Annotated in this window: 59 protein-coding genes (1 of these 59 only partly in view); 33 read left to right on the forward strand and 26 right to left on the reverse strand. The window is 67.3% G+C overall.

Features of this window, described 5'->3' with window-relative positions:
* Positions 1-497 precede the first annotated feature (497 nt).
* The 12 genes from rpsF to RQI43_RS02515 all read left to right on the forward strand — a co-directional run bounded on the left by rpsF (position 498) and on the right by RQI43_RS02515 (position 13,049).
* Positions 498-965, forward strand: a complete 468-nt coding sequence (rpsF, locus tag RQI43_RS02460; RefSeq protein WP_018045048.1) for a 30S ribosomal protein S6 — start codon at positions 498-500, stop codon at positions 963-965.
* A 3-nt stretch (positions 966-968) separates the two neighbouring features.
* A complete protein-coding gene (rpsR, locus tag RQI43_RS02465; RefSeq protein ID WP_056432380.1) occupies positions 969-1,256 on the forward strand; it encodes a 30S ribosomal protein S18 in 288 nt (95 codons plus the stop codon).
* A 227-nt stretch (positions 1,257-1,483) separates the two neighbouring features.
* On the forward strand, positions 1,484-2,548 hold the full coding sequence (locus RQI43_RS02470; protein ID WP_311274109.1) for a hypothetical protein: 1,065 nt from the start codon (positions 1,484-1,486) through the stop codon (positions 2,546-2,548).
* Positions 2,549-2,615: 67 nt separating this feature from the next.
* Positions 2,616-3,179, forward strand: coding sequence for a 50S ribosomal protein L9 (gene rplI / locus RQI43_RS02475; protein ID WP_056140488.1), 564 nt, complete (start codon positions 2,616-2,618; stop codon positions 3,177-3,179).
* A 406-nt stretch (positions 3,180-3,585) separates the two neighbouring features.
* Complete coding sequence (locus RQI43_RS02480; protein WP_056254796.1) at positions 3,586-5,073, forward strand: replicative DNA helicase; 1,488 nt, start codon at positions 3,586-3,588, stop codon at positions 5,071-5,073.
* 323 nt (positions 5,074-5,396) lie between these two features.
* Complete coding sequence (gene alr / locus RQI43_RS02485) at positions 5,397-6,506, forward strand: alanine racemase (protein ID WP_311274110.1); 1,110 nt, start codon at positions 5,397-5,399, stop codon at positions 6,504-6,506.
* A gap of 188 nt (positions 6,507-6,694) precedes the next feature.
* Positions 6,695-8,131 (forward strand): DNA repair protein RadA, encoded by a 1,437-nt coding sequence (gene radA / locus RQI43_RS02490; RefSeq protein WP_207413177.1) that lies wholly within the window; start codon positions 6,695-6,697, stop codon positions 8,129-8,131.
* 130 nt (positions 8,132-8,261) lie between these two features.
* Complete coding sequence (locus tag RQI43_RS02495) at positions 8,262-8,861, forward strand: CvpA family protein (RefSeq protein ID WP_056432373.1); 600 nt, start codon at positions 8,262-8,264, stop codon at positions 8,859-8,861.
* 180 nt (positions 8,862-9,041) lie between these two features.
* On the forward strand, positions 9,042-10,532 hold the full coding sequence (gene purF / locus RQI43_RS02500; RefSeq protein WP_018045057.1) for an amidophosphoribosyltransferase: 1,491 nt from the start codon (positions 9,042-9,044) through the stop codon (positions 10,530-10,532).
* An 8-nt stretch (positions 10,533-10,540) separates the two neighbouring features.
* Positions 10,541-11,281 (forward strand): SDR family NAD(P)-dependent oxidoreductase, encoded by a 741-nt coding sequence (locus RQI43_RS02505; protein WP_311274111.1) that lies wholly within the window; start codon positions 10,541-10,543, stop codon positions 11,279-11,281.
* 180 nt (positions 11,282-11,461) lie between these two features.
* Positions 11,462-11,869: a dihydrofolate reductase gene (locus RQI43_RS02510; RefSeq protein ID WP_056432367.1), complete on the forward strand. Its 408-nt coding sequence runs from the start codon at positions 11,462-11,464 to the stop codon at positions 11,867-11,869.
* A gap of 55 nt (positions 11,870-11,924) precedes the next feature.
* Positions 11,925-13,049, forward strand: coding sequence for a carboxylate-amine ligase (locus RQI43_RS02515; RefSeq protein ID WP_311274112.1), 1,125 nt, complete (start codon positions 11,925-11,927; stop codon positions 13,047-13,049).
* 3 nt (positions 13,050-13,052) lie between these two features.
* Here the strand turns inward: RQI43_RS02515 and der are convergent, their stop codons facing one another.
* The 3 genes from der to RQI43_RS02530 all read right to left on the reverse strand — a co-directional run bounded on the left by der (position 13,053) and on the right by RQI43_RS02530 (position 15,923).
* On the reverse strand, positions 13,053-14,411 hold the full coding sequence (der, locus tag RQI43_RS02520) for a ribosome biogenesis GTPase Der (protein WP_056432361.1): 1,359 nt from the start codon (positions 14,409-14,411) through the stop codon (positions 13,053-13,055).
* 65 nt (positions 14,412-14,476) lie between these two features.
* On the reverse strand, positions 14,477-15,190 hold the full coding sequence (locus RQI43_RS02525; protein ID WP_311274113.1) for a tetratricopeptide repeat protein: 714 nt from the start codon (positions 15,188-15,190) through the stop codon (positions 14,477-14,479).
* Between the two features lie 127 nt (positions 15,191-15,317).
* Entirely contained in the window at positions 15,318-15,923 is a 606-nt protein-coding gene (locus RQI43_RS02530) for an NnrU family protein (RefSeq protein WP_311274114.1), read from the reverse strand.
* Positions 15,924-16,031: 108 nt separating this feature from the next.
* Here RQI43_RS02530 and RQI43_RS02535 point away from each other — a divergent pair, with 108 nt between their 5' ends.
* Entirely contained in the window at positions 16,032-17,201 is a 1,170-nt protein-coding gene (locus RQI43_RS02535) for a hypothetical protein (protein WP_311274115.1), read from the forward strand.
* Positions 17,202-17,317: 116 nt separating this feature from the next.
* Here RQI43_RS02535 and RQI43_RS02540 read toward each other — a convergent pair whose 3' ends face one another.
* Positions 17,318-18,328, reverse strand: coding sequence for an OmpA family protein (locus RQI43_RS02540; RefSeq protein WP_311274116.1), 1,011 nt, complete (start codon positions 18,326-18,328; stop codon positions 17,318-17,320).
* A 176-nt stretch (positions 18,329-18,504) separates the two neighbouring features.
* On the opposite strand from RQI43_RS02540, the gene RQI43_RS02545 reads away from it, so the two are divergent.
* Complete coding sequence (locus RQI43_RS02545) at positions 18,505-18,804, forward strand: hypothetical protein (RefSeq protein ID WP_311274117.1); 300 nt, start codon at positions 18,505-18,507, stop codon at positions 18,802-18,804.
* On the forward strand, positions 18,801-19,232 hold the full coding sequence (locus tag RQI43_RS02550) for a type II toxin-antitoxin system VapC family toxin (RefSeq protein WP_311274118.1): 432 nt from the start codon (positions 18,801-18,803) through the stop codon (positions 19,230-19,232). Before RQI43_RS02545 ends, RQI43_RS02550 begins: the two co-directional genes overlap by 4 nt.
* 99 nt (positions 19,233-19,331) lie before the next feature.
* On the opposite strand, the gene guaA is transcribed toward RQI43_RS02550, so the two are convergent.
* The gene (gene guaA / locus RQI43_RS02555; RefSeq protein ID WP_056432343.1) at positions 19,332-20,888 is read right to left on the reverse strand and encodes a glutamine-hydrolyzing GMP synthase; all 1,557 of its coding nucleotides are present in this window, start codon (positions 20,886-20,888) and stop codon (positions 19,332-19,334) included.
* A 179-nt stretch (positions 20,889-21,067) separates the two neighbouring features.
* On the opposite strand from guaA, the gene RQI43_RS02560 reads away from it, so the two are divergent.
* Positions 21,068-21,295, forward strand: coding sequence for a hypothetical protein (locus RQI43_RS02560; protein WP_311274119.1), 228 nt, complete (start codon positions 21,068-21,070; stop codon positions 21,293-21,295).
* Between the two features lie 154 nt (positions 21,296-21,449).
* Here the strand turns inward: RQI43_RS02560 and RQI43_RS02565 are convergent, their stop codons facing one another.
* Entirely contained in the window at positions 21,450-22,751 is a 1,302-nt protein-coding gene (locus RQI43_RS02565) for an RsmB/NOP family class I SAM-dependent RNA methyltransferase (RefSeq protein WP_311274336.1), read from the reverse strand.
* Between the two features lie 198 nt (positions 22,752-22,949).
* Here RQI43_RS02565 and RQI43_RS02570 point away from each other — a divergent pair, with 198 nt between their 5' ends.
* Positions 22,950-23,120: a hypothetical protein gene (locus tag RQI43_RS02570; RefSeq protein WP_200919196.1), complete on the forward strand. Its 171-nt coding sequence runs from the start codon at positions 22,950-22,952 to the stop codon at positions 23,118-23,120.
* A 24-nt stretch (positions 23,121-23,144) separates the two neighbouring features.
* Here RQI43_RS02570 and panE read toward each other — a convergent pair whose 3' ends face one another.
* The 5 genes from panE to RQI43_RS02595 all read right to left on the reverse strand — a co-directional run bounded on the left by panE (position 23,145) and on the right by RQI43_RS02595 (position 27,334).
* Positions 23,145-24,083: a 2-dehydropantoate 2-reductase gene (gene panE, locus RQI43_RS02575; protein ID WP_311274120.1), complete on the reverse strand. Its 939-nt coding sequence runs from the start codon at positions 24,081-24,083 to the stop codon at positions 23,145-23,147.
* Positions 24,084-24,166: 83 nt separating this feature from the next.
* Positions 24,167-24,598 (reverse strand): MAPEG family protein, encoded by a 432-nt coding sequence (locus tag RQI43_RS02580; RefSeq protein ID WP_311274121.1) that lies wholly within the window; start codon positions 24,596-24,598, stop codon positions 24,167-24,169.
* Positions 24,599-24,619: 21 nt separating this feature from the next.
* Positions 24,620-24,781 (reverse strand): hypothetical protein, encoded by a 162-nt coding sequence (locus RQI43_RS02585; RefSeq protein ID WP_311274122.1) that lies wholly within the window; start codon positions 24,779-24,781, stop codon positions 24,620-24,622.
* A 44-nt stretch (positions 24,782-24,825) separates the two neighbouring features.
* Positions 24,826-26,319 (reverse strand): IMP dehydrogenase, encoded by a 1,494-nt coding sequence (gene guaB / locus RQI43_RS02590; RefSeq protein ID WP_056432325.1) that lies wholly within the window; start codon positions 26,317-26,319, stop codon positions 24,826-24,828.
* Positions 26,320-26,449: 130 nt separating this feature from the next.
* On the reverse strand, positions 26,450-27,334 hold the full coding sequence (locus RQI43_RS02595) for a DUF3313 domain-containing protein (protein WP_056432322.1): 885 nt from the start codon (positions 27,332-27,334) through the stop codon (positions 26,450-26,452).
* Positions 27,335-27,633: 299 nt separating this feature from the next.
* Here RQI43_RS02595 and RQI43_RS02600 point away from each other — a divergent pair, with 299 nt between their 5' ends.
* On the forward strand, positions 27,634-29,034 hold the full coding sequence (locus RQI43_RS02600) for a DHA2 family efflux MFS transporter permease subunit (protein WP_311274123.1): 1,401 nt from the start codon (positions 27,634-27,636) through the stop codon (positions 29,032-29,034).
* On the opposite strand, the gene RQI43_RS02605 is transcribed toward RQI43_RS02600, so the two are convergent.
* The 6 genes from RQI43_RS02605 to RQI43_RS02630 form a co-directional block, all read right to left on the reverse strand.
* Positions 29,031-29,555: a DoxX family protein gene (locus RQI43_RS02605; RefSeq protein WP_311274124.1), complete on the reverse strand. Its 525-nt coding sequence runs from the start codon at positions 29,553-29,555 to the stop codon at positions 29,031-29,033. The two genes, RQI43_RS02600 and RQI43_RS02605, sit on opposite strands and share 4 nt — an antisense overlap.
* A 118-nt stretch (positions 29,556-29,673) precedes the next feature.
* Complete coding sequence (locus tag RQI43_RS02610) at positions 29,674-29,973, reverse strand: type II toxin-antitoxin system RelE/ParE family toxin (protein ID WP_311274125.1); 300 nt, start codon at positions 29,971-29,973, stop codon at positions 29,674-29,676.
* A complete protein-coding gene (locus tag RQI43_RS02615; protein WP_207413206.1) occupies positions 29,970-30,233 on the reverse strand; it encodes a type II toxin-antitoxin system ParD family antitoxin in 264 nt (87 codons plus the stop codon). Before RQI43_RS02615 ends, RQI43_RS02610 begins: the two co-directional genes overlap by 4 nt.
* Positions 30,234-30,391: 158 nt before the next feature.
* Positions 30,392-30,517, reverse strand: coding sequence for a hypothetical protein (locus RQI43_RS02620; RefSeq protein WP_280136575.1), 126 nt, complete (start codon positions 30,515-30,517; stop codon positions 30,392-30,394).
* Entirely contained in the window at positions 30,514-30,738 is a 225-nt protein-coding gene (locus RQI43_RS02625) for a hypothetical protein (RefSeq protein WP_311274126.1), read from the reverse strand. Before RQI43_RS02625 ends, RQI43_RS02620 begins: the two co-directional genes overlap by 4 nt.
* 93 nt (positions 30,739-30,831) lie before the next feature.
* Positions 30,832-31,998: a multidrug effflux MFS transporter gene (locus RQI43_RS02630; RefSeq protein ID WP_405030550.1), complete on the reverse strand. Its 1,167-nt coding sequence runs from the start codon at positions 31,996-31,998 to the stop codon at positions 30,832-30,834.
* Positions 31,999-32,129: 131 nt separating this feature from the next.
* Between RQI43_RS02630 and RQI43_RS02635 the strand changes: the two genes are divergently transcribed.
* Entirely contained in the window at positions 32,130-32,342 is a 213-nt protein-coding gene (locus RQI43_RS02635; protein ID WP_311274127.1) for a hypothetical protein, read from the forward strand.
* Here the strand turns inward: RQI43_RS02635 and RQI43_RS02640 are convergent.
* Entirely contained in the window at positions 32,318-32,911 is a 594-nt protein-coding gene (locus RQI43_RS02640; protein WP_056432306.1) for a hypothetical protein, read from the reverse strand. The genes RQI43_RS02635 and RQI43_RS02640 overlap by 25 nt on opposite strands.
* A gap of 260 nt (positions 32,912-33,171) precedes the next feature.
* On the opposite strand from RQI43_RS02640, the gene RQI43_RS02645 reads away from it, so the two are divergent.
* The gene (locus RQI43_RS02645) at positions 33,172-34,611 is read left to right on the forward strand and encodes a serine hydrolase (RefSeq protein WP_311274128.1); all 1,440 of its coding nucleotides are present in this window, start codon (positions 33,172-33,174) and stop codon (positions 34,609-34,611) included.
* Positions 34,612-35,090: 479 nt separating this feature from the next.
* Positions 35,091-36,611 (forward strand): aldehyde dehydrogenase, encoded by a 1,521-nt coding sequence (adh, locus tag RQI43_RS02650; protein WP_056432300.1) that lies wholly within the window; start codon positions 35,091-35,093, stop codon positions 36,609-36,611.
* Between the two features lie 76 nt (positions 36,612-36,687).
* Here the strand turns inward: adh and thrB are convergent, their stop codons facing one another.
* The 4 genes from thrB to RQI43_RS02670 all read right to left on the reverse strand — a co-directional run bounded on the left by thrB (position 36,688) and on the right by RQI43_RS02670 (position 41,573).
* Positions 36,688-37,653 carry a homoserine kinase gene (thrB, locus tag RQI43_RS02655; RefSeq protein ID WP_311274129.1) on the reverse strand — a complete coding sequence of 322 codons (966 nt, stop codon included), beginning with the start codon at positions 37,651-37,653 and terminating at the stop codon, positions 36,688-36,690.
* 79 nt (positions 37,654-37,732) lie between these two features.
* Positions 37,733-38,728 carry a 4-hydroxy-3-methylbut-2-enyl diphosphate reductase gene (gene ispH, locus RQI43_RS02660; protein WP_056432293.1) on the reverse strand — a complete coding sequence of 332 codons (996 nt, stop codon included), beginning with the start codon at positions 38,726-38,728 and terminating at the stop codon, positions 37,733-37,735.
* 124 nt (positions 38,729-38,852) lie between these two features.
* Positions 38,853-40,079, reverse strand: coding sequence for an acyl-CoA dehydrogenase family protein (locus RQI43_RS02665; RefSeq protein WP_311274130.1), 1,227 nt, complete (start codon positions 40,077-40,079; stop codon positions 38,853-38,855).
* A gap of 96 nt (positions 40,080-40,175) precedes the next feature.
* The gene (locus RQI43_RS02670) at positions 40,176-41,573 is read right to left on the reverse strand and encodes a PLP-dependent aminotransferase family protein (protein WP_311274131.1); all 1,398 of its coding nucleotides are present in this window, start codon (positions 41,571-41,573) and stop codon (positions 40,176-40,178) included.
* Between the two features lie 141 nt (positions 41,574-41,714).
* Between RQI43_RS02670 and RQI43_RS02675 the strand changes: the two genes are divergently transcribed.
* From RQI43_RS02675 to RQI43_RS02695, 5 genes are all read left to right on the forward strand, one after another.
* Positions 41,715-42,011, forward strand: a complete 297-nt coding sequence (locus RQI43_RS02675) for a DUF1127 domain-containing protein (RefSeq protein WP_311274132.1) — start codon at positions 41,715-41,717, stop codon at positions 42,009-42,011.
* A 236-nt stretch (positions 42,012-42,247) separates the two neighbouring features.
* The gene (locus tag RQI43_RS02680) at positions 42,248-42,538 is read left to right on the forward strand and encodes a DUF1127 domain-containing protein (RefSeq protein WP_056432281.1); all 291 of its coding nucleotides are present in this window, start codon (positions 42,248-42,250) and stop codon (positions 42,536-42,538) included.
* Positions 42,539-42,717: 179 nt separating this feature from the next.
* On the forward strand, positions 42,718-44,625 hold the full coding sequence (locus tag RQI43_RS02685) for a monovalent cation:proton antiporter-2 (CPA2) family protein (protein WP_056432278.1): 1,908 nt from the start codon (positions 42,718-42,720) through the stop codon (positions 44,623-44,625).
* Positions 44,618-46,072 carry an MATE family efflux transporter gene (locus RQI43_RS02690; RefSeq protein ID WP_311274133.1) on the forward strand — a complete coding sequence of 485 codons (1,455 nt, stop codon included), beginning with the start codon at positions 44,618-44,620 and terminating at the stop codon, positions 46,070-46,072. Before RQI43_RS02685 ends, RQI43_RS02690 begins: the two co-directional genes overlap by 8 nt.
* Positions 46,073-46,190: 118 nt before the next feature.
* Positions 46,191-47,048: a DUF937 domain-containing protein gene (locus RQI43_RS02695; protein WP_311274134.1), complete on the forward strand. Its 858-nt coding sequence runs from the start codon at positions 46,191-46,193 to the stop codon at positions 47,046-47,048.
* A 36-nt stretch (positions 47,049-47,084) separates the two neighbouring features.
* Here RQI43_RS02695 and RQI43_RS02700 read toward each other — a convergent pair whose 3' ends face one another.
* The 3 genes from RQI43_RS02700 to RQI43_RS02710 all read right to left on the reverse strand — a co-directional run bounded on the left by RQI43_RS02700 (position 47,085) and on the right by RQI43_RS02710 (position 48,637).
* The gene (locus RQI43_RS02700) at positions 47,085-47,336 is read right to left on the reverse strand and encodes a Flp family type IVb pilin (RefSeq protein ID WP_311274135.1); all 252 of its coding nucleotides are present in this window, start codon (positions 47,334-47,336) and stop codon (positions 47,085-47,087) included.
* A gap of 341 nt (positions 47,337-47,677) precedes the next feature.
* On the reverse strand, positions 47,678-47,923 hold the full coding sequence (locus RQI43_RS02705) for a DUF3072 domain-containing protein (protein WP_082469922.1): 246 nt from the start codon (positions 47,921-47,923) through the stop codon (positions 47,678-47,680).
* 150 nt (positions 47,924-48,073) lie between these two features.
* On the reverse strand, positions 48,074-48,637 hold the full coding sequence (locus RQI43_RS02710) for a TetR/AcrR family transcriptional regulator (protein WP_311274136.1): 564 nt from the start codon (positions 48,635-48,637) through the stop codon (positions 48,074-48,076).
* A gap of 104 nt (positions 48,638-48,741) precedes the next feature.
* Here RQI43_RS02710 and RQI43_RS02715 point away from each other — a divergent pair, with 104 nt between their 5' ends.
* Positions 48,742-49,434 (forward strand): glutathione S-transferase family protein, encoded by a 693-nt coding sequence (locus RQI43_RS02715; protein ID WP_311274137.1) that lies wholly within the window; start codon positions 48,742-48,744, stop codon positions 49,432-49,434.
* A 382-nt stretch (positions 49,435-49,816) separates the two neighbouring features.
* Here RQI43_RS02715 and RQI43_RS02720 read toward each other — a convergent pair whose 3' ends face one another.
* A complete protein-coding gene (locus RQI43_RS02720; RefSeq protein WP_311274138.1) occupies positions 49,817-50,704 on the reverse strand; it encodes a branched-chain amino acid aminotransferase in 888 nt (295 codons plus the stop codon).
* A 204-nt stretch (positions 50,705-50,908) separates the two neighbouring features.
* Here RQI43_RS02720 and RQI43_RS02725 point away from each other — a divergent pair, with 204 nt between their 5' ends.
* The 6 genes from RQI43_RS02725 to RQI43_RS02750 form a co-directional block, all read left to right on the forward strand.
* Positions 50,909-51,526, forward strand: a complete 618-nt coding sequence (locus RQI43_RS02725; protein WP_311274139.1) for a helix-turn-helix domain-containing protein — start codon at positions 50,909-50,911, stop codon at positions 51,524-51,526.
* A gap of 1 nt (position 51,527) precedes the next feature.
* A complete protein-coding gene (locus tag RQI43_RS02730) occupies positions 51,528-52,253 on the forward strand; it encodes a response regulator (protein ID WP_056432261.1) in 726 nt (241 codons plus the stop codon).
* A gap of 12 nt (positions 52,254-52,265) precedes the next feature.
* The gene (locus RQI43_RS02735; protein WP_405030541.1) at positions 52,266-53,672 is read left to right on the forward strand and encodes an ATP-binding protein; all 1,407 of its coding nucleotides are present in this window, start codon (positions 52,266-52,268) and stop codon (positions 53,670-53,672) included.
* A gap of 122 nt (positions 53,673-53,794) precedes the next feature.
* A complete protein-coding gene (locus RQI43_RS02740) occupies positions 53,795-53,986 on the forward strand; it encodes a hypothetical protein (protein WP_056254034.1) in 192 nt (63 codons plus the stop codon).
* 78 nt (positions 53,987-54,064) lie between these two features.
* Positions 54,065-54,982 (forward strand): extensin family protein, encoded by a 918-nt coding sequence (locus tag RQI43_RS02745; protein WP_311274140.1) that lies wholly within the window; start codon positions 54,065-54,067, stop codon positions 54,980-54,982.
* 97 nt (positions 54,983-55,079) lie between these two features.
* Positions 55,080-55,113: the 5' end (the start) of a L,D-transpeptidase gene (locus RQI43_RS02750; protein ID WP_311274141.1), read on the forward strand. It continues 1,274 nt past the right edge of the window; only the first 34 of its 1,308 coding nucleotides appear in the window; its start codon is at positions 55,080-55,082; its stop codon lies beyond the right edge, outside the window.

A 55,113-nucleotide genomic window follows, 5' to 3' on the forward strand; every position in this document is an offset into this window, starting at 1 on the left:
CATTGATCTGGTCGAGCTTCGAATAGCGCGTATTGGCGTAATCGACCGTCTGCAGCACGGGCTCGTCGGCGATGGCCGGGCCGGACGCAATGAGACAGAGCAGGAGGGCCGCGGCTCGTTTCATAGCTGACATCGGCGATCCTCCAACATGGCGTGAGCGTTCCGGCGGCTCCTCTATCACCGGATGCGGATCGATTCGCGGGCTTCCTTGCCGCTGGGATCGGGGCGATCATGTCTACCGTCATCCTTGCTATCCCGCCCGAACTCGTCTATGCGCCGCAGCTCGCGTTCGCTCCGGCTGGGGGCTGAACGGACGGTGCCGGCTTGTCCGGCATGCGGAGTTCGCTCCATCGTCCCGTGTCTCCGCCTTCGATCAACCGCTCGGGCCTTCAAACGGCTCGAAGGGCTTGGCGCCGGGTGAAACGCGTTGAACCGGCCCGACGATCGACATCCGCACATCCGTGCCGTCGGGCCCCTTTTGCTATGAAGGGCCCGTTATGCCTCTCTACGAACACGTCTTCCTGGCGCGCCAGGACGTGACGGCCCAGCAGGTCGAGACCATGGTCGAGACCTACAAGGGCGTCATCGAAGCCAATGGCGGCAAGGTCGAGAAGATCGAGATGTGGGGCGTGAAGTCCCTCGCCTACCGCATCAAGAAGAACCGCAAGGCGCATTTCACGCTCCTCAACGTCGACGCCCCCCCGGCGGCTCTCGCCGAGATGGAGCGCCAGATGCAGATCTCCGAGGACGTCCTGCGCTTCATGACCGTCCGCGTCGAAGAGCTCGAGTCCGAGCCGTCGGCGATGATGCAGAAGCGCGACCGCGACGACCGCAAGGATCGTGAGCGCGGCCGTCGTCGTGACGACGAAGGCTTCGGTGGTGGTGGATTCGGTGGCGACCGGGATCGTGGCGACCGCGGTGATCGCGGCGACCGTCCCGAGCGCAGCTTCGGCGGGGAGAACTAAGCCATGGGTTTCGGTGCTGGACCTGGTGCGGCTCCTGCCGCTGGTGGCGGTGGTGGTGCGGGCGGCGGACGTCGTCCTTTCTTCCGTCGTCGCAAGACCTGCCCGTTCTCGGGCGCGAACGCTCCCAAGATCGACTACAAGGACGTCAAGCTCCTGTCGCGCTACGTCTCCGAGCGCGGCAAGATCGTGCCGTCGCGCATCACGGCGGTGTCGGCCAAGAAGCAGCGTGAACTCGCCCAGGCGATCAAGCGCGCCCGCTTCCTCGGTTTCCTCCCCTACGTGATCAAGTAAGCCTCGACCTCTCCACGAGGTCCCCTCCTCCCCCTTGTGGGGAGGAGTTGGAGGTGGGGGTGGACTTCGGCCTGTGAAGGCTGGCGGCGCCACTCCCACCCTCGATCCCTCCCCACTAGGCGGAGGAAGCATTCGTATCGGCCGCATGCGCGCTGCCGGACGTCGTTGGGGCGAAATGAAACGCCTCTAACCCTGCCCTTTTCCGGGACAGCGGGACAGCGGGATCGATGACACAGTTTCTCGGTATCGGCATCGGCGCGGGCCTCGTCTCCGCACTCCTCTTCGGCGTCCTGCTGAAGGGCACTTTGCTGTCGATCGTTCTCTATCTGCTCGCCCCGCTCCCGATCCTGATCGTGGGCCTCGGCTGGAGCCACAAGGCAGCCCTCGTCGCTGCGATCACGGGCGCCATCGCGCTCTCCTTCCTGCAGCCCTTCCTCGGCCTCGGCTTCCTCGCCTATCTGGCGCTGCCGGCCTGGTGGCTGGCCTATCTCGCCCTGCTCGGCCGCCCGAATGCCGACGGCACCATGGAATGGTACCCGACCGGGCGGCTTCTCGCCTGGACCGCCGGCACGGCCGGGCTCGCCTTCGTCGCCATCGCGGTCATCGCGTCGCCGAACTTCGAGACCTTCCAGACCCAGTTGCGCGGGATGACGCGCACGCTGGTGACGATGCAGGGCAAGACCCGTGCGACGCCCCCCGCCGCTGCACCTGCAGGAACCCCTTCGACGACGGGGAATCCCTCGACCTCCGAGAGTCCCACGCCCACAGAGTCGCCCGCGACCCAGGCGGAATCGGATACGAAGACGGCGCCCTCCGCCGAACCCGGCACCGACCAGCAGAACGCGGTGGCGGATGCCCTGGCGACGATCGCCCCCGGACTGGCGACCCAGGGTCTTGCCGTGCTGCTCACCTTCTATCTCTGGGCCGCGGGCCGGATCGTGCGCATTTCCGGCCGCCTGCCTCGGCCCTGGCCCGACATCCCCTCAACCGCGATGCCGCGCTCCGTCCTCGGCATCCTGGGAGCGGCCTTCGTGCTGGCCCTGGTGCCGGGCTATCCAGGCGTCCTCGGCGTTTGCCTCATCGGTGCGCTGACCGCCGCCTTCGCCATGCAGGGCCTCGCCGCCTTCCACGACCGCAGCCGCGGCCGGCCCGGACGCATGGCCCTCCTGTTCGGGCTCTATCTGATCCTGTTCTTCACGCAGGGCGTCGCCCTTTTCGCCCTGACGCTGTTCGGCCTCGCCGACACCGCCTTCAACCGGCGCCGTCCCAAGGAGGACGCCGGACGAACCTGAGGCCCGTCTCCCGCATCACGCGGCCGGATCTCTCTCGACACACCCCACCCCAGCAAGGACCAAGATCATGGAAGTCATCCTCCTCGAGCGCGTCGCCAAACTCGGCCAGATGGGCGAGACCGTGAACGTGAAGCCGGGCTACGCCCGCAACTTCCTTCTCGCCCGCGGCAAGGCCCTGCGCGCCACCGCCGGCAACAAGAAGCACTTCGAGACCCAGCGCGCGCAGCTCGAAGCCCGCAACCTGGAGCGCAAGACCGAGGCCCAGTCCGTCGCCGAGACCCTCGAGGGCAAGAGCTTCGTGCTGATCCGTCAGTCGGGCGAGACCGGCGTGCTCTACGGTTCGGTCTCCACCCGCGATCTCGCCGAAGTCGTCACCGCCGAGGGCTTCACCGTCGGCCGCGATCAGTTCGCCCTCAACCAGCCGATCAAGACGCTGGGCCTGCACAACGTGCCGGTGGTGCTGCACCCCGAGGTCGAGGTGACCGTCACCGTCAACGTCGCCCGTTCGCCCGAAGAGGCCGAGCGTCAGGCCCGCGGCGAATCGACCACCGAGCGTGAGGCGTTCAACCTCGACGACCTCGGCCTCGAAGTCGGCGCCGCTCTCGCCGAGGCCGGTGACGACCGCGAGTAAGCATCCCCGCGAGAGCGGTGGAGAACGGGGATCGTCGCCCGAAGGGGTTGACTGGTTCCCGATTTGTTCCAGCATAGCGCCTGTCATCCCGAAAGGGGTGGCAGGCGTTTTTCGTGTTCGGTCACACGCACTCCGTCCCGTCCGATCACCTCATCCTGAGGTGCCGGAGCGCAGCGGAGGCCTCGAATGAGGCCTCCAGTTCGCGCGGTGGGTTCTGGAGCCCTCCTTCGAGGCCCGCTGAAGCGGGCACCTCAGGATGAGGTGAGAGGGGCGGCGCGAAAGGCGCGTCGCGCGATTCGGCTAAGGTTCGGCTAACCATGCCTGGGCCATGGTCGTGCGGTAGCGGAATGATGCGGCGACGGAATCGCCGCGCGGTGTCGAAGAAGTCGGAGCCTCGAGTCAGCCCATGGCCCTGCCCAACGCCCTGACGGCAAACCTACAGAGCGTCACGCAGGAGTTCCGCGTCGCGCCCCACAACATCGATGCGGAACAGGCGCTGCTCGGCGCGATCCTCGTCAACAACGACGCCTATTACCGGATCTCGGACTTCCTCCTGCCCGAGCATTTCATGGAGGATGTCCACCGCAAGATCTTCGAGGTCGCCGCCTCGCTGATCAAGGTCGGCAAGCTCGCGACCCCGATCACGCTCAAGACCTATCTCGGTGACGCCGATCTCGGCGGCCAGACGGTGATGCAGTATCTCGCCCGCCTCGCGGCCGAGGCGACCACCGTCATCAATGCGGGTGATTACGGCCGCACCATCTACGATCTCGCCATTCGCCGCCGGCTGATCACCATCGGCGAGGATCTGGTCAACGGTGCCTACGAAGCACCGGTGGAATCCTCGCCCCGCGACCAGATCGAGGGCACCGAGCGCCGGCTCTACGAGCTCGCCGAATCGGGCAAGTACGATGGCGGCTTCCAGAAATTTTCCGATGCGCTCACCGCCGCCGTGGACATGGCCGCCAAGGCCTACCAGCGCGACGGCAAGCTCTCGGGCATCGCCACCGGCCTGTCGGATCTCGACGCCAAGATGGGCGGTCTGCAATCCTCCGACTTGATCATCCTCGCCGGCCGCCCGGCCATGGGCAAGACCTCGCTGGTGACCAACATCGCCTTCAACGTCGCCAAGGCCTATCGGGGCGAGAAGCAGCCCGACGGGCGGATCGAGACCAAGAACGGCGGCATCGTCGGGTTCTTCTCCCTCGAAATGTCGGCCGAGCAGCTGGCGACCCGCATCATCGCCGAGCAATCGGGCGTGCCGTCCTACAAGATCCGCCGCGGCGACATCCGGCCGGAGGACTTCTACAAGATCACCGATGCCGCCCGGGACATGCAGACGATCCCGTTCTACATCGACCAGACCGGCGGCATCTCCATCGCGCAGCTCGCCGCCCGCGCCCGCCGCCTGAAGCGCCAGAAGGGTCTCGACCTCCTCATCATCGACTATCTGCAGCTGCTCTCCGGTTCGGGTAAGCGCAGCGACAACCGCGTGCAGGAGATGACCGAGATCACCACCGGCATGAAGGCGCTGGCCAAGGAACTCGCGGTGCCGATCATCGGCCTGTCGCAGCTCTCGCGTCAGGTGGAGAATCGCGACGACAAGCGCCCGCAGCTCTCCGACCTTCGCGAATCGGGCTCGATCGAGCAGGACGCCGACGTGGTGATGTTCGTGTTCCGCGAGGAATATTACGTCAACAACAAGAAGCCGCGCGAAGGCACGGAGGAGTTCTTCGCCTGGGAGGCGGAGATGAACCGCGTCCACGGCAAGGCCGAAGTCATCCTCGGCAAGCAGCGCCACGGCCCCACCGGCACGGTGGAGCTGCAGTTCGACGCCAACATCACGCGCTTCTCGGATCTGGCCAGCGAAGACCGGATGCCGGAGCGCATGTAATCGGTTCCATACCGCCGAGTGAGGGTGACCCTCTTCCTTCTTGTGGGGAGGAGTTGGAGGCGGGGATCGGTCCCCTAGCCTCAGCCAATCGAGGGGCCCCCAATCACCCCCGCTCCTAACCTCTCGCCACAAGGCTGAGATGGACGCGGCCCGCTTGAAAGAGCGGATGTAAATCCTTTAGCGCCGCCCTGAGGAGCGAAGGGCGCTACAGAGACCGTCGACTCTATGGTCCACCCTGCGAGAGACGGTAGACTCCGCTTCCTCACATGAGATTTGCAGGCAGCGGAGACTGCCCCATCACCGCGCTCGAACGAGATCCTGCAATGTCGATCGCTCATCCGGAGGCCGCCATTCACGGCGCCCGCCTCACCATCGACCTCGCGGCCATCGCCGAGAACTGGCGCCGGCTCGGCGCGCAGGCCCCGCACATCCCCTGCGCCGCCGTGGTGAAGGCCGACGCCTATGGCTGCGGTCTGGCCGTGGTTGCCCCGGTCCTGTGGCAGGCCGGCTGCCGGACGTTCTTCGTCGCGCATGCGAGCGAGGCGATCATCGCGCGGTCGCTCCTGCCGGAAGCCACGATCTACGTCCTCAACGGCCTGGCTCCCGGCAGCGGCCCCATCCTCGCCGCGCATACCCTGCGCCCGGTCCTCGGGTCGCGCGAGGAACTCGAGGAATGGGTGGCGCTGGGTGCAGAGGCGGGGAGACCGCTCGCCGCGGCCCTTCACATCGATACGGGTATGAACCGCCTCGGCCTGACAGTCCCCGAAGCCCTGGCTCTCGCCGGAGACCCGATCATCCCAGCGGCGGGGATCGACCTGCTCATGAGCCATCTCGTCAGCGCCGAACGGCCGGACGAGGCGATCAACCGACGCCAGTGCGAGGACTTCGACACGGTACGCCGCGCCTTTCCGGGCATTCCGGGTTCGCTCGCCAATTCTTCCGGTTGCTATCTCGGCGCAGGCATCGCGAACGACATGCTCCGGCCGGGCTACGCCCTGTTCGGCGGCAACCCGATGCCGTGGCGGTCGAACCCGATGCGGCCGGTCGTCCGCCTCGAAGCGCGGATCGCCCAGATCCGCGACGTGGAGACGGGGGAGAGCGCCGGGTACAATTCCCGCTGGACCGCTCCCGGTCCGCGACGGCTCGCCACCCTCTCCATCGGCTATGCCGACGGGTATCCGCGCTCGGCGAGCGGTCGCGGCCATGCCCTCGTCGGCGGGGTGCCCTGCCCCATCGTCGGCCTGATCTCCATGGACCTCATCATCCTCGACGTCACCGATGCGCCTGAGGCCCGTCGCGGCGAACCGGCGGTTCTCATCGGCGATTCCCTCGATGTGGACAGTGTAGGCCACGCCGCCGGCACCATCGGCTACGAAATCCTGACCAGCCTTGGTTCACGATATGTTCGTCGTTATGTAGAGTCTACCGACTGATCCGGCGATTCCAAATCCACCGCCTCATCCTGAGGTGCTGAAGCGAAGCGTAGGCCTCGAAGGAGACCTCCAGGGCCGGCGGCGCCATCTGGAGTTCTCCTTCGAGGCCCGCTGACGCGGTCACCTCAGGATGAGGGCGCGGGTTGGATGGCCGCAGACTGTCGTCCGTGCTTCCTCAAAAGGCGATCATGGCCAAGATCCACCAGACCTTCGTCTGCCAATCCTGCGGCGCCGTCTACAATCGCTGGCGCGGGCGCTGCGAAGCCTGCAACGGCTGGAACACGATCGTCGAGGAAACGGGCGCGAGCGGTCCGCAGGCCGGGCCGGTCAAGACGCGGCCGAGCCGGGCGCGGGGGCGGGTGTTTCCTCTGGAAGGGCTCACCGGCGAGGCCCGCGAGGCCCCGCGCATTCCCTCCGGCATCGGCGAACTCGACCGGGTGACCGGCGGCGGCTTCGTGCGCGGCTCGGTGATTCTGCTCGGCGGCGATCCCGGCATCGGCAAGTCGACCCTGCTGATGCAGGCCACCGCCGCCATGGCGCGCACCGGCGAACGGGTCGTCTACATCTCCGGCGAGGAGGCGGTGGCGCAGGTGCGCCTGCGGGCCGAGCGCCTCGGCTTGTCGAGCGCGTCGGTGGATCTCGCCGCCGAAACCAATGTCGAAGATATCGTCGAGACCCTCAGTCAGGGGCGCCCGCCGGCACTCGCCATCATCGATTCGATCCAGACCATGTGGACGGAGACGGTGGAATCCGCCCCCGGCACGGTGACCCAGGTCCGATCCTCGGCCCAATCGCTGATCCGCTTTGCCAAGACCACCGGGACGGCGGTGATCCTCGTCGGCCATGTGACGAAGGACGGTCAGATCGCCGGGCCCCGCGTGGTGGAGCACATGGTCGATGCCGTGGCCTCGTTCGAGGGCGACCAGGGCCATCACTTCCGTATTCTGCGGGCGGTGAAGAACCGCTTCGGCCCCACCGACGAGATCGGCGTGTTCGAGATGACCGATCGGGGCCTCGCGGAGGTGCCCAACCCCTCGGCGCTCTTCCTCGCGGGACGCGACCATGCGGCACCGGGCACGGCGGTCTTCGCCGGCATGGAGGGCACGCGGCCCCTGCTGGTGGAGATCCAGGCCCTGGTGGCGCCCTCTTCCCTCGGCACGCCGCGCCGCGCCGTGGTGGGCTGGGATCCCAACCGCTTGTCCATGGTGCTCGCCGTGCTGGAGGCTCATGGCGGCATCCGGCTCGGCACCCACGACGTCTATCTCAATGTCGCAGGGGGCCTGCGCATCACGGAGCCGGCGGCGGATCTCGCAGTAGCAGCCGCCCTGGTCTCATCGCTGTCGGGCGCGGCCCTGCCGGGCGAGACCGTCTATTTCGGCGAGATCGGTCTCTCGGGAGCGATCAGGCCGGTGGCGCAGGCACCGTCGCGGTTGAAGGAAGCGTTGAAGCTCGGCTTCGCCAAAGCCGTCACGCCACAGGGACGCAACGAGGTCGGCGACAATTCCCTACCCACGGAAGCCCTGCGCCACATTGCGGATCTCGTGGCCGGCATCGCCAGCGGCGCGCCCAAACGCGGCCGGCCCGAGCGCAACCCGGCGCGATACGAATACGAAGACGACGAGTGAGGCCGGCGAAGGGAGGGCGTACCGGAGGGTGACGGCCGAGTTTCCGCACGATATACAGGCGCGGCGGCGAGGGGGAGCCGCACGAGCAGGCCATCGTCAGCCCCTCTGCCCCGTGCGACCATACCAATCAATGCCGTTTTCCGTTCTCGATCTGGCCGTTCTCGGCATCGTCGTCATCTCGGCCCTTCTGGCCGCCGTCCGCGGCGCGACGCGCGAGGTTCTCGCCATCGTCGCCTGGGTCGCCGCCGCCGCGGTGGCGTGGAAGCTCTATCCCCTGCTGCTGCCCACGGTGAGCCAGCACGTCTCCAACGCCACCGTGGCGCTGGTGGCCTCCATCGCCACCATCTTCCTCCTCACCCTCGTCATCGTCTCGATCATCACGGTGAAGGTCTCCGACATGATCCTCGATTCGCGCATCGGCGCGATCGACCGGTCCCTCGGCTTCGTCTTCGGCGCTGGGCGCGGCTTCCTCATCTGCGTGATCGGCTGGGTGTTCCTGGCCTGGCTGGTTCAGGGCAAGATGCCTGATTGGGCGGCGCAGGCTCGCAGCCGCCCGATGCTCGAGAAATCGGGCGACGCCCTGGTGGCGCAGCTGCCGGAGAACCCGGAAGGGTTCCTGAAGCAGTTCAAGAAGTCCAAGGGCGACGGCACGGCGGACCCGGTCGAGCCGGCCGGTGAGGGCGATACGGCGCCCGCGCAACGCCGGACGGAGTCGCCCGCACGACGCTGACCTTCTCACGCAGCGCGTCTGATCTGCGTGGCAAGCCGCTTGGTTGCGGAACCAAGGCCGACTAAATGACGGCTTCTTGCAGGAAGCGGCCGTCGTCATAAAACGGTCGCAGGATGCAAGCCGGTCCGTGGACGGTGCCGAAACCGGCAGCGGCGGGCCACCTTAGGATCGCAGAACCAGATGTCAGCACGCAGCGCGAGCGCCCGCCATTCGGTCGACGTGGTGGATGGGCTGGACCGGGACGGGGACACGCTGCGCGAGGAGTGCGGCGTCTTCGGCATTTTCGGCCATCCGGACGCCTCAGCCATCGTGGCGCTCGGCCTCCACGCCCTCCAGCACCGGGGCCAGGAGGCGGCGGGCATCGTCTCCTTCGACGGGCACATCTTCCATTCCGAACGCCGGCCCGGCCTCGTCGGCGATTCGTTCTCCGACCGCTCCACCATCGAGCATCTCGAAGGCTCGGCCGCCATCGGCCACGTGCGCTACTCGACGACCGGAGGCACGATCCTCCGCAACGTCCAGCCGCTCTTCGCCGAACTCGCCAGCGGCGGCCTCGCGGTGGCCCATAACGGCAACCTCACCAATGCCCTCTCCATCCGCCGCGACCTCGTCCGCGACGGCGCGATCACGCAGTCGACCTCCGACACGGAAGTGATCCTGCACCTCGCCGCCCGCAGCCGCGCGCCCCTCATCGTCGAGCGCTTCACCGAGGCCCTGCGGCAGGTCCAGGGCGCCTACGCCATCGTCGCGCTCACCAACAAGAAGCTCATCGGCGCCCGCGACCCCCTCGGCATCCGCCCGCTGGTCATCGGCGAACTCGACGGACGCTACATCCTCGCCTCGGAAACCTGTGCGCTCGACATCATCGGTGCGAAGTTCATCCGCGACGTGGAGAACGGCGAGATCGTCGTCATCTCCGAGGAGGGCATCGAATCGATCCGGTTCGCGCCGGCGCAGCCCATGCGCCCCTGTATCTTCGAGTACATCTACTTCGCCCGGCCGGATTCCGTAGTGAACGGCAAGAGCGTCTATTCCGTCCGCAAGAATATCGGCCACGAACTGGCCCGCGAATCCGCCACCGCCGCCGATGTGGTTATCCCGGTGCCGGATTCCGGCGTGCCGGCAGCCCTCGGCTTCGCGCAGGAGACCGGCCTGCCCTTCGAGATGGGGATCATCCGCAACCACTATGTCGGGCGCACCTTCATCCAGCCGACCCAGTCGGTGCGTGAACTCGGCGTGCGGATGAAGCATTCGGCCAACCGCGCCGTGGTGGAAGGCAAGCGCATCGTCCTCGTGGACGACAGCCTCGTGCGCGGGACCACATCGGTGAAGATCGTGCGGATGATGCGCGAGGCCGGTGCCAAGGAGGTGCATTTCCGCATCGCCTCGCCGCCGATCACCTATCCGGATTTCTACGGCATCGACACGCCTGAGCGCGAGAAGCTGCTCGCCGCCACCCACGACCTCGAAGGCATGCGCCGCTACATCGGCGCGGATTCCCTTGCCTTCCTCTCCATCGAGGGCCTCTACAAGGCCATGGGTGAGGAGAGCCGGAATGAATCCTGCCCGCAATATACCGACCATTGCTTCACGGGCGACTACCCGACCGGCCTGACCGACCTCGCCATCGCCGGGCCGAAGCGTCTCGCGATGCTCGCCGAAGCGGATTGATCCGACCCATGACGAAGCCCCTCGACGGCCGCATCGCCCTCGTCACCGGCTGCTCGCGCGGCATCGGCCGGGCGGCGGCCCTGGCCTTGGCCGAGGCCGGGGCTCACATTGTCGCCGTTGCCAGGACGCAAGGGGCACTGGAAGAATTGGACGACGCGATCCGGCAGGCGGGATCGAGCGCGACGCTCGTGCCCCTCGACCTGACCGATTTCGACGCGATCGACCGGCTCGGCCAGAGCATCTACGAGCGCTGGCAGAAGCTCGACGTGGTCGTGGGCAATGCCGGTATCCTCGGCAATCTGACGCCCCTCGGCCACGTGACGCCCAAGACCTGGACGCAGGTGATGGACATCAACGTCACCGCCAACTGGCGCTTGCTCCGTTCCGTCGACCCGCTGTTGCGGAGGTCGGATGCGGGCCGCGCTATCTTTGTCACCTCCGGCGCCGCGCAGAAATGCAAGGCCTATTGGGGGCCGTACTCGGTTTCGAAGGCCGCTCTCGACGCCCTCGTGCGCACCTACGCGGCGGAGACCGAGACCACGCCGATCAAGGCCATGCTGCTTAATCCCGGCCCCCTCCGCACCTCCATGCGCAAGGCGGCGATGCCGGGCGAGGACGAGACGACACTGAAGACTCCAGACGCCCTCGCACCGCATTTCGTGCGTCTCGCGAGCCGGGATTGGGATCAATCGGGCAAGATCTACGATTTCCCCAGCGACCGGGTGCTGACGCCGCAGATGGCGGCTTAGCTTTTCTGTCACCCATAACCTGCCCGCGACCTCATCCTGAGGTGCTGGAGCGAAGCGAAGGCCTCGAAGGAGGGCTCCAGGACTCGCAGTGCGGTCTGGAGCCCTCCGTCGAGGCCGCTTCGCGGCACCTCAGGATGAGGTCGGTGGCGGGAGTGACCCGCCTTCATCGAGGTTTCCATCATGATCGACGTTCGCTGCATCTGCGCCATCGGCCTGCGCGGCCAGTTGGGCCTCAACGGGCACCTGCCCTGGGAGGGCAACACCGATCCGCTCTTCGTCGAGGACGTGACGCGCTTCTTCGCGCTGACCATGGGGCACGTGCTGATCGCCGGGCCAAAGACCGTGGCCTCCGTGCCGGACTTCGCCTTCAAGGACCGCACCATCGACGTCATCCGCAGCCACGAGGACCCGGAAGAGGTGCTCAAGCGCTATCCGGGCCGGCGCATCTTCGTCGGCGGCGGCATCACGGTCTGGAACGTTTACGCCAAGTACATCCAAAACTGGGACATCACCCGCCTGCCCTATGACGGCGAGGCCGACCGCTGGTTCGATCCGGCCTGGCTGGTGGGTGGCGCATTGCGAAGCTGAGGAGCAACGACCTTTCGCCCTACGAGTTGATGGAGGTCGCTCGCAGGATGATGGCATGACCGCGCATAGCTACCGTTTCGGCATCGAGGAGGAATACTTCCTGGCCGATGCCGAGACGCGAGGGACGCCGCGGCGGTCGGTGAAGCCGTTCCATACCGAAGCGAGCGAGCGCCTGCCCGAGATCGGGCGCGAGATGCTGCAGTGTCAGGTGGAGGTCTGCACACCGCCCTCCACGGAGTTCAGCGAGGCGCGAGAGATCCTGGCCGGGCAGCGCGATGCCCTCGGCCGGCTGGCCAAGAAACACGAGCTTATGGTCTTCGCCGCCGGCACCCATCCGGTGGCGGATTGGGCGCGGCAATTACCGACGAAGGGCGAGCGCTATCGCGGCATCCTCAAGGATGTGGGTCTCGCCGGCCGCCGCAGCCTGATCTGCGGCATGCATGTCCATGTGGAAGTGCCCGATCCCGCGGCCCGGATCGACCTGATGAACCGGCTGCTGCCGTTCCAGCCCCTGCTCTTCGCGCTCTCGGCCTCGTCGCCGTTCTGGCAGGGCAAGCCGACGGGGCTCACCGCCTACCGCCTGAGTGCATTCGGTGAATTGCCCAGAACGGGGTTGCCGCAGCTCTTCTCCGGTCAGGAGGCATATGAGCGCTATCTGCGGATCATGACCAAGGCCGGTTCGATCCAGGATGCCAGCTTCCTGTGGTGGTCGCTTCGTCCGTCGATCAAGTTTCCCACGCTGGAGCTTCGCGTGGCGGATTCCTGCACCCGGCTCGAGGATGCTCTCACCGTGGCGGCACTCTTCCGCTGCCTCGTGCGCTGCGTCGTGCGCCAGCCGGACCTCAACGCCGATCTCGACGGCGTCTCTCTCGCCCTGGCCGAGGAAAACCTCTGGCGCACCCAGCGCAGCGGCACCGAGGCCGAGATCATCGACGAGACCAGCGAGGATGCCCTCCCCTTCGCCGACGCCCTCGACAAGGTGCTGGCCCTCATCGATGCGGATGCCGACGCGCTCGGCTGCGGCGCGGAGGTGGAGCGCGCCCGCACCATCGTGGCGAAGGGCACCAGCGCCGACCGCCAGATCGCCGTTTTCGAGGCCGCGCGCGAGAAGGGCCGCACCAACCGCCAGGGACTGGACGACGTGGTGGACTGGCTGAGCGAAACAACCTGCGGGTCGTGAAGCTCAGCCCTTGTTGTCCTTGTCGAACGGGTTCTTCGAGGTGCGCAGGGACAGCCGGATCGGCACGCCGGGCAGGTCGAAGGCCTCGCGCAGGTTGTTGACGAGATAGCGCGTGTAGGATTTCGGCAGGCCGTCGAGCTGGTTGCCGAACAGGGCGAAGTGCGGCGGGCGGCTCTTCACCTGGGTGGCGTAGCGGATCTTGATGCGGCGGCCGGCCACCGCCGGCGGCGGGTTGCGCTGGGTCGCCGCGCTGAGCCAATCGTTGATCTTGGAGGTGGAGACGCGGCGGTTCCAGACCTCGAATGTCTCGGTCACGGCCTTCATCAGCGCGTCGATGCCGTCACCGGCCAACCCCGACAATGGAACTACGGAGACACCGCGCACCTGCGGTAGCAGGCGGGTGCAATCCTCCCGCAGCTTCTTCAGCAGGCCGGGCTGGTCCGCCACGAGATCCCACTTGTTGAGGCCGATGACCACGGCCCTGCCCTCGCTCTCGATGAGATCGATGATGGTCAGGTCCTGCTTCTCGAACGGGATCGTGGCATCGAGGAGCACCACCACCACCTCGGCAAAGCGCACGGCGCGCAGGCCGTCCGACACGGCGAGCTTTTCGAGCTTGTCGTCGATGCGGGCCTTGCGGCGCATGCCGGCGGTATCGTGGAGCTTGATGCGGCGGCCGCGCCATTCCCAGTCGAGGGAGATCGAATCCCGCGTGATGCCGGCCTCGGGCCCGACGAGCAGGCGCTCTTCGCCGAGCATCCGGTTGATGAGGGTGGACTTGCCGGCATTGGGGCGGCCGACGATGGCGACCTTCAGCGAGCGATTCGACGGGTCGTCGTCGTACCCCTCTTCCTCGTCGTCGAGCTTGGGCAGAGCCTCGGTGAGCGCGTCATGCAGCTCGCCGATACCCTCGCCATGTTCGGCCGAGAACGGGATCGGGTCGCCGAGCCCGAGGGAGAACGCCTCGTAGGCGCCGGACAGACCGGTGCCGCCCTCGGCCTTGTTGGCAACGAGCACCACCGGGCAGCCGGCCCGGCGCACCAGTTCGGCGAAAGGCTGGTCGGCGGGGAGGATGCCGGCACGGGCATCGATGACGAACAGCACGACGTCGGCTTCGAGGATCGCGGCTTCGGTCTGTGCGCGCATGCGGCCGAGCAGCGAATCGGCATCGGCCTGTTCGAGGCCCGCCGTATCGATGATGCGAAACACCAATCCGCCGAAGTTGACGTCGCCCTCGCGCCGGTCGCGGGTCACGCCGGGGCGATCGTCCACGAGGGCGAGCTTCTTGCCCACCAGACGGTTGAAGAGGGTCGACTTGCCGACATTCGGCCGTCCGACGATAGCGACGGTCGGCATGTCCATGGTGGTCTCGATTCAGTCGTCGTACGGAGAAAATTCGTCGTGCAGGCGTCGTGCCGAAATTCGGCTCAGCGCGTCACGGGCGGGGGTGCGGCCGGCTCGGAGGCGGGAGCCGCGGTCACCGTGACCGGACCGCCGGCCACGAGGGCAGCATAGACCTCGATACGCTGGCGCAGGTTCGCCGGCGTCTGCGGATCGGCGACGATCTGGTCGAACCAGCGCCCGGCGGCATCGTATTCGCCGCGCTTCAGCGCCACGAGTCCGAGCATTTCGCGAGCGGTGTGGCGGAACGCGCCGGTCGGGGCGGCGAGCCCCTGGAGACTGGCGAGCGCGGTATCGGGATTCTGCTGGTCGAGGCGGATCAGGGCGGCGCGCAGGCGGGCGAGGTCGCGCAGGCCATCGCTGAGCTTGGTGTCGGCGGCCAGCGCATCGTACTCGGTCGCGCCGGCGGCGGCGTCGCGCTTGGTGGTCTCGGTGGCGGAGCGGAACCGGGCCAGCATCCGGTAGCCGCCCGGTGCATCGGCTTCCAGCGCCTCAAAGGCCTTGTCGGCCTCCGTACCCTTGCCATCCTTGGCGAGACGATTGGCGGCCTCGAACTTCTCCGACGCCGCTTCCGCACGAACGCGCTGATCGTGCTGCCAGTAGCGATAGCCCCCGACGCCGGCCACGACGAGAATCGCAACAGCGATGATCAGACCACTGTAGCGCTTCCAGATCCGGGCGACCTGATCACGGCGATAGTCTTCGTTGACCTCGCGGATGAACTCGTTGTTCTCGGCCATATCGTCTCACGCCGACCGCGATACGATCGACGGCCTTGAGGAAAATCCAAGCCCGGCGCGTAGCACAGCGCAGCCGGCTTGGCGACTGGATAGCTTGGAGAGCGGCGAGCGGTGAGTGCGGCCGGTCTCAGGCCTGCCCCGGCCAGGCCGCCACGCCGATGAGCAACGGGTGGAGATATCTGGCGAAGGCGAACCAGACGACGAAGCCGACAACGACCGCGAGCGCATCGTTACGCCAGCCGGCCGGAGCCGCGACGGCGCCGTGCTGGGCGGCCACCGCGCCAGCCGACAGGGCGCGGCGCTTGGCGTTGATCCGGGCGATCACCGCCCAGGCGAGGAAGCTACCGAACAGCAGGATCGAGCCGAGGTCGCCATTGGCGAGGAGATGGGCCGTCGCCCAGATCTTCACCGCCAGCAGCATCGGGTGCTTGGCCCGCGCCCGGATGTGGCCGGGCAGGTAGGCGGAGGCCAGAGCGATGAAGGCGAGGAGCGTCAGCAGCAGCGCGAGATGGCGCGTCCAGACCGGCGGGTTCCAGACCTGGATGTAGCCATCCGCGCGGTATTGTCCGAAACCATAGGCGATGAGCACGATGCCGACGATCGACAGCACGGTATAGCCGAGCTTGAACCGGCTCTCGCCCACCTCGTCGATGACGCCCGCGCGCTTCGTCCTCAACATGGAAAAGGCATGCGTGCCGAGGAAAAGCACGAGACCGAGGATGAGGATGAGCATGAAGGGCCTTCGAATCGAGCCTGTGGATCGCGGGAGCCGCGCCAGGCCGGGTGAAGCAGACTGTAACGGTTCAAAACCCAAACCGGCGCGGATGTCCAGGCTCATCCGATGACGCGGCTTCTCGCGCTCCTCCTGCTCGTCCTGCTTCCTCAAGAGGTCGCGGCGCGGTCCGAACCGCCGCTTTCCGCCCTCACCCTGGTCGGAGCGCCGACGACGATCTTCAAGGCCGGCCGTGATGCCTGCGACGGGGCGGACGTGCCGGACGCCTCCGCCCGAGCCTTCCGCGACTCAGCGGGCGGCGTCGCCCTGTTCGGCATGCATTACCGCAACAGGGCCCTGCGCGGACCGAGCCTCGACCAGTTGAAGCTCGACTGCGCCGTGGTGCTCGATTCCGGCGAGAAGGCCGATCCGGCGGCCTATGACGACCGCTCCTGGATCACGGCCACATGGACCGACGACGGCAAGGCCGTCTCGGCCCTCCTCCACCACGAGTACCAGGCCAACGAGCACGAGGGCCGCTGCCGCTCGAAGGTCTATATCGAGTGCTGGTACAACACGATCGTCGCCGCCTCCTCCGGCGATGGCGGCCGCAGCTTCACCCGCGCCAAGCCGCCCGTCATTGTGGCGGGGGCGCCGTTCCGTCAGGAGGTCGGCCAGGGCCGGCAGCGGGGCTTCTTCAATCCATCGAACATCGTGGCGGACGGGCGCTGGCGCTACGTGCTCATCGCCACCACCGGCTGGTCTTCCAGCGGCAGCGAGCAATCCGCCGGGGCCTGCCTGTTCCGCACCGACACGTCGTCCGATCCGACGCGCTGGCGGGCCTGGACCGGGCTCGGCTTCACCGCCGCCTTCCCCGATCCCTACACCAAGCCGACCCTGCTCACCGAACCGTGCAAGCCGTTGGAGCCGTTCGGCCTGCCCGTGGGCGCGGTGGTGCGCCACCGCGGCACGAGGGCCTGGATCGCCGTCTTCATGGCCGCGTCCGGCGCCAAGGTTCCGCAATCCGGTTTCTACTGGACGACGTCACGCGACCTCCTCACCTGGGATCAGCCGCGCCTGCTCCTCGCCGGCGCCACGCTCTACGACGATCCCTGCACGGCCAAGGGCGACCTCATCGCCTATCCGTCGATTCTCGATCCAGAGGCGACCGGCCGCAACTTCGACGATGTGGGCGACACCGCCCTCCTCACCTACGTGACGCTGCGCCGGGAGGGCTGCCAGGTGACCTCGGACCGCGACCTCGTCCGCAGACCATTGGCGCTCAAGGTCTGGCCGTAAGGCGGAAGCGGATCGTCATCACGGCCGGCCCCTATCCGGCATGGGGCGGACTTCGTTACCGAGACCGTGCCGTTGGAGACGAACCTGCCGGCCCGGCGGCATCGCACGTCTCCGTGTCAGAACTTCACCAGTTCCACGCGCCGGTTCTTTGCCCTGCCCTCCTCGCTGCCATTGGAGGCGACCGGGCTGGCGGCCCCGAAGCCCTTGGCTCTCAGCCTCTCCTTCGCGACGCCCGACGCGATGAGCCTGGCCATGACCGCCCTGGCGCGGCCATTGGAGAGCGACTGGTTGTGCCCGGCGGACCCGGTCTCGTCGGTGTAGCCGTTGATCGCCAGCTTGAGACCGGGATTCGTCTTCAGCAGCCTCGTCACCGCTTCGATCTGAGCCACGGAATCCGGTAGGATCTCGCTCTTGTCGGTGGCGAAGTTGACATGGATCACCGCCCGCCCGGTCTTGTCTATGTCCTGCTTCAGCTGCTCGGCGGGCAGCAGGGAGGCGGTCTGGGCGAACGGCTTTGTCTCGAGGATGGTCCAGCTCGCGTTGTTGCTGCCGGGCACGAAATGCACCCAGATCTGCCGGTCCGGACGGCGGATCACCCATGTCTGCGTCCGTTCGGAGTAGACGTTGCCGAGGCCTTCATACATGCCCATCTTGACCTCCTCCGGCAGGGTATCGGTCACTGAGGTGGGCATCTGGCTGTCGGTGAGCTTTCGTCCGCCCGCCTGGGTCAGCACGGCCTCGATGTTCTTCTTCAACTCATAGGACGAGTAGGTCTTACCGTCCTTGGCACCGATGAGGGACAGGAAAACCTTGCCGTCGACGTCGTGGAGCGCGGTGCCCGTCCAGAACGGAAAATGCCCGAATTCGCGGGACTCTGGCGGGTTCACCGGCTGGTAGCCCGCGGGCAGCGCGAAATAAGGAAAGCCGCCGAGGGGCACGGTCGAGACGGGAATGTCGTCGAGCGCCACGGCGCCCGGTATGGTCCCGCCCCCGGGAGACGATGGACCCGCGACCGGCTCGGCCCTGCTCTCGCTCGCGGCATAGGTGAACGCCAACAGAATCCAGACCAGCTTCAATGCTCTCATCATCCACTCCGGCACGATGACGGCGCCGACAGACCGGGCCATCTTAGACGGACTCACGGGAAAGCGGGCCTTCACGGGGCGGCAAGAGATGCCACCCCGGCGCACGGTGTCGAGTCGGACGGATGTCCGATGGACCCCGACCGCCCCCTCTGCCGACCACGCAACCTTGCTGCCCTCGGCCGCACTGGCTATATTACTGGATACATCTGGAGCCGATCATGGGAAGTTCGCAGAATCGCGCAATCCGGAATTATCGCTCTCGCCTTGGCGAGCGTGGCCTCGCGCGTTTCGAAGTGCTCGGCCGAGATACCGATCGCGACCTCATCCGGTCGCTCGCCAGACGCCTGTCCGAAGACACGCCCGAAGCCTCGGAGCTTCGTGCGACCGTCAGCCAGTCGATCGCTGGCGCTCCGCCCAAACCAGGCGGCATCCTCGCTGCGTTGCGGCGTTCGCCGCTGGTGACTGCGGAACTCGATCTTTCCCGCCCCCGTGAAGAGGGACGCAAGATCGACTTGTGACGCGCTATCTCTTGGACACCAACATCATCAGCAACGTCGTCAAGCCGCAGCCGTCGGACTCACTTCTGGCGTGGATGTCGACTCAGCGCGATGAGGACCTGTTCATCGCGTCATTGACCGTCGCTGAAATCCGCCGCGGGATTTTGGAGAAGCCACAGGGGAAAAAGCGCGAGGCGCTCGAGAGATGGTTCTCCGGACCGGAAGGACCCCAAGCGCTGTTTACGGGCCGTATCCTCTCGTTCGACGACAAAGCAGGCCTGATCTGGGCACAGCTGATGGCGGCGGGGAAAGCGGCCGGCAACCCGCGCAGCGGGCTCGACATGATCATCGCCGCAATCGCCGGTGCGAATGACTGCGTGGTCGTCACCGACAACGAAAAGGATTTCGCCGGAGTCGAAATCCTCAATCCTATGCGCGGATCGATCTGATGCGGCGCCGGGATCCCGAAGGGTACGGAACGGCGAATTCTATCCCACTCTATCAGCGTGTCGTGGAGCGATCCGGCGCAACGTCCGCGACGCCCGAAATCATTCCCACTCGATCGTGCCGGGCGGCTTCGAGGTGATGTCGTAGGTCACCCGGTTGATGCCCTTGACCTCGTTGATGATGCGGGTGGCGACGCGGCCGAGGAAGGCCATGTCGAAGGGGTAGAAATCCGCCGTCATGCCGTCGACCGAGGTGACGGCGCGGAGAGCACAGACATGGTCGTAGGTGCGGCCGTCGCCCATCACGCCCACGGTCTTCACCGGCAGGATCACCGCGAAGGCCTGCCAGATCGTGTCGTAGAGGCCGGCCTTGCGGATCTCGTCGAGATAGATCGCATCGGCTTTCCGCAAAGCCTCCAGCTTCTCGGCCGTAATGGTGCCGGGGCAGCGGATGGCGAGGCCGGGGCCGGGGAAGGGATGGCGGCCGACGAAGGCCTCGGGCAGGCCGAGCTCCTTGCCGAGCACCCGGACCTCGTCCTTGAACAACTCGCGCAGGGGCTCCACGAGTTGCATGTTCATGCGCTCGGGCAGGCCGCCGACATTGTGGTGGCTCTTGATCGTCACCGAGGGACCGCCGGTGAAGGACACGCTCTCGATCACGTCGGGGTAGAGCGTCCCCTGGGCGAGGAACGCCGCGCCGCCGATCTTCTTCGCCTCCTCGTCGAACACGTCGATGAACAGGCGGCCGATGGTCTTGCGCTTGATCTCCGGGTCGCTGACGCCTTCGAGCTCGCCGAGGAACAGCTCCTGCGCCTGAACATGGACCAGGGGGATGTTGTAATGGTCGCGGAACAGCCGCACGACCTCATCGGCCTCGCCCATGCGGAGCAGGCCGTGATCGACGAAGACGCAGGTGAGCTGGTCGCCGATCGCCTCGTGGATCAGCACCGCCGCCACTGAGGAATCGACGCCGCCCGACAGGCCGCAGATCACCCGCTCCTTGCCGACCTGCTCGCGGATCTTGGCGATGGCCTCCTCGCGGTAGGCGCCCATGGTCCAGTCACCGGTGCAGCCGGCGATGTCGCGCACGAAGTTGCGGATCAGCAGGGCGCCGTGCGGGGTATGGGCCACCTCCGGGTGGAACTGGACCGCGTAGTAGTTGCGCGACTCGTCGGCCACCGCCGCGAAGGGCGCGTTCTTCGACAGGGCGACGGTGGTGAAACCGTCGGGGAGCTTGGTCACCCGGTCGCCGTGGCTCATCCAGACCGGATAATGCTCGCCCACATGCCAGACGCCCTTGAACAGGGGACAGTCCGAAATGATCTCGATCTCGGCGCGGCCGAACTCGGCATGGTGCCCGCCCTCGACCTCGCCGCCGAGCTGGGCCGCCATGGTCTGCTGGCCGTAACAGATGCCGAAGACCGGCACGCCCGAATCGAACACCACCTGGGGCGTGCGGGGCGAGGCCTCGGTCGTCACCGATTCGGGGCCGCCGGAGAGGATCACACCCTTCGGCTTCGATTCGGCGAAGGCCTCAGCCGCCTTGGTGAAGGGGACGATCTCGCAATAGACCCCCTCCTCACGCACGCGCCGTGCGATGAGCTGGGTCACCTGGCTGCCGAAATCGACGATGAGGATCTTGTCGTGGTCGGTATTCATGGATCGGAGTTAGACGAGGCCCCGCCATGGTGCAACGCGCAGCGTCCGCAGGGGACACGTCGCCCACATGCATCAGGCGTGGCCCTGCCTAGCGACGGACGGAAGGCGGGATAATTAACAAAGGATTCACACAATCTGCGCGATTCATCCCGCCCTTCCAACAGACAGGAGCTTACGCAATGAGAGCAACCCTCTTCGGATTGGCAGCCATCACCCTCGCCGGCATCGGCTCGGCATCGGCTCTGCCGCTCGCCGGCATGACCCTTTCCGCTCCCGCCGCCGCGATCGAGCAGGTGCGGGTCGTCTCGCGCACCGTCGTCAGGGGCCCCCGTTGCCGGACGGTCGTGACGAAGCGTCGGGGTCCGTATGGCCGGGTGACGATGGTGCGTACGCGCCGCTGCTTCTGAGCACCGACCTTCGCGCCATCGACTCGGTGGCGCGAAGGCGCCGCTGGAATGGCTCGCTCTCAGAGCCATTCCAGCGGCTTTCACGCCCGGAGGAAGCCACGATGGCGACGGTGTCGTCGGCCGCCCGGCAAGGAGGGCCGGCGGTCGAGGCGCATCAGCCGCGTCGTTCCAAGGTGGCGACGTAGAAGCCGTCCGTGCCCGTGAGGGCCGGACTCATCTGCAGGCCGTGCTCGGTGAACCGCACCACCCCTGCGAGGCCCGGCGCATGCTCGGCAGCCACCCGCTCGGCCGGCAGGATCGTCAGCCCGCCATTCGCCCGTGCGAGGATGCCATCGATGGCGCCGTCGTTCTCCTCCCGCAGCAGGGAGCAGGTGATGTAGGTGATCCGTCCGCCCGGCCGCACCAGGCGCGACGCCCGGTCGAGCACCTCGGCTTGGTCCGTGACGCGGGCGCTCAGCGAACCGGGGCGCAGCCGCCATTTGGCGTCGGGGTTGCGCCGCCATGTCCCCGAGCCGGTGCAGGGCGCGTCGACCACCACCCGGTCCACGGTGCCGTCGAGGTCGCCGAGCACATCGGCCCGCGCGCGTCCGCCGCGTGGGGTGCGGATCTCGGCCTCGGCACCGGAGCGGCGCAGCCGGTCATGGATCGGGGCGAGCCGGCGCGGGTCGTCGTCGGTGGCGATGAGCCGTCCCTCGTTCCGCATCATGGCCGCGAGGGCGAGGGTCTTGCCGCCGCCGCCCGCGCAGAGATCGACCACGGTCTCGCCGGCGCGCGCGCCGGTCAGGGCGCCGGCGATCTGGGAGCCCTCGTCCTGGATCTCGTACCAGCCGTCGAGGAATTCCGGCTCCACATGCAGGGCGGGACCTCGACCATCCTCGCCGATGGGAATGCGCAGGCCATTCGGGGCATGCGGCGTCACGACGGGCGCCAGATGGGCGAGCCCGGCCAGGGCCGTCTCGCGGTCGCGCTTGAGTGTGTTGATCCGGATGTCGAGGGGCGCGCGGCGGGCCAGCGCGCGCAACTCATCGAGGAGGACATCGCCGAACAGGTGGCTGAGTGAAGGCAGGATCCAGTCCGGGACGTCTCCGGCCACATGGGCCGGAGCATCGGCGAGCGTGCCCTCGGCGATGGCCGTGCGCTCGGCATCGGTCAGGGGATCGGGCGCGAAGCGCTCGCCGGAGAACAGCTCGCCGATGGTGGGCGCCGCGAGTCCGTGCTGCAGCCGCAGCATGCCGATGAGGATGGCGCGCGGGGCCTCGTCCCCCATGATCCAGGCGGATGAAGCCCGGCGGCGCAGGGCGTCGTAGACGAGGCTCGCGATGGCCGCGCGGTCGCCGGAACCGGCGAAACGGTGGGCGAGGCCCCAATCCTTGAGGGCATCCGCGGCCGGACGGCGTCGCCCGGCAATGTCGGCGAGCACTTCGATTGCGGCGGAGAGACGGGCGGGAGGGGTCAGGACGAAATCCTCAAGGTTAGGGAAGGGTGACCGCGGTCGATCGTCGCCGCGATACGGTCACGCTTTGAGCCGGGGTTGGACACATTACAGCCGAGCTTCCGGCGAGATCAGCCCTCAGACAGGCAGGGTGGCGGATCTGTCTCGTGGCCTTGCTGCGCCAGAGCCCACTGCATCAACGTACGGAGCTTCGCAATCGTCATGTCGCCCATCATTCACCTGACCCTCGCGGGCATCGTCCTCATGAGCGTCGCCGCCTGCTCCACCGCCCCCGCCGTCGATCTGACGCCTCCGCCCCAGCGCCCCTACGATGCTAAAACTCAGCTGGAATACGGCAACCCGCCCCCGCCGCCGCCGGCCCCGCGCTACTGAGCGACCGACTTTCGGGGCCGCCGCTCAGGACGCCTCACGGGCGCGACGGTTCTCGTAGGCCTTGAGATGCGTGTAGACCCGGTCGAGCATCGGGTGCGCGCCCTCTCGCCCGCGGGAGATGAGATCGCCGATGACGTGATCGGCCTCGATCCGCGCCTGGTTTTCGATGTCACGCAGCATCGAGGCGGTGAAGGCCGACCCCTGCGCGGTCAGCGTCGCCTGCGTGTTCCGCATCACCTTGTCCCGTGGCGCATAGCCGGCATCCTCGGCGATCCCACGACATTCCTCCATCAGCGCCTCGATGAAGGCGAGACCGCCCGGCGCGGCGACGATGTCGCCGACCGTCGCCCGCATCAGGCAGGTCGCCCCGGCGAGCGTCGCCAGGAACGTCCACTTCTCCCACATTTCGAGAACCATCGCCTCGCTCAGACGGGCCTGGAACGCGACGCCCTGCATCAAGGCTTCGATCCGCTCCACCCGCTCGGAACGGCCGCCGGCCCGCTCGCCATAGGTGAGGCTATGGAGCGGGCTCATCATGCGGATCTCGCCATCCGCCGTCACCGTCGCCGCGATGGCGCAGGAGCCGCCGAGAACCCGCTCCGGCCCGAAAGCGGCGTCGAGGATGTCGAGATGGCGCAAGCCGTTGAGGACGGGCAGCACAAGCGTCGTGGGACCGACGGCCGGTGCCACGTCGGCGATGGCGGCGTCGAGGTCGTAGGCCTTGCAGCTGAGGAGGACGAGATCGAAGCCACCGCCCTTCCCCGCCGCGAGATCGGCGGCCGTGAGCGTCGCCGGTTCGGCGATGTGGACGTCGCCCACAGGGCTTTTCACCCGGAGCCCCGACGCGGCCAGAGCCTCGGCCCGGGCCGGCCGCACGAGGAAGGTGACGTCCTTGCCCGCCTCGACGAGGCGCGCTCCGAAATATCCGCCGGTTGCACCGGCGCCGACGACGAGCACGCGCATGGGACGATCCTCAACCTCGATAAGTCTCCCTCTTTACCGGACGAGGGCGGCGACTTTCCAGGCGTGAACGGAAATTCCGAACCTCAGACCCCGATCGGAGCGAGGAAGACGCGCACCGCGAAGACGATCCACATCACCAGAAGCACCAACGCCCCGAGCGTATAGGCCTGGAAACGGTAGGGGACGTGGTTCGAGGTGACGTAGACGCCCGCATGAATGACGCGGGACGCGACGAAGATCCAGGCCAGGACCACGAAGAGAAGATCGGCCTTCTTCGTGTAGAGGGCCAGCGGCACCAGGGCGAAGAACAGCACCGGCAGTTCGAACTGGTTCGAGAACGCATTGGCTGCCTGCTGCGCGCGGGGCGGCCAGTTGCGCTGGCCCATCGAGACCTCGCCGGCCTTAACCGAGCCGGTCCTGACTTCCGCCAGGCGCACGCGGCCGAGCCAAAACATCAGCACGAAGATCAGCAGAACCTGCGCGAAGACGGGGGCGAGGATGGCCTGGACGGTCATGATGAAGCCTGTTGGTCCGCATCACCGGCCGAGGGCGGCAAGCGGACCGTCGCAGGGGAGGACGATGGCGGGCGGTTCGAACGGGTTGGACTGTCGGTGGATGAGGCGCGCGACACTCGGCCACTCGTCTGACCCGATCAGCACGCCATCGAGGCCGAGTGCCAGTCCGATCCGCGCCGGCACCGGCCAAAGCCGGGCGACGGGACGGATCGGACTGCGTATCGCGGTCAGGCGCGGCTGGGGTAGTTCGGGCTCTCGCGGGTGATGGTCACGTCATGGACGTGGCTCTCGCGCAGGCCCGCATTGGTGATGCGGACGAACTGCGCCTTGTCCTGGAACTCGGGGATGGTCGGCGCGCCGACATAGCCCATGGCCGCACGCAAGCCGCCGGCGAGCTGGTGCAGCACCGCCGCCACCGGGCCCTTGTAGGGCACCTGACCTTCGATCCCCTCAGGGACCAGCTTGTGGGTGTCGCTGACCTCGGCCTGGAAGTAGCGGTCGGCCGAGCCGCGCGCCATGGCGCCCACCGAGCCCATGCCCCGGTAGCTCTTGTAGGAGCGGCCCTGGTGCAGGAACACCTCCCCCGGCGCCTCGTCGGTTCCGGCGAGTAGCGAGCCCAGCATCGCCACGGAAGCACCGGCCGCGATCGCCTTGGCGAGATCGCCCGAGAACTTGATTCCGCCATCGGCGATGACCGGCACGTCGGCCCGGTCGGCCGCCTCAACCGCTTCCATCAGAGCGGTGAGCTGGGGCACGCCGACGCCGGCCACGATGCGGGTAGTGCAGATCGAACCCGGGCCGATACCGACCTTGATCGCATCCGCGCCGGCATCGATCAGCGCCTGGGCTCCGTCGCGAGTAGCGACGTTGCCAGCCACGATCTGCACGGTGTTGGAGAGCTGCTTCACCCGGCGCACGGCGTCGAGCACCTTGATCGAATGCCCGTGGGCGGTGTCGACCACGATCACGTCGCAGCCGGCATCGATGAGACGCTCGGCCCGCTCGAAACCGTTATCGCCGGTGGTGGTGGCGGCGGCGACCCGGAGGCGGCCCTGCTCGTCCTTCACCGCGCCCGGATAGGCCACCTGCTTCTCGATATCCTTCACCGTGATCAGGCCGATGCAGCGGTAATGGTCGTCGACCACGAGGAGCTTCTCGATGCGGAACTGGTGAAGCAGGCGCTTGGCCTCCTCCTGGTTCACGCCCTCGCGCACGGTGATGAGCCGGTCGCGGGTCATCAGCTCGGCGACGGTCTCGGAGGGGTTCGTCGCGAAGCGCACGTCGCGGTTGGTGAGGATGCCGACGAGCTTGCCGCGCGAGCCGTTGGGGCCGCGCTCCACCACCGGAATGCCGGAGATGCGGTTCTGCTTCATCAGCGAGAACGCGTCCGCCAGGGTCTCGTCGGGATGGATGGTGATCGGGTTGAGCACCATGCCCGATTCGTACTTCTTGACGAGGCGGACCTGCTCGGCCTGCTCGGCCGGCTCGAGATTGCGGTGGATCACGCCCATGCCGCCGTTCTGGGCCATGGCGATGGCCATGGGCGCCTCGGTGACGGTGTCCATGGCCGAGGCCAGGATCGGCATGTTGAGGTGGATCGAGCGGGTCAGCCGCGACGCGATGCTGACCTCGGTGGGCATCACCGAGGATGCGGCGGGGCGGAGAAGCACGTCGTCGAAGGTCAGGCCCTCGATGATGGAATCCGCGGTGATACGAGCCATGTGCCAACTCCCGAAACGGTGAGAGGCGCCGGGCTGGAAACAGCTGTCGGCGCCGAATGCGTTGGCACGGCGCAGTATCATGGGGCCGGACCCTGCGCAAAGGCAGGATCGCGGCATCGCAATGGAAAACTCAGTTGATCGGGTCGCGGGGGCCCTTGTCGGTCCATTCCGGCGGCAGGCCGATATAGTCGCCGACCATACCGTCGATACCGGGCGCGCGGCCGAACTGCTCGCAATCCGGATCGAGCGGAGCCTCGCCGAGGGTGGTGATGCGGATGCGATTCCAGCTCGGGATAGACAGCGGCTCCTTGAACGGGTCGCGTCCGGTCACGAGGAGCGTGCCGAAATCCTGGCCGAATTCACCCGCCAGATCGTAGGCGTCCCCGGCCGCCGAGAAGCGGGCCTGGTTGGTGAAGGCGTTGGCGCCGCCACCCCAGATCATCGCCGCCCGCTGCTGGTGACGGCTGTCGAGGGCTTCAGCCTCGATGGTGATGCTGCCGAGGCCGATGGGAATACGCGGGATCGGCACGCGGCCGACAGCAGTGGCGAAGCCGACGCCGAGCTGGGACGCGACGGTGATTCCCGCCGAGGTGGCGATGGTCGCGCCGGCGGCCGGGACGTTGGTGAGTTCGACACGGGTGACGGCGGACCGGATCGTGAGGTCGGCCTTCTTGGTGGAGACCACGTCGTAGCGCAGCGACAACTCGTAGCAGAGCGCACGGTCGGCTGCGTTGGCGATCAGGCGGCGCTCGACGCTGTTGAGACCGGGGCCGGAGATCGATTCCGGAAACGCCGCCGGGATGATGCGGACCGTCCGCGTCGCCGCGAGGGTTGCCTGATCTGCATAGAGTTTCGCCCCGGTCGCCACTTCGGTGCTTCCATTGAGGCGGTCGTAGCGGGTGAGCGACCCGCTTTCATTGAGAATGACGGTGCCGCAACCGGCGACCATGAGCAGCAGGCCCAGAGCCCCACCGATGAGGGGCGAGCGTCGACAGGTTTCGAACCGCGAGGGCATTCAATATCTTTCGCGCAAAATGGCGGCGGTGGCTCGCTCGACCGACGTGATACGAGACAGCCGAATTGTTGCTGAGCTTAAGGCCGTATCGACGCCCCCGAAAGCCGGCCATGCCGGCCTGACGACTTGAAGCCCGCACCTGTGGCTCGTGGGTCACGGTCGTCCACCACGTGCGACACCGCACGCCTCATCCACAGAGACCATCATTTGTGTGCATGTTCGTTCGAGAGCCGAGTTGCGCCCCCCTCGACGCCGTGACGGAACCGGGCGGCTTTAGCCGCGCTACCTACGCGATCCCCATGCGCCCATCCCAAATCGTCCCCCTCGTCGTCGCAACGGCCCTGTTCATGGAGAACACCGATTCCACGGTGATCGCCACGGCCCTGCCGGCCATCGCCCGCAGCCTCAACGAGGATCCGATCGCCCTCAAGCTCGCGCTCACGGCGTATCTCGTCAGCCTCGCGATCTTCATCCCGATCAGCGGCTGGATGGCCGACCGCTACGGTGCGCGCACGATCTTCCGCGCCGCCCTCGTGGTGTTCATGGCGGGGTCGCTGGCCTGCGCCGCGTCCGATTCGCTCGGCGCCTTCGTCGCCGCGCGCGCGTTCCAGGGCATTGGCGGGGCGATGATGGTGCCGGTCGGCCGTCTCGTCATCCTTCGGGCGGTGCCGAAGAGCGAACTCGTCAGCGCCCTCGCCTACCTGACGATTCCGGCCCTGATCGGCCCGATCATGGGGCCGCCGCTGGGTGGGCTGATCACCACCTATCTCGACTGGCGCTGGATTTTCTTCATCAACATCCCGATCGGCTTGGCCGGAATCGTCCTGTCCACGATCTATTTCGAGAACATCCGCGAGCCGTCCCGGCCACCCCTCGACGTCCTCGGCTTCCTGCTCTCGGGAGCCGGCCTCGCCACCTTGATGCTCGGCCTCGCCTCCCTCGGGCGCCATCTCCTGCCGGATTACGTATCCTGGGGCTGCCTCGGCGGCGGCGCGATCCTGCTCGCGCTCTACCTCGCCCATTCCCGCCGGGTCGAGCATCCCGTGATCCGCCTCGATCTGCTGAAATACCCGACCTTCCGGGCGGCGGTGACCGGTGGCAGCCTGTTCCGCATCGGCACCGGGGCGATCCCGTTCCTGCTGCCGCTGATGCTGCAGATCGGCTTCGGCCTCGATCCGCTGCAATCGGGCCTTCTCACCTTCGCCGCGGCGGCCGGCGCGCTCCTCATCAAGATCATCGGGCCGCGCATCCTGCGCGCCTACGGGTTCCGCCGGGTGATGCTGTTCAACGCCGTCGTGGCCTCTTGCTTCCTCGCGGTGAACGGCCTGTTCACGGCGCAGACGCCGCATTGGCTCATCATCGGCATCCTGCTGGTCGGCGGCTGCGTCAGGTCGCTGCAATTCACCTGCGTCAACGCCATCGCGTATGCCGATCTCGACAAGCGGGAGATGAGTTCGGCGACGAGCCTGGCGAGCGTGGCGCAGCAATTGTCGCTCAGCCTCGGCGTCTCCATCGGAGCCCTGGCACTGGAGACGGCTGCCGCGCAGCATGGCCGCACAACCATCGAGGCCGGCGATTTCTCGCCCGCCTTCCTCACCGTCGCGCTGATCTCATGCGCTTCCCTCTTCGCCTTCCTGCGGCTGAAGCCGGATGCGGGCGCGGAGGTGTCGGGTCAGCGCCTCGCGTCGAAGGGCGTTTAAGCCGCCGCGCGGCTCGACGGCCGGGCGGGGCTGCGCTTCGGTCCCTTCGCGGATTTCGCATTGGCGTTGGCGGATTGCGGCCGGGCAGGCGCGCGCACGGGGGCCTCGCGGCTGGATTGGCGCCACCCCTGCCAGCTCCAAGCCCCCGGACCGGTGAGGGCGTAGATGAGGAAGCCGCCGGCGAGGCCGAGATCGGCGAGGAACAGAGTGCGCTCGGTCATCGCCGAGGCACCGGAATAGGCCCAGAACCCGTGCAGCAGCACCGCCATCGCGACGGCGAACCCCGCCAGGGCGAAACCGGTGATACGCGGCAGGACGCCGAGGATCAGCGCCAACGGCCCGAAGACCTGGACCACCACGGCCGCCGTGGCGACGGCATTGGGAGACGGCATCCCGGCCCCGGCCAGCGCCAGCGCGAAGCCCGAGACGTTGAGCGCACGCGCGATGCCGGTGGGCAGCAGCGCCGCCGCCAGCAACAGGCGCGACGCAAGGAGGATTCCGTCCTGGCTCCGACCGAACACGCGCGAACTCCGTCCCTGACCCATCGAGATCGGGAGAATGCGCGAGACCGGCTGAAGACGGCGTTAAGGGGTGTCAACCGGGCTCATTCACCTGGGGAAACAGGCGAATCGGACATGGCTATGGAGAGGGGAACAAGATCGGCCCGTAATCCTGGGCGCCATGCAGGATGTGGACGATGTCGATCGTCGCGGCACCGACACGATAGAAGATGAGATAGTTTCCATACGTCCGGACCCAGATGCCCCTGCGCTCGTATCGCCGCACAACGGGGAAACCGAGAGGCGCATCGGCCAGACGTTCGCAACAGGCGATCGACGCCTGGACGAAAGCGGCGGCGCGACCCGGATTGTCGCTGGAAATGTAATCGCCGATCCGTTCCAGATCCGCTTCGGCGGGTTCGGCGAAGACGACGATCATGCCTCGGTGACGGTCGACCGGTTGCCGTACCGTGTCGCCAGACGCGCGGCGACTTCGCTTGCCGGGTTGAGCCGGCCTTCATCGGCATCGGCAAGTCCGCGCTCGATGGCAGCGTCGAGCGCCGCCAGTCGATTCTCCCGCTCCTCCAAGAGGCGCACGCCCTCGCGCAACACGTCGCTACGGGATTGGAAGCGCCCGTTCTCCACGAGTGTTGAAACGTAGCTCTCGATCCTGGGGCCGAGGTCGGCACTTGTCGGCATCGCCGCCGCTCCCTGTCTACCGGAGGTCATGGTCTAGGACCGGTCATCGCCCGATCATCGCTATCAGGTATCCCCTATGCGGCGAAGGACATTTCGCCGACGCGCCGCTCCCCCCGACGAAACCGGCTGAAGACGGCGTTAAAGCTTGGAGCCGGCGCTCACTCGCCCGGGGAGCGACGCTCCGCCTTCGCCAGCGAGCGCTCATGCAGCAGAACTGCGAGCCAGCCGACGCCGACGGCGAGTAACGGCGTGAAGACGAAGGCGATCGCGTAGGAGGTGCTCATTGATCGAGCCCTTTCAGGACACGGCGTGCAGCCAGATGTAGGCCTCCGGCGCCGAGAATCCAAACGAGGACGCCGCCGATCATCTCGAACGGCCCAGACAGGGCTCGAAAATTTCCTACATTGTACAGGAAGCCCGCGACCGGCGTGGCGATCCCGACCGTAAAGCACGCCGTCGAGGCCCGGTCCAACGCGTTGGCGAGCAGCTTCGTCTGCTCGATCATAGATGGCTTCATCGGATCGCCCGCTTTTCCATCAACGATAAGCGTGGCAGACTCGAAGTTCAACTTATGGTCGCCGTCGAACCGGCGCGATTCTCACCCCGACACCCCTCCCCGGAACAACCGCCCGCGCTCGGTCCAGGCGACGACGAGAAGCGCCGAGCCTCCGAGTCCGGCATAGCCGATGCCGAGGGGAAGCACGGTGCCGTCGAAGGCCTGACCGATGACGAAACCGCAGAAAGCGCCGAGGATCGTCGTGTAGAAGCCGAGGAAGGACGAGGCCGTGCCGGCGATCTCGCCGAGGGGCTGCAGGGCCAGCGCGTTGAAGTTCGGCATGGCGAAGCTGATCATGAACTGGTTGCAGGCGAGCACCGTCAGGAACAGCCACAGCGGCGGATGCCCGGCATAGGCGAGACCGATTGCCACCTGGGCCAGCGCCACCGCCACGAACAGGGTGAGGCCCACATGCGAGAGCGGCCGCATCCCGAGCCGCCGCACCAGGCGGGCATTGACGAGCGTCGCCGCCCCCATGGCCCCGGCCACGAGGGCGAAGGCGAGCGGGAACAGCGCGCCGAGCTGGTAGAGCCCGGTATCGAAGACCTGCTGGGCCGAGCCGACATAGCCCATGATGCAGCCGGTCAGCAGCCCGAGGGCGGTGGCGTAGCCGACCGCCACGCGGGTGCGGAAGGTCAGGGAGACCGCCTGAGCGATGGAGCGCAGGGAGAGCGGACGGCGGTATTCCGCGTGCAGCGTCTCCGGCATGCGCCAGGAGAACCAGAGGGTGAGGATGCCGGCCAGGGCCAGCATGGAGACGAAGACGTAGTGCCAGGAGCCGAGCAGCAGCATCGCCCCGCCGATGGCGGGCGCGATCATCGGCACGATGAGGAACACCATCATGATCAGCGACATGACGCTGGCCATTTCGCGCCCCGAATAACGGTCGCGGACGATGGCGGTGGAGAGGACACGCCCGCCCGCCGCCCCGATCCCCTGGATGACGCGGGCGGCCAGCAACCACTCGAAGGACGGCGCGACCATGGCGAGCGCCGTGCCCGCCCCGTAGACCGCAAGGCTGCCGAGCAGCACCCGCCGACGCCCCAGCGCATCCGAGACCGGCCCGTAGACGATCTGGGCTACGCCGAACCCGATCATATAGACATAGACGAGAAGCTGCAGCGCGTTCGGATCCGCGACCGAGAACCGCGCCTGGATCGCCGGAAAAGCCGGCAGCAGGTTGTCGATGGAGATGGCGGTCACCGCCATCATCAGGGCGACGATGCCGACGAATTCGCCGAAGCCCGGACCGTTCCAGACCGGTCCGACGGGCGGGAGAGCCCGTGCCGATCCCGGCTGATCGCTCGGCGGAACCGGCCTCGAGGGTACAGTCACTCGTCTTGAGCCTCTTTGCGATCGCCGGCTCCCAGGCCGGCGATGTCATGGTGGAAAGTGCGCGGCCGGACCTTCGGTTGCGCGCCCCTTCGCTGGGATGCGCGTTCGAGACGAGGCTCCGTACCGGCGGCGACGATGGTCACCCGATCGCATCCCGGTTGCCCGGCATCGTCGCCCGCCATGCCGAGTGGCGTTACTGGCTGCCGCCCGCCACCTGACCGAGCTTGTCGATGTTCTGGGTGACGAGGGCGATGTTGCCGTCGGACGGCTTCTTCGGCTCACCGGCGGCGATCGCCTCGTTGATGTCCTTCAGCGCGGCGGCCTTGTCCTTCGGCTTCATCTTCTTGTCGGCCTCGACGGCGGTAAGCTGCTTCTTCAGCAGCGGCACGACGCCGACATAGGTCTTCGTCTCGGGGTCGATGCCTTCCAGCACCGCCTCGACGCTGTCGGCCGCGTCCTGCAGGTCGTCGACGCTGGCAAAGCCGTTCTTCTTCGCGATCGCCACGGCCTGGGCCTGAACCTTCGGATCAGGCTTGTCCGCGTTGCCGCCAGGGAGTTTCGCCAGTTCGGGCTGCGCGGCCACGAGGCCGTCGATCAGCGCCTGGGTCAGGGCGACCTCCTTCTGCTCCTCAGCCTCGGGGGCCTGAGCGGGAGCGGCGGGGGCTGGGGCGGCTTTGGCGGGTGCCGGCGCCTTCTGCGGCGCCTGGGCGAAGCTGACCTGCGAGACCAGGGCGGAGGTACCAAAGGCGAGGGACGCTGCCAGCAGGGCGCGAGTGGTGCGGCTCATGGATGTCTCTTCCTGTTGCATGGTTGGGGAAGGGCCGTCATCGGCGGAGCGGGTCCGACCGTGACGGATGGCTTCGTCCGTCGGCACGAAGGCGGGCCATGTTGCCGAGCTTCGGGGCGAAACAGTGATCTCGGCGCCCAGGCCGATCACGGTTTCGCGGGAATGACGGCGATGTCGACCGGGGGGTGGCGCTCCCGCGCAACCACGCCACATTCCCGCGCAACCTTGGCAGGATTGCAGCCGACGGATCACCGCGCCCTATGCTCTCACGCTTTCTCGCCGGCGCTTGCGCCCTGTTGCTGCTGCTCGGCGCGGCGACCGCGCAGGAGCCGGCTCCCGGCGCGGCCATCTACGGCGAAACGGAGGCGTTCTCACGCAAGGCCGCCGCTTTGATGGAATCCCATGCGGAGGGCGGCGTCTTCTCGGGTGCCGTGATCGTGGCGCGGGACGGCATCCCTCTGTTCCGCCACGCCTACGGCATGGCCGACCGCGAATGGGCGATCCCCAACACGCCGGACACGGTGTTCCGCATCGGCTCCATCACGAAGCAGTTCACCGCGGCGGCGATCCTGAAACTCGCCGAGGCCGGTTCCCTCTCCCTCGACGATCCCGCTATCCGCTACCTGCCGGAACTGCCGCAGGCCTGGGCTGCGATGACGATCCGGATGCTGCTCAACCACAGTTCCGGCCTGCCCAACGTCACCGCCCTGCCGGGCTATGCGACGCAACTCGGGCGGATCGAGCGCTCGCCGATGGAGACGGTGGGCCTCCTCTACCGCGAGGACCTGCTGTTTCCGCCGGGGAGCGGCCACGAATACAGCAATACCGGCTACATCCTCCTCGCCGGCCTGATCGAGCGGATCACCGGCCAGAGTTTCGCGCGTTACCTCAACGACGCAATCCTGGCGCCGGCCGGATTGGCCTCGACCCGGGACGCCGATCCCGGCGCCATCCTCCCCCGGCGCGCCAGCGGTTACCGCCGCGTCTCGGGGGAATGGCGCCACGCCCTGCCCCTGGCCGCCAGCGCCCCGTCGGGTGCCGGCATGCTGGCCTCGACCCTCGACGATCTCGTCGCCTGGGACAGGGCGCTGTTCTCCGGCCGTCTCCTGTCGGAGGCGTCGCGCCGGGCCATGGTGACGGATTACGGCCACGGCTACGGCCTCGGTTTGTATATCGGCACGGCCTACGGGCAGCGCCTGTGGTCGCATGGCGGGTTCATCAGCGGGTTCAGCGCGATCAAGGATTCCTACCCCGAACTCGGCCTCACCATCGTGGTGCTCGGCAATTCCGAGATCGTGCCGGCCCAGGCCCTCTCGCGACAACTCGCGGCCCTCTATCTGGGCGAGCCGGCACGCACTGAGATCAACGTGAGCCAGACCGTTCTCGACCGCTATGTCGGCTTCTACCGGACCGGATCGCGCTCGGTCCTGGGCGTCACCCGCGACGGCGACCGCCTCACGGCACAGGCGGTCGGTCAGGGATCGACCGAGTCCCGCATCACCCTCGTCGCCGAGAGCGACAGGGCTTTCGTGGCGGAGAACGGCGCGATCCGCGTGGCTTTCGACATCGAACCTGACGGACGCGCCACGGGCGTGATGATCCACCGCGACGGCATCGAACGGGCAGGCCCCAGGATCGATCGGGCCATCGCCCGGCGGATCACCGCCCGCCGCTTCACCCGGCTGCCGTCGGGACGGTGAGTGTCTTGCCTGACCCCAAACTCGGGTTGATACCGTCCGGTTTGTGGGGACTTTCACGCCGGTTCCGACACCCTGACCGTCATTCCGGGTCGCCGAAGGCGGGCCCGGAATCCAGAACCGCTACGGATGCCAGCATCGTCGCTGGGTCGGTCGCATGATCGAGCCGTCCTAGAGACTCGTGGCGGATCTGGATCCCGGGCTCCGCTACGCGGCCCCGGGATGACGGCACGTCCCGCTCATTGTCATGCCGAACCCTATCGACCCGAGTTCGAAGGTCTCCGCGCCCGCCCACGGCATCGCCAGACCGCCGCAGAGGGGCTAGACTGCCTCAGCGCGTAGCTCCCCGCCACAGAAGCGGGACCACGCGCCGACCCGCTCGATGCCGTCGATCCGAGCCGGTTAGGCCAAAAGTCTATCTTGATTTGGCAATCCGCCCGGCTTCTGCTGGCGTACACAAGAACAACACGGAGGAAACGCACATGAACAAGCCAGAATTCCTGTCGTCAGGTACCAAGGCGCCGTTCTCGGCCCGTTACGAGAACTTCATCGGCGGCCAGTGGGTCGCCCCCGTCGCCGGCCGGTATTTCGAGAACACCTCACCGGTCACCGGCCGCGTCATCTGCGAGGTCGCCCGTTCGGACGCGCAGGACGTGGAGAAGGCCCTCGATGCGGCCCATGCCGCCAAGGAGGCTTGGGGCCGCACCTCGCCGGGCGAGCGCGCCCTCATCCTCAACCGCATCGCCGACCGGATGGAGGAGAATCTCGACCTGATCGCCCTCGCCGAGACCTGGGACAACGGCAAGCCGATCCGCGAGACGACCAACGCCGACATCCCGCTGGCCATCGATCATTTCCGCTACTTCGCGGGCTGTGTCCGTGCCCAGGAAGGCTCGATTTCCGAGATCGACCACGACACCGTCGCCTACCATTTCCACGAGCCGCTCGGCGTCGTCGGCCAGATCATCCCGTGGAACTTTCCGATCCTGATGGCGGTGTGGAAGCTGGCGCCCGCACTCGCCGCCGGTAATTGCGTGGTGCTAAAGCCCGCCGAGCAGACCCCGGCCTCGATCCTCGTGGTCGCCGAGCTCATCGCCGACCTGCTGCCGCCGGGCACCCTCAACATCGTCAATGGCTTCGGCCTGGAATGCGGCAAGCCGCTCGCCTCCTCGCCCCGCATCGCCAAGATCGCCTTCACCGGCGAGACGACGACGGGCCGCCTGATCATGCAATACGCCTCGCAGAACCTCATCCCGGTGACGCTGGAACTCGGCGGCAAGTCGCCGAACATCTTCTTCGCCGATGTGGCCAACGAGGATGACGACTTCTTCGACAAGGCCCTCGAAGGCTTCACCATGTTCGCCCTCAACCAGGGCGAGGTCTGCACCTGCCCAAGCCGCGCGCTGGTGCACGAATCGATCTACGACCGCTTCATGGAACGGGCGATCAAGCGCGTCGAGGCCATCGTCCAGGGCTCGCCCCTCGACCCGACCACGATGATCGGCGCCCAGGCTTCGGGCGAGCAGCTCGAGAAGATCCTGAGCTACATCGACATCGGCAAGCAGGAAGGCGCCAAGGTCCTCACCGGCGGCGAGCGCAACACCCTCGAAGGCGATCTGGCGGAAGGCTTCTACGTGAAGCCCACCGTGTTCCAGGGCCACAACAAGATGCGCATCTTCCAGGAGGAGATCTTCGGCCCCGTCCTCTCGGTGACGACCTTCAAGGACGATGCCGACGCGCTCTCCATCGCCAACGACACGCTCTACGGCCTCGGCGCAGGCGTCTGGACCCGCGACGGAACCCGCGCCTACCGCTTCGGCCGCGCCATCCAGGCCGGCCGCGTCTGGACCAATTGCTACCACGCCTATCCGGCCCATGCGGCCTTCGGCGGCTACAAGCAGTCCGGCATCGGCCGTGAGAACCACAAGATGATGCTCGACCATTACCAGCAGACCAAGAACATGCTGGTCAGCTACTCGGCCAAGAAGCTCGGCTTCTTCTAGGCCTCAAGGTACGAGACCACCTTGCCCCGGCCGGAAACGGCCGGGGCTTTTTCTTGGCCTCACCTCTACGCGGACGCTATCCGCGCCAGCCGTAATCCCGCGCCTGCGTCGCCGCGCGGTGGAACACCAGCCGGCGGTCGTATTCCAGCGGGTCCTTCGGCTGGACCAGGGCGCCGGGGGGCACGTTGAGCCAGTCGACCAGGCGGGTCAGCATGAAGCGCAGGGCCGCGCCCCGACACAGGATCGGCAGCGCCGCGACCTCGTCGTCCTGCAGGCGCCGGACGGATTGGTAGCCGGCGATCATCGCCTCGCCCTTCTCGGGAAAGAACGTGCCGTCCGCCTCGAAGCACCAGGCATTGAGGCAGATGGCGAGGTCGTAGGCGAAGGCGTCGGTACAGGAGAAATAGAAGTCGATCAGACCCGACAGGTCGTCGCCGATGAAGAACACGTTGTCGGTGAACAGGTCGGCATGGATCACGCCGGAGGGCAGGCCGCGCGGCCAGCCGGCCTGGAGCACCGCGAGATCGCCGCGCACGCGCTCCGTCAGCCCCTCGGACACGCTGTCGGCGGCTGGGCCGGCAGCCTCGAACAGCGGCTGCCATGCCTCGACGGAGAGGTTGTTGGCGCGGGTCATGCCAAAATCGCTGCCGGCGCGATGCAGCCCCGCAAGGGCGACGCCCAGCGCCCGGCAATGGTCGGCGGTCGGCCGTTTAACCGACACGCCCTCCAGGAAGCTCACGATCACCGCCGGACGACCGCAGAGCGTGCCCAGCGCCACGCCGTCGCGCCGCGCGATCGGCTGTGGGCAGGCGAGGCCGCGCGCGGCGAGGTGCTGCATGAGGTTGAGGAAGAACGGCAGGTCGCCGGCATTCACCCTCTTCTCGTAGAGGGTGAGAATGTAGGAGCCCGCCGTGGTGTGCAGGAAGAAGTTGGTGTTCTCGACGCCCTCGGCGATGCCCTTGTAGGACAGGAGCGTGCCGATCTCGTATTCGGAGAGGAAGGCGGTCAGCGCCTCGTCGGAGACCTCGGTATAGACGGCCACGGGCTTCGCTGAGGTTCGAGGGCGGAAACGCGAAGGGGCGCCCGCAGGCGCCCCCGGATAGAGAGCCGATGCGGCCGTGTTACTCGGCGGCTTCGCTGCGCAATTCGCGCGGCAGCGGGAAGGACATGTCCTCCACCACCGTGGAGACCGTATCGACGGTGACGTCGTAGCGGGCGGCGAAGGCGTCGATGATCTCTTCCACCAGCACCTCGGGCGCCGAGGCGCCGGCGGTGAGGCCGAGCTTACGGATGCCCTCGAAGGCCGGCCAGTCGATCTCCTCGGCGCGGAGCACGAGGCGGGTGATCGGGCAGCCGACGCGCTCGGCGACCTCGCGCAGGCGCTGCGAGTTCGAGGAATTCGAGGAGCCGACGACGATCACCGCATCCACCAGCGGAGCCACCTGCTTCACCGCTTCCTGGCGGTTGGTGGTGGCGTAGCAGATGTCGTCCTTGTGCGGCCCGGTAATGGTTGGGAACTTCTGCTTCAGGGCGGCGACGATGTGACGGGTATCGTCCACCGACAGGGTCGTCTGCGTGACCCAGGCGAGGTTGTCGCGATTCTCCGGCTCCAGGGCGGCGATCTGCTCCAGATCCTCCACCAGGGTGATCGAGCCCTTGGGCAGCTGGCCCATGGTGCCGACGACTTCCGGATGGCCGGAATGGCCGACCAGCAGGACGTGGCGGCCGCGCTTGTGGTGGATCTCGGCCTCGCGGTGGACCTTGGTCACCAGCGGGCAAGTGGCGTCGATGGTGACGAGCCCGCGATTGTCGGCATTGGCCGGCACCGTCTTGGCGACGCCGTGGGCCGAGAAGATCACCGGGGCGTTGCCGTCCGGCACCTCGTCGAGCTCACGGACGAACACCGCGCCCTTCCGCTTCAGACTCTCGACCACGTATTTGTTGTGGACGATCTCGTGACGCACATAGACCGGAGGTCCATAGATCGCCAGCGCCCGCTCCACCACGTCGATGGCGCGAACCACGCCCGCGCAGAACCCCCGCGGTGCGCAGAGCAGGATCTCCAGCGGCGGCTTGGCCGAACCGTCGGGAAAGGTCTTCGAAAGAGGATCGCTCATGATAGCCGGGATGTGGCGAGGCGAGGCCGCCCCTGTCAACCTCCTATAGCGTAAAATGCGCGGCGGTGTCAGGGCGGAGGGGGCACACCGGGGCAGGATCGGATGCGTCCCTCCCTTGCGTCACTTACCTGCGCCCCAGCATCCGGTCGCTGATGATCCGCCGCTGGATCTCGCTGGTTCCCTCGAAGATCGTGGTGAGCCGCGCGTCGCGCCAGTAGCGTTCCACCCGGCGTTCGGTGGTGTAGCCATTGCCGCCGTGGAGCTGCATCGCCTGGTTGGTGACGCGCACCGCCATCTCGGTGGCCAGCAGCTTCACCTTGGCGGATTCGCTCTCGGCCGCCTCGCCCTCGTCGAGAAGGTGGGCCACCTGTTGCCAGTAGGCGCGGGCCTGATCGACCTCGGCCGACATGTCGGCCAGCGCGAAGCGCAGGGCCTGGAACTCGCCGATCGGATGGCCGAACTGCTGGCGCTCCTGCAGGTAGAGCTGGCAATCCTCCACCGCCGCGCGGGCGACGCCGACGGCGCGGGCGGCGGTGTGGACGCGGGCGATGTTGAGGCCACGCTGCACCGAGGCGAAGCCGCCGGAATCCGCATCCGCGCCGCCATCGCCGTAAAGGCCGGTGAGGCGGTCGCCCTCGGGCACGCGCACGCCGTCGAGTTCGAGCTCGAAGGTGAGGAAGCCGTGATAGCCGATCTTGTCGATGACATGGCCCGTCATGCCCTCGGGGAAGGTGCCGGGCTTCTTGACCACGAGGAACGGTTCCAGCCCGGCCGAGCGCGGCTCGCCCGGCTCCGGCTCGCGGGTGCGGGCCAGGACTTCGATGAAATCGGCGGCGAGCGCGAAACCGGCCCAGCGCTTGGTCCCGGTGAGAACCCAGTCGTCCCCGTCGCGCACCGCGCGGGTCTGGACGCCGGCGAGATCGGAACCGGCGGTGGGCTCGGACAAGGCGATGCCGCCGATCCACTCGCCGCGGGCCGATCTCTGCAGGAGAGCGCGGCGGCGCTCCTCGTCGAGGGTCTGGGTGCCGAGACCCTGCCCCCGCGCAAGGATGCTGCCGACGGAGAGCCAGGCGCGAGCCAGTTCTTCGGAGACGAGGCAATATTCGAACACGCCGAGGCCGAGCCCGCCATGCTCGGCCGGGATGGTGATGCCGAACCAGCCCTTGGCCGCCATCCGGTCGATGAGCGAGCGCGGCATCTCGGCTTTCTGCCGGTCGAGTTCGTCGGCGAGCGGCAGCACCACGTCCCGGGCGAAGTCGCGGGCCTCCTGCTGAAGCTTGGCGCGCGCCTCCGTGCGCCAGGGGGAGAACAGCTCCGGCGGACGCGGCTGCTTCAGCTCCGACTTCGACATGGTTCCTCCCGAGACTTTGTGTTGGGCGTCGCCCTTATCCAGCAAAGCTTCGCTTCGGCTCAGGGGTTCCACCTGGCGCGGCGCACCAGAAAGTCGTCAGGCCGCCGCCATGCTCTCTTCCAGCACGCGAAACAGGCGCGGATCGGCGCAATGGGCCACGTTGAAGCGAAGGAAGTCACGCCCGCTTGCGCCGATGCTGAAGGCCGCGCCGGGGGCGAGGACCACGTCCCGCGCCAGAGCGTTGCGGGCGATGTCGGCCGAATCGAGCCCGTCCGGCAGGCGCGCCCAGAGGAAGAGGCCGCCGCGCGGCTCGGTCCAGAGCGTGAGGCCGCAGCGCTCCAGCCGCCGTGCGGTCTCGCCCATGGCGCGGGCGAGTTTTTCGCGGATTTCCGCGAGGTGGCGGCGATAGGCCCCGTCGGTGATGAGACGGTGCATCAGCGCCGCGGAGAGATGACCGTTGCCGAGGCTGAGGGCGAGCTTCAGGTCGATCAGCCCCTCCACCCAGTCGGGGCGCAGGGCGATGTAGCCGCAGCGGATCGAGGCCGAGAGGGTCTTCGAGAAGCTGCCCACCGCGATCACCCGGTCGAGCCCGTCGAACCCCGCCAGACGCGGGGCCGGGTCGGCTTCGAGATCTCCGAAGATGTCGTCCTCGACGATGAGCATGTCATGCGCCTCGGCGAGCTTGAGGACGCGGTGAGCCACGACGGGAGCCAGGGTGGCGCCGGTGGGGTTATGGAGCGCGGAATTGGTCAGGTAGAACCGGGGCCGGTGCTCGACGATCAGCCGCTCGAGCTCGGCGACGTCCGGCCCGGCGGGGGTGAAGGGCACGCCCACGACCTTCGCGCGGTTCGCCCGCAGCAGCGCATGGTAGTTGAAGTAGCAGGGGTCATCGACCAGCACGGCGTCGCCCGGGTCGAGGAGGAACCGGCACAGCAGGTCCACGGCCTGGGTCGCCGAATCCGTCAGGACGATCTGGTCGGCCTCCGCCTCGATCCCCTTCTCGGCGAGACGCCGGGCGATCTGGCTCCGCAACGGCGGAAAGCCGAGGGGCTTGTCATAGCAGATCACGTTCGAATCTGCGTCGCGGGCAATGTGGCGCAGGGCGCGCCGGATCGCCTCCTCGGGCATCCATGACGAGGGCAGCCAGCCGGAACCGGGTTTCAGCAGGTCCGGCCCGGATTGCATCGATTGCCGGGTGATCCAGAGCGGATCCACGGCGCGGTCGAGCTGCGGCCCGATCTCCTTCAGGCAGAGCGGGCGGGTCTTGCCCGCCACATAGAAGCCCGAGCCCCGGCGCGCGACGATGGCCCCTTCGGCGCCGAGGCGCTCATAGGCCTCGACCACGGTGGATTTCGACACGCCCATGGATTCGGCGAAAGCCCGCACCGAGGGCAGCCGCGCGCCGGGCATGAGCTGGCGTCCGGCGATCCGCTCCATGATCGCGGACGACACCGTATCCACCAGGGTGAGCGTGGTCCGCGCCGATCCCGCCATCTGTACTGATCCTTCGCCCGGACAATTCAGCCAAAGCGTACTGGACTGTCCCTGTCTCCGCCAGCGGGACGGGGCCATCCCTGCCCTCCGACGAAACGCCGTCAGGCCCGCGCGGCAGGCCGGCGAAGGAAAGGCCCATCGATGACGACGATCCTGCAGCAGCGGAACACCACGCGGACGGGCGATCTCGCTCGGCGCGTCTCGCTCGCCGCCGCCCGGCTGTTCGCCGGACTGGCCGCCGAGTTGTCGCGCCAAGCGATCAACCGGCGTGTCCTGCGCAAGCTCAGTGTCATGACCGATCGGGAATTGAAGGATATCGGCCTGATCCGGCAGGACGTGATGGATGCAGGCGCTGTTGAGGCCGACGCCTCCCAGTTCCTGCTGGTCCGCCAGGACGAGAGAAGGGAAGCACGCCGCACCCAAAGCGTTAAGATCTGATCAAGATGGCAGAACGTGCATTATTGAGCATGACTTCGAATTCGGCATGCCGCCAAACTGGTCATTCGGTTGGTGATTGAGGTTTATCCGTGGTCCGGTTCTACCAGACCTGCAGGCACCGCAAGTCTATTTGGGCTAAGTGCTCGATCGCACGTCTTTCAGGGCGGAGGGGGCGCACATCACTCCCATCACCTTCGCCGCAAAGATTGTGCGTCGAGAATTTGGAACTCAGGATCATGAACAGCACCCTCAACTGGACCCCGGGCGACGCGGCAGCCGAACAGGTCGGCCGGGCCACTCGCTTCATCGGCAACCTCTTCTCCAAGGCCGCGTCCCTGGTCTCGCGCAACGACGCCGACAAGCGCGGCCTCGTGGAGCTCGGCTCCCTTTCCGAGCGCGAATTGAACGATATCGGCCTCACCCGCTGGGACGTCCTGGACGCCTACGACGCGCCCTCGCCTTCGGACGCCACCAAGGTGATCCTGGCCCATCGCGCCGTCCGCCAGGTCACGCGCCGCTTCGCCTGACACGTCACGCGCCGCTTCGCCTGAACCGCGTGCCGCTGCGCACCGGTAGTGGATGCGACACGGCCCATCCACCACATGCAGGCGTGGCGGGGGCGATGCCCCTGGTCTAAGAGGAGAGCACGGCGACGCGCTCGCGGCACCGGCCGCGGGCGACCCCACTCCTCATAGACCGGATCGACATGGCGAGCGCCTCCACCCATGTGAGCTTCCTGCCGCCGGTGCTGACCTTCCTGTCGGCGGCGGTGATCGGCGTGCCGATCTTCCGTCTCATCGGGCAGAGCGCGGTACTCGGATATCTCGTCGCCGGGGTCATCATCGGCCCCTTCGGCTTTTCGCTCATCGCCGAGCCGGAGACCGCCGCGAGCGTCGCGGAACTCGGCGTCGTCCTCCTTCTCTTCATCGTCGGGCTCGAACTCGAGATTTCCCGGCTGATTTCGATGCGGCGCGACATTTTCGGGCTCGGTGCGGCACAGCTGCTCCTCTGCACGATCTTGCTTGCCGGCGCCTGCGCCCTGTTCGGGCTCACCCTGGCCGCGAGCCTCGTCATCGGCGTCGCCCTTGCCCTGTCGGCCACCGCCGTCGCCCTGCAGCTCTTGGAAGAGCGCGGCGATCTCGGCACGCCCTATGGCGGACGCGCCTTTGCGGTGCTGCTGTTCCAGGACATCTCCGTCGTGGCCATCCTCGCCCTTATGCCGCTCCTCGCCTCCAGCGGCGGCACCGGCAACGACGAGTGGCTGGGACACGCGCTCGCCTCCACGGGAACCGTCGGGGCGGCGATCCTGGCCGTGGTGCTGGTGGGCCGCTACGGCCTCAATCCGTTCTTCAGCATGCTGGCGGCCAGCGGCGCGCGCGAGGTCATGACGGCGGCGGCCCTCCTTGTGGTCCTCGGCACCGCGATGCTGATGGAGCATGTCGGCCTGTCCATGGCGATGGGCGCCTTCCTCGCCGGCGTGCTTCTCGCGGAGTCGAACTTCCGACATCAGCTCGAAGCCGATATCGAGCCGTTCCGCGGCATGCTCCTCGGCCTGTTCTTCATGAGCGTGGGCATGTCCATCGACGGCGGCCTGCTGAAGAGCGCGTGGCCCGCCCTGCTCGGCGCGACGGCGGCGGCCATCCTGCTCAAGGTCGCCATCGTGGCCGGCCTGTTCCGCCTGTTCGGCTCGCCTTGGCTCGATGCGGTGCGCGGCGCGGCGATCCTCGCGCCGGCGGGCGAGTTCGCCTTCGTGCTGCTTCCCGCCGGGTCCGAACTGGGGCTGATCGACCAATCCTCCACCCGGTTCGCCGTGGCGCTCGCCGCCCTGACCATGCTGGTCGGCCCCGTCGCCGCCAAGGCCCTCGACGGCTACCTGTCGCGCCACCGGCCGGACGCGGTGGAGCACGCACCAGACCAGATCGAGAGCACGGAGGCCCGCGTCCTCGTGGTCGGGTTCGGCCGTTTCGGACAGATCCTGACCCAGGTGCTCCTGGCCGAGGGAATCAGCGTCACCGTCATCGACAAGGACGTGGAGCAGATCCGTTCCGCCTCGCGCTTCGGGTTCCGCATCTATTACGGCGACGGCACGCGCCTCGACGTGCTGCGCGCGGCCGGAATCGGCCGGGTCGAGCTGCTCTGCATCTGTGTCGACGATCCCCAGGCGGCGCTGAAGATCGTCGATATCGTGCATGAGGAATTCACCGGAGTGCGCACCTATGTCCGCGCCTTCGACCGGATGCATTCCGTGGAGCTGATGAACCGCGACGTGGATTATCAGCTTCGCGAGACCGTGGAATCGGCCATCGCCTTCGGCCGCGCGACCCTGGAAGGGCTCGGCATCTCGGCCGAGGCCGCCGCCGCCACGGCGCAGGACGTGCGCAAGCGTGACGTGGCGCGCCTCGTCCTGCAGCAGGCCGGCGCCCTTCCGGAGGAAACACGCTATATCGGCGGCAGCCCCGAGATCAAACCCGAACCCTTGACCCGTCCGCAGCGCCCGTCGCGCGCCCTCAGCGCCGAGACCAGAGATATTATCGGCCTGGAACAGCGCGAAGCCGCGACCCGCACGTTGCAAGTCCAGGATTCCCCATTGCAGGACACGCCAGCGGATGCCTGAAACGAGCGCGGCGGCGGTGAAACCCGCCGCCCGACGGGAGACGGGCCGTTTCGTCACGGGATCGATCCTGCGGCACGTCGTGGTGATGAGCGGGACGGGCTCGATCGGGCTGATGGCGATCTTCGTCGTCGACCTGCTCTCGCTGATCTATGTCTCGAAACTCGGCGACCCGACGCTCACGGCGGCGGTGGGCTTCGCCACCATCGTCCAATTCTTCGCCATCGCCATCAATATCGGCCTGATGATCGCCGCCGGGGCCCTGGTCTCGCGGGCCATCGGCGCGGGCGACGAAGCGGGCGCGCGGCGGCTGGCCACCTCCGCCTCGATCCACGGCATCATCGTCTCGGGCATCCTCGTCCTCGCGATGCTGCCCTTCCTGCCGACCATCCTGTCCTGGATCGGCGCCGACGCCGAGACGCTGCCCGTCGCCGAGCGCTTCCTCTGGATCGCCCTACCCTCGAACCTGCTCATGGGGCCGGGCATGATGTTCTCGGGCCTGCTTCGCGCCGTCGGGGCGGCGCGCCAGGCGATGTACGTGACGCTGGGCGGCGCCATCGTCACCGCCGGCCTCGATCCGCTGCTCATCTTCACGGCGGGGCTGGGGATCGACGGAGCCGCCATCACCACCTGCGTGGCGCGGGCGACCTTCGCCCTCGTCGGCTTCTGGGGCGTGCGCCAGCACCGAATGCTCGCCACGCCGAGTGTCGCGGATGTGATCTCGGACGCGCCCATCGTCTTCCGGATCGCCCTGCCCGCCGTGCTCACCAATCTCGCCCCCTCGGTGGCGAGCGCCTTCATCGCCCATGCGCTGGCCAAGTTCGGCGCCGTGGCGGTGGCCGGCAACGTGGTGATCGACCGGCTGACGCCGGTGGCCTTCGGCGGCCTCTTCGCCATGTCCGGCTCCATCGGGCCGATCCTCGGCCAGAATTGGGGAGCGGGGCGGTTCGACCGGATGCGCGGCGTGCTGAAGAACGGCGCACTTGTGACAGCGCTCTATGTCGTGGTGGTCTGGGCCGCCCTGATCGCCTTTCGCGGACCGTTGACGGGCCTGTTCGAACTGACCGGCACCGCCGCCGACCTGTTCGTCTTCTTCTGCCTCGTGAGCGGAGGCGTGTGGTTCTTCACCGGGCTGCTGTTCCTCGCCAACGCCTCGTTCAACAATCTCGGCTTTCCTTTCCTGTCGACCTTCCTCAATTGGGGCCGCGCCACCATCGGAACCGTGCCCCCGGCGCTTCTCGGCGGCTATCTCTATGGCCCCGAGGGCATCATCGCCGGGGTGGGGTTCGGCTCCATCGCCTTCGGGGCGATCGGCATCGCCCTCGCCTTCCGGACGGTGACGCAGCTCGAGCAACGTGCCGGTTTCGCGCGCGAATTGGCCTCGAAGGCCGATGCGGATGCCTCCGGGGGCGATATTCCGGCCCCGGAGAGGCCGAACGCACTGGTTTAGAGCCGGGACGGGAATGATCTCGGGCTGGTAAGTACGACTGGGATGCGACAGAGTTCGCGTCTCGACAGCAGGCCGAAGCAATTCGGCCTGGCCGCGATGGGATCAAGAGGCTGCCGCCATGTTCAACCTGTTCGATCTCTTGCAGGCGCAGGGCGGCATGGACCCCAATGGTTTCATGGGGCCCAACGGTTTCGGCCAGCAATTCGGATTGTCGCCGGATCAGACCCGTCGGGCCATGGAAGCGCTGATGCCCGCCCTGACGCTCGGCCTCCAGCGCAACGCCGCCGCCGATCCCACCGGCTTCACCCAGATGTTCAGCTTCATGGACCCGGCCGCGCTCACCGCCCCGCAGGCCAAGCCGCAGATGGATGCCATGATGCGCCAGCTCTTCGGCTCGCAGCATCTGAGCCAGGCCGTCCTGCAACAGGCGGCTGCGGTGAGCGGCGTGGCGACGCCCGCCCTTCGGCAGATGCTGCCGCTCATGGCCGGCATGGTCGTGGCGGGGATCGTCCACGTGATGATGAATCCAGGGCAGCCCGCTCCCCAGCCCGCGCCTCCCCCGCCCTCGCCCTTCGGCATCCCGACCCATCCCTATTGGACCGAGATGATGAACGGCTTCATGAAAGCGAGCGGTGCGATGCTGTCTTCGCCGATGCAGGCCGCCGCCCCTGCTCGTACCGCTCCGGCACAGAAGAGCCTGCCGCCCGCACGCCTGTTCCCGGCGGCTCGACCGGCGCAGGATTCTTCCCCCACGCCCGAATCCCGTCAGGCCTCGGCCGGCGCGCAGCAAGGTGCTGCGCTGAACCCGTTCGATCTGTTGCAGCAGATGTTTCAGTCCGGGCTGGAGGTTCAGCAGGAAAACGCCAGGACGATGCAGAGCCTGTTCGACAGCCTGTGGCGTGACGGCATGGCGTCCGTGGGCTCGTCGAAAGCCAACAACCCAACGCCGAACCGGCCCGGCCAGACGCGGCGCTGAAGCCGGCGCCGCACGAGACGCGCGGGGCACGAACGCTTAAATACTCCGGGTGAAGGCCTGCGCGACAGATTCGTAAAGCTCGCGGACCCGGTTGGTGTAATTCAGCAGCGCCGTGACGATCCCCAGGACGATCACGCTGGCAATCAGCGCATATTCGATCGCGGACGTCCCGCTTGTATCTCGGGCGAACCGCGAAGCGCTTCGTGAAAGACGGGACGAAGGGCCAGCCGAGGACGCGATCGGCTTGGCGACCGCAGATGTCACACCGTTTTTTTCAGAAATCGTCATCGAGCGAGGCGATCCCTGAAGAAGCAGCGCCCGCCTTCCTACGACGAAAATCATTGCCGACGGTTTAAACAAATACCGGCGAAACGCCGTGGGACTTCCAATGGGTACGTGCCCCTCCACCAACGCGACCAGGGGCTCGACACCCGGTTCGATGTCCCGCGATCCGGCAGCAACGGCCCAGCGCTTTCACCGCTCACATCGTCATTCCGCGTCACCGGTGTCGCCCGGCCCCGAAGGGCCGAGCCAAAGGCGCGCTAGACATCACTATGCAGGACGAGACGGATCGGGTCTCGCCCTATCGAAAACGCGTGCCGCAAGCCCGCGACCGGAGCTGCCGACCATCAAGCTTTTCCGGATTCCTTACGCAGCGCGTCGATCCGTTTGGAGGCCTCGGCCTTGTCCAGATCCGGCTCGAACGAGTCGGGTGATTTCGCCTCCTCCGACAGGGTCTTGAGATAGGAAGCCTGCGCGCCGGTCATCGGCTCGTCGCCCGTGGTCCACTCGCTCGGATCCTTGATCCGGTTCGATGCATCGCCACCCGCCGTCTTCGGGTTCTCGTTCTCGTCCGTCGCCTGCTTCTTCGTCATCGCTCGACCTCGTTCATGAATTGTTCTCTCCATAACGAGGCGGTCGCCGATGAGTTCCGAACCCTGACCATCCCCAGGATGCGGGGTGTAAGCCTCACTCCGCCATGATCCTTCGTTCCGGCAACCGGCGGCCATATCGTTGGTGCCCCGCTAGCCCGGCAGAAGTCCCGCCTGACGGTAGGTGTCGATCGCCGCATCGTAGACGGAGAGATCCGACCGGCCTCTCGCCAGAAGTTGCGCGCCGGCGATGGCCGCGAAGATGGCCCAGGCTCTCGGCATGGCGGTCTCGGCGGTGACCGGGGATGCGGCGGCCAGCTGTCTGCCGATCCAGGCCACGTTCACCTCGGCGAAAGCTCGCACCTCCGCCTTCACGTCGTCCGGCAGGTCGTCGTGCTCGGCGGCCATCATGCTGCCGAGGCACATTCGGTTGTCGTTCTGGAGCGCCGTGCGGAACGTGTCGGGGTAGCGCCGCAGACAGGCGACTGGATCCGGACATGCGTCCGATAGGGCCTCCAGGGCAGCGAACGCATCTTCCCGGTAACGCCGTGCCACCGCCGCCCCCAGGGCAGCCTTGCCGGGGAAATAATAGTGGATGCTCGCCGCCTTGATTCCCACCTCCTCCGCGAGATCGCGGAAGTTCAGGCCGCCATAGCCGCGTGCCTGCGCGGTCAGCCTTGCCGCGTTCAGGATCAGTTCCCGGGTGCTCTCACTCATCCTCCGCTTCTACACCTGAATTCTATCGACTGGCAGGTAGACATTGACGTATCGTCATCGACCTGCATGGTGTATCTACCAACTGGCAGATAGAGAGTGCGCCGATGAAAATCTACGACCGGGAGGCGGGTCCCCATCCCGCACTAATCCGCATCGTCCTCGCCGAGAAGGGGCTGGAGGAAAGGATCGAGTTCGTCAGCATCGACCTCATGGCCGCCGAGCAGAAGCAGCCTGGTTTCCTGGCGATGAACCCGATCGGGAAGGTCCCGGTCCTCGAACTCGATGACGGAACGATCATCACCGAATCCACGGCGATCACGGAATATCTCGATAACCTGGACGGCCATCCGACCCTCACGGGTACGACACCGCGTGACAAAGGCGTCATCCACATGATGCAGCGGCGCGCTGAGATGATGCTGATCGATGCCGTCGACGATTATTTCCATTACGGCACCCCCGGCCTCGGCGGCGCGCTGCGGCCATGGCGGATGCCGGATTGGAGCGGGGCCAAAGAATGGGGGCAGCGGCGCGGCGCCTATGCCGTCGCCAACATGCCCTATTTCAACGATCTGCTGGCGAAGCAGCCCTTTCTCGCCGGAGAGGGCTTCTCGATGCCGGACATCACCTTGTTCGCCGGGCTGATGTTCGCCGAGATCGTCGGCCTGCCGATCGCCCCGGAACTCACCGCCCTTCACGACTGGCGCGGCAAGGTCGCCGATCGTCCGGCCGTGAAGAACCGCAGCGGACAGGTCCCGAGGCCGGAAGACCTGGCACGATACGGCGACGCGGCTTAGGGCCTGTCCGGGCTGTTTTTCCAGGGCTTCGCCTCATCCTGCTGAGGTGCCGCGTAGCGGCCTCGAAGGAGCCTTCCAGGGATCGCGCGACCACTGGAGGCCTCCTTCGAGGCCCGCTGACGCGGGCACCTCAGGATGAGGAAATCTGCTTGGATGTTCGATTTCGGTTAGGATCGTCCGCTGAAAAATCCGAGCAGGCAGGTGTCTGGGAGCCGCAGGCTTCCACACCGGGACTGTCCATCGCGCCCACTTGCGTGATGGACGGCAAGCCTCCTCACGAAGAACCAGCTCGATGTGCATCCCCGGTGAGCGAGGGCAAGGCGTCGTTCACGCCTCGTCCTGGCAAGCGCCCGCGACGTGGCCCCGCGAAGTGCGGTCCGAATTACGCCGCCACCGCCTTCGGCTGAACCTCGGCGGTGTAATCGTCCATGAGCGTCTTGGTCATGGCGGCCGGGGTGAAGCGGTAGGGACCGATTTCGGAGACCGGTGTCACTTCGGCAGCCGAGCCGGTGATGAAGCACTCGGAGAAGCCCTCCATCTCCTCGGGCTTGATCCGCCGTTCGATCACCTCGAAGCCACGCCGGTGGGCGAGGTCGATGACGGTCTGGCGGGTGATGCCGTTGAGGAAGCGGTCGGCGAGCGGGGTGTGGACCACGCAGTCCTTGATGAAGAAGATGTTCGCACCGGTGCATTCGGCGACGTAATCCTCCCAATCGAGCATCAGGGCGTCGGCATAGCCCTTGTTCTCGGCCCGGTGCTTCGAGATCGTGCAGATCATGTAGAGGCCCGCCGCCTTCGAGGCGGAGGGGATGGTCCGCGGATCGGGCCGGCGATAATCGGCCATGTCGAGGCGGATGCCCTTCATCTTGGTCTCGGGATCGAAATAGCTCGGCCATTCCCACGCGGCGACGGCGAGGTGGATGGTGTTGTTCTGGGCCGAGACGCCCATCATCTCCGAACCGCGCCAGGCGACGGGACGCAGGTAGGCGTCGGTCAGGCCGCTGGTCTTGAGCACGAGTTCCTTGGCCGCCTCGATTTCGGCGACGCCGTAGGGAATCGTGAAATCGAGGTACTGGGCCGAGCGGAGCAAGCGCTCGGCATGCTCGTGGCTCTTGAAGATCCGTCCGCCATAGGCGCGCTCGCCCTCGAACACCGCCGAGCCGTAATGCAGGCCGTGGCTGAGCACGTGGATCTTGGCCTCGCGCCACGGCACCAGCACGCCATCGAACCAGATGGTGCCCTCGCGTTCGTCGAACGGGATCACGGACATGACGAATTCCTTGAAACCGCGGGCTCGCATCGTCGCGCCTGCGGGGTCGATCGATCGGGTTGGCGCGATGGCCAGGCAATGCCCCGCGCAGTATCCGCGGGGACGGAGGTCCGCAAGACGGCCGTTACGGCAAGCCGGCCCCGGGGAGGCTTGACGGGTATCAACGCCCCTGAGATATGTCAACAACACTGACGTATATTGAGGATGTCGCCGGACGTGACGCGCCAATCGACCCTGGCAACGAGCCTGCCCCCCATACCCCCGTCCGGGGAGGATGACGGGCTGGCGGATTCAGGTCTCGCGCCCGAAGGCGTGCGCGTATCCGACAACGGCATCACCAACGATCTCGTCGAACTGCTCTTCTTCGCCTACCGCGATTTCGTCGGCGACCCGGACCGGATGCTAGCCGAATACGGGTTCGGGCGGGCGCATCACCGGGTGCTCCATTTCGTCTACCACTATCCCGGCCTGACCATCGCCGAACTCCTCGACATCCTGCGGATCACGAAGCAGAGTCTGAACCGGGTTCTCAAGGATTTGATCGAACAGGGTCACATCGTGCAGAAGACCGGCCGGAGCGACCGTCGGCAGCGTCTGCTCTATTGTTCGGAGACGGGCGCCACCCTCACGGCCGAGCTGACGCGGGTGCAGGTACGGCGGGTCGCCCGCGCCATCGCGGACCCGGTGGGGGATGGTCCGAAGGACGCCCGGGACAAGAGCGGATTTGCAGCGGCACAGGGGTTTCTCATGGCGATGATCGAACCCGAAGAGCGCGCGGCGGTGACGAGCCTGATGGCGCGGCGCGCCCGGAGCCGTCGCTGACATGGCATCACCGGAACTGAAGGTCCGCGCCGAGCTTCCCGACCACGCGCCCCATATCCTGGTAGTCGACGACGACAGGCGCGTGCGTGAATTGCTGTCGCGCTATCTCTACGAGCAGGGCTTTCGCGTCACCTCCGCCGGGAATGTCGAGGAGGCCCGCCAGCGGGCACAGAGCTTCGTCTTCGACGCCCTCGTCCTCGATGTGATGATGCCGGGCGAGAACGGTTTCGATTACGCCCGGCAGGTGCGCGAGACCTCGCGGGTGCCGATCCTGATGCTCACCGCCCGTTCCAACCCCAACGACCGGGTGATGGGGCTCGAGATCGGGGCCGACGATTACCTGCCCAAGCCCTTCGAGCCGCGCGAGCTGATCCTGCGCCTCAACAACATCATCAAGCGCCGGCCGGACGGCGCGCCGCCATCGGACCGCACCATCGCCACGGTGACGTTCGGGCCGTTCTCCTACCGGATCGACCGGGGCGAACTGCGCCGCGACGAGGAGACCATCCGCATCACCGAGCGCGAGCGCGAGATCCTGACGATCCTGGCCGAGGCCAAGGGCGGCAATGTCGACCGCGACGTGCTGGCCGGGAATGGCGGCCTCGCCGCCGAGCGCACCATCGACGTGCAGATCAACCGCCTGCGCCGCAAGACCGAGGTCGATCCGGGCAATCCCCTCTTCCTCCAGACGGTCCGCGGCATCGGCTACCGCCTCGCGATCGATTAGACAGGACCCGCCATGGCCCTCGCCGGCCTGAACCTGTCGCGGATCAGAACCAGCACCGCCGCTGCCTGGCGCGCGAGACCGCATCCGCGCCGGATGTGGAAGAGGCTCGCCCGCGCCATCGGCAACGCCCTGCCGAAGGGCCTCTACGCCCGCTCGCTCATCATCATCATCGCGCCGGTGGTGCTGCTGCAATCGGTGATCGCCTACACCTTCATGGAGCGGCACTGGCAACTCGTGACGCGCCGCCTCTCGGCGGCCGTGACGGCCGACGTGGCGGCGATGATCGACGTCTATGAGAGTTACCCCCAGGACAAGGACGCCGATACCCTCACCCGCATCGCCGGCACGCGGCTGAACCTCGACCTCGACATCCTGAAAGGGGCGAAGCTCCCCCTGCCGGGGCCGCGCCCGTTCTTCTCCATCCTCGACGAGACGCTCTCGGAGGAACTCGCCAAGCAGATCGGCCGGCCGTTCTGGATCGACACGGTGGGCCGGTCCAGCCTCATCGAGATCCGCGTCGAGATCCCGGACGGGGTGCTGCGGGTGACCGCGCGGCGGAGCATGGCCTACGCCTCGAACTCGCACATCTTCCTGCTCTGGATGAGCGGTTCGTCCCTGGTCCTGCTCGGCGTGGCGATCCTGTTCCTGCGCAACCAGATCAAGCCGATCCTTCGGCTGGCCGACGTGGCGGAAAGTTTCGGCAAGGGCCGCGAGATCGAGTTCCGGCCGCGCGGCGCCCGCGAGGTGCGCCAGGCCGGCCACGCCTTCATCGAGATGAAGCGGCGCATCGAGCGGGCGATGGAACAGCGCACGACCATGCTCAACGGCGTCAGCCACGACCTTCGCACCATCATCACGCGGTTCAAGCTGTCGCTCGCCCTGGTGGAGCAGACCTCGGAGGTGGAAGACCTCCAGCGCGACGTCGACGAGATGAGCCGGATGCTGGAGGCCTACCTCGCCTTCGCGCGCGGCGATTCCGGCGAGGCCGCCGTGTCCACCGACATGCGGGCGATGCTGGACGACCTGCGCACCGACGTGGAACGCCTCGGCGCCCATGTGGCCGAGGTCGAGTTCGACGGCCGCGCCATGGTGACGCTGCGGCCGGACGCGTTCCGCCGCTGCCTGTTCAACCTCGCCGCCAACGCCGTCCGCTACGGCGAGACGGTGGCGATCCGGGGCCGCACGGAGGCACGCTCCTTCGTCGTCTCCATCGACGATGACGGCCCCGGCATCCCCCCCGAGAGCCGCGAGGAGGTGTTCAAGCCCTTCGTCCGCCTCGACGATGCGCGCCAGGATGCCGGCGGGTCGGGCCTCGGCCTCGCCATCGCCCGCGACATCGCCCGTGCCCATGGCGGCGACGTCGCCCTTCATGACAGTCCGCTTGGGGGATTGCGGGCCACCGTCCGCATCCCGGCGTGACGGTGGAGAGCCTGTGAATTTTGTTGCGTTCGGGGTGTCCCCTCGGGCGCAGTCCAATGCTATGACCGGTGCCGCTTTCAAGAGAAGGGCCGAACCCCGGTCCCGATACACGCGAGTACGCCATGAACCCGCTGGGTCCCGTCCTGATCGTCCTGCTCCTCCCGATCTCCGCCATCGGCCTCCTGCTCTACACCGATACCGGTATCGAGCCGGCGCTGTTCTCCGCCACGGTGAAGACCTTCGTCGCCCTGTTCGCCATCGCCGGGATCCTGTCCTACGGCGCGAGCCGGCTCGCCGCCCGCTCGGAAGGCTGACAACCGCGCCTCCGGATCGGCCCCATGGCGGGGCCGGTTCCCCGGTGACGCAACGGTGACGATGGGATCGAGGACGACATGAAGGCCGCCCTCGCTCGAATTCCCCTGCCCGCCCGGCCATGGACGGCACTCGCCCTCTGCCTCGCGGCGGGCCTCGCTGCGCTATCCACACTGGCCCTGGCCGCCGAGGAAAAGTCGGCCCCTCCGCCCGCGTCGATGCCGGAGCCGCCGGTTCGGCCCGCCGAGCTGAAGCCCGAACCCGCGCCGACACCCGCGACGGTCCCGCCCCTGCCGGACGCTCCCACCCCGCCCGAACGCCCGGCCGAACTCACGCCCCCTGCCCCGGCCGCCCCGGAGACGGGCCCGGCCGCGGAGATGCCGGCGCCGCCACCGCGCCCGGCCGAACTCTCGACGCCGCCGGCCTCCACGCCCGCCCTGACGCTGACGGTCGCCCCCCTCGACGATACCGCCTGTCGCAAACGCCTCGAACGGCTGGGAGCGGTCTTCGAGGCGCTGCCGCCGATCTCGAACGGCCAATGCGGCGCGGAGAAGCCGTTGAAGCTCAGCCGTCTGTCCGGCGAGGTGACGCTCACCCCGCCCGCGACCCTGGTCTGCAACACCGCCGAAGCCCTGGCGCGCTGGACGACGGAGGCCCAGGAAGCCTCGGAGCGCATCCTGAAGGCTCCGCTTCGAAGCCTCTCCATCGGCACGTCCTACGAGTGTCGCGGCCAGAACCACGATCCCGACGCCAAGCTCAGCGAGCACAGCTTCGCCAACGGCGTGGACATCATGGGCTACGGCTTCGAAGGACGGGCACCGATCCAGGTGGGCGCCGGCCTCGACGGTGCGCCGGAGGCGACGTTCCAGGCCGCGACCCGGGCCAAGGCCTGCGCCTTCTTCCGCACCGTGCTCGGGCCGGGGTCGGATGCCTCCCACGGCAACCACCTCCATCTCGACGAACGCGAGAGGAATGCGGGACATCGCCTCTGCCAATAAGACTTGGTCTCTGCCAGTAGGAGCGGTGGAACGCCGAAGGGTCGAGCCGGCTTGAAGGAACGAAGCTGTCGATCCATAGGCGAAAGTTGATCTCCCGATGCCCCATCTGCCCCTGCCGAGCGCCGTCGCGC

The organism is Methylobacterium sp. WCS2018Hpa-22 (assembly GCF_031843785.1).
In the GTDB taxonomy this organism is placed as follows: Bacteria; Pseudomonadota; Alphaproteobacteria; order Rhizobiales; family Beijerinckiaceae; genus Methylobacterium.

Bases quoted from the DNA above. Each gene is read 5' to 3' on its own strand.
- rpsF (WP_018045048.1), top strand. From the start codon at position 498: ATGCCTCTCTACGAACACGTCTTCCTGGCGCGCCAGGACGTGACGGCC.
- rpsR (WP_056432380.1), top strand. From the start codon at position 969: ATGGGTTTCGGTGCTGGACCTGGTGCGGCTCCTGCCGCTGGTGGCGGT.
- RQI43_RS02470 (WP_311274109.1), top strand. From the start codon at position 1,484: ATGACACAGTTTCTCGGTATCGGCATCGGCGCGGGCCTCGTCTCCGCA.
- rplI (WP_056140488.1), top strand. From the start codon at position 2,616: ATGGAAGTCATCCTCCTCGAGCGCGTCGCCAAACTCGGCCAGATGGGC.
- RQI43_RS02480 (WP_056254796.1), top strand. From the start codon at position 3,586: ATGGCCCTGCCCAACGCCCTGACGGCAAACCTACAGAGCGTCACGCAG.
- alr (WP_311274110.1), top strand. From the start codon at position 5,397: ATGTCGATCGCTCATCCGGAGGCCGCCATTCACGGCGCCCGCCTCACC.
- radA (WP_207413177.1), top strand. From the start codon at position 6,695: ATGGCCAAGATCCACCAGACCTTCGTCTGCCAATCCTGCGGCGCCGTC.
- RQI43_RS02495 (WP_056432373.1), top strand. From the start codon at position 8,262: ATGCCGTTTTCCGTTCTCGATCTGGCCGTTCTCGGCATCGTCGTCATC.
- purF (WP_018045057.1), top strand. From the start codon at position 9,042: ATGTCAGCACGCAGCGCGAGCGCCCGCCATTCGGTCGACGTGGTGGAT.
- RQI43_RS02505 (WP_311274111.1), top strand. From the start codon at position 10,541: ATGACGAAGCCCCTCGACGGCCGCATCGCCCTCGTCACCGGCTGCTCG.
- RQI43_RS02510 (WP_056432367.1), top strand. From the start codon at position 11,462: ATGATCGACGTTCGCTGCATCTGCGCCATCGGCCTGCGCGGCCAGTTG.
- RQI43_RS02515 (WP_311274112.1), top strand. From the start codon at position 11,925: ATGACCGCGCATAGCTACCGTTTCGGCATCGAGGAGGAATACTTCCTG.
- der (WP_056432361.1), bottom strand. From the start codon at position 14,411: ATGGACATGCCGACCGTCGCTATCGTCGGACGGCCGAATGTCGGCAAG.
- RQI43_RS02525 (WP_311274113.1), bottom strand. From the start codon at position 15,190: ATGGCCGAGAACAACGAGTTCATCCGCGAGGTCAACGAAGACTATCGC.
- RQI43_RS02530 (WP_311274114.1), bottom strand. From the start codon at position 15,923: ATGCTCATCCTCATCCTCGGTCTCGTGCTTTTCCTCGGCACGCATGCC.
- RQI43_RS02535 (WP_311274115.1), top strand. From the start codon at position 16,032: ATGACGCGGCTTCTCGCGCTCCTCCTGCTCGTCCTGCTTCCTCAAGAG.
- RQI43_RS02540 (WP_311274116.1), bottom strand. From the start codon at position 18,328: ATGGCCCGGTCTGTCGGCGCCGTCATCGTGCCGGAGTGGATGATGAGA.
- RQI43_RS02545 (WP_311274117.1), top strand. From the start codon at position 18,505: ATGGGAAGTTCGCAGAATCGCGCAATCCGGAATTATCGCTCTCGCCTT.
- guaA (WP_056432343.1), bottom strand. From the start codon at position 20,888: ATGAATACCGACCACGACAAGATCCTCATCGTCGATTTCGGCAGCCAG.
- RQI43_RS02560 (WP_311274119.1), top strand. From the start codon at position 21,068: ATGAGAGCAACCCTCTTCGGATTGGCAGCCATCACCCTCGCCGGCATC.
- RQI43_RS02570 (WP_200919196.1), top strand. From the start codon at position 22,950: ATGTCGCCCATCATTCACCTGACCCTCGCGGGCATCGTCCTCATGAGC.
- panE (WP_311274120.1), bottom strand. From the start codon at position 24,083: ATGCGCGTGCTCGTCGTCGGCGCCGGTGCAACCGGCGGATATTTCGGA.
- RQI43_RS02580 (WP_311274121.1), bottom strand. From the start codon at position 24,598: ATGACCGTCCAGGCCATCCTCGCCCCCGTCTTCGCGCAGGTTCTGCTG.
- guaB (WP_056432325.1), bottom strand. From the start codon at position 26,319: ATGGCTCGTATCACCGCGGATTCCATCATCGAGGGCCTGACCTTCGAC.
- RQI43_RS02595 (WP_056432322.1), bottom strand. From the start codon at position 27,334: ATGCCCTCGCGGTTCGAAACCTGTCGACGCTCGCCCCTCATCGGTGGG.
- RQI43_RS02600 (WP_311274123.1), top strand. From the start codon at position 27,634: ATGCGCCCATCCCAAATCGTCCCCCTCGTCGTCGCAACGGCCCTGTTC.
- RQI43_RS02610 (WP_311274125.1), bottom strand. From the start codon at position 29,973: ATGATCGTCGTCTTCGCCGAACCCGCCGAAGCGGATCTGGAACGGATC.
- RQI43_RS02615 (WP_207413206.1), bottom strand. From the start codon at position 30,233: ATGCCGACAAGTGCCGACCTCGGCCCCAGGATCGAGAGCTACGTTTCA.
- RQI43_RS02620 (WP_280136575.1), bottom strand. From the start codon at position 30,517: ATGAGCACCTCCTACGCGATCGCCTTCGTCTTCACGCCGTTACTCGCC.
- RQI43_RS02625 (WP_311274126.1), bottom strand. From the start codon at position 30,738: ATGATCGAGCAGACGAAGCTGCTCGCCAACGCGTTGGACCGGGCCTCG.
- RQI43_RS02630 (WP_405030550.1), bottom strand. From the start codon at position 31,998: ATGGCGGTGACCGCCATCTCCATCGACAACCTGCTGCCGGCTTTTCCG.
- RQI43_RS02640 (WP_056432306.1), bottom strand. From the start codon at position 32,911: ATGAGCCGCACCACTCGCGCCCTGCTGGCAGCGTCCCTCGCCTTTGGT.
- RQI43_RS02645 (WP_311274128.1), top strand. From the start codon at position 33,172: ATGCTCTCACGCTTTCTCGCCGGCGCTTGCGCCCTGTTGCTGCTGCTC.
- adh (WP_056432300.1), top strand. From the start codon at position 35,091: ATGAACAAGCCAGAATTCCTGTCGTCAGGTACCAAGGCGCCGTTCTCG.
- ispH (WP_056432293.1), bottom strand. From the start codon at position 38,728: ATGAGCGATCCTCTTTCGAAGACCTTTCCCGACGGTTCGGCCAAGCCG.
- RQI43_RS02665 (WP_311274130.1), bottom strand. From the start codon at position 40,079: ATGTCGAAGTCGGAGCTGAAGCAGCCGCGTCCGCCGGAGCTGTTCTCC.
- RQI43_RS02670 (WP_311274131.1), bottom strand. From the start codon at position 41,573: ATGGCGGGATCGGCGCGGACCACGCTCACCCTGGTGGATACGGTGTCG.
- RQI43_RS02675 (WP_311274132.1), top strand. From the start codon at position 41,715: ATGACGACGATCCTGCAGCAGCGGAACACCACGCGGACGGGCGATCTC.
- RQI43_RS02680 (WP_056432281.1), top strand. From the start codon at position 42,248: ATGAACAGCACCCTCAACTGGACCCCGGGCGACGCGGCAGCCGAACAG.
- RQI43_RS02685 (WP_056432278.1), top strand. From the start codon at position 42,718: ATGGCGAGCGCCTCCACCCATGTGAGCTTCCTGCCGCCGGTGCTGACC.
- RQI43_RS02690 (WP_311274133.1), top strand. From the start codon at position 44,618: ATGCCTGAAACGAGCGCGGCGGCGGTGAAACCCGCCGCCCGACGGGAG.
- RQI43_RS02695 (WP_311274134.1), top strand. From the start codon at position 46,191: ATGTTCAACCTGTTCGATCTCTTGCAGGCGCAGGGCGGCATGGACCCC.
- RQI43_RS02700 (WP_311274135.1), bottom strand. From the start codon at position 47,336: ATGACGATTTCTGAAAAAAACGGTGTGACATCTGCGGTCGCCAAGCCG.
- RQI43_RS02705 (WP_082469922.1), bottom strand. From the start codon at position 47,923: ATGACGAAGAAGCAGGCGACGGACGAGAACGAGAACCCGAAGACGGCG.
- RQI43_RS02710 (WP_311274136.1), bottom strand. From the start codon at position 48,637: ATGAGTGAGAGCACCCGGGAACTGATCCTGAACGCGGCAAGGCTGACC.
- RQI43_RS02715 (WP_311274137.1), top strand. From the start codon at position 48,742: ATGAAAATCTACGACCGGGAGGCGGGTCCCCATCCCGCACTAATCCGC.
- RQI43_RS02720 (WP_311274138.1), bottom strand. From the start codon at position 50,704: ATGTCCGTGATCCCGTTCGACGAACGCGAGGGCACCATCTGGTTCGAT.
- RQI43_RS02725 (WP_311274139.1), top strand. From the start codon at position 50,909: ATGTCGCCGGACGTGACGCGCCAATCGACCCTGGCAACGAGCCTGCCC.
- RQI43_RS02730 (WP_056432261.1), top strand. From the start codon at position 51,528: ATGGCATCACCGGAACTGAAGGTCCGCGCCGAGCTTCCCGACCACGCG.
- RQI43_RS02735 (WP_405030541.1), top strand. From the start codon at position 52,266: ATGGCCCTCGCCGGCCTGAACCTGTCGCGGATCAGAACCAGCACCGCC.
- RQI43_RS02740 (WP_056254034.1), top strand. From the start codon at position 53,795: ATGAACCCGCTGGGTCCCGTCCTGATCGTCCTGCTCCTCCCGATCTCC.
- RQI43_RS02745 (WP_311274140.1), top strand. From the start codon at position 54,065: ATGAAGGCCGCCCTCGCTCGAATTCCCCTGCCCGCCCGGCCATGGACG.